Below are 57,286 nucleotides of genomic sequence, written 5' to 3' on the forward strand. Positions count from 1 at the left end.
GCTGCGCGCAGGCCTGCTCGAGCGCGCCGGCCGCGGCGGCCAGCGCGCGCGCCCCGAGCGTGCCCGCGGCGCCGCGCAGCGAGTGGGCGAGCCGTGTCATCGTGACCGCGTCGCCGGCCGCGACGGCCTCCGCGAAATCGGCGGCGAAGCCCGTCTGCGTGTCGTGGAAGGTGCGCAGCAGCTTGCGGTAGAGCGGGAGGTGGCCGCCCGCCGTCGCCAGCCCCGTCTGCACGTCCAGCCCGGCGATCTGCGGCAGGCCGTCCGGCCGCCGCCCGCCGGCGGAGTCCGTCGCCGGTTCGTCGCCGGGGTTCAGCGCCTCGCTGCGCCCGTGCTGCGTGTCCACGCGCCGGCCGGCGCCGGAGCGCGTGTCCATCGGCACGTCCGCGGCCGGCATCGCCGGGCGGATCCAGCGCGCGAGGATCTCGAACAGGTGGTCCACGTTGAGCGGCTTGGCGATGTGGTCGTTCATGCCGGCCTCGAGCACGCGCTCGCGGTCGCCGCTCATCGCGTTGGCGGTCATGGCGATGACGGGCAGGTCGCGCCAGCACGGGACGGCCCGCAGGGCGCGCGTCGTGGCGTAGCCGTCCAGCACCGGCATCTGGCAGTCCATCAGCACGCCGTCGAAGCCGTCGGGCGCCGCCTCCAGCAGGTCGAGCGCGACGCGCCCGTTGACGGCGATCGTCACGTGCACCCCCGCGTCCTCCAGCAGCGCGGTGACGAGTTCCTGGTTCAGCTCGTTGTCCTCCGCGACGAGCAGGCGGGCGCCGGCGACCTGGCGCATCGCCTCGCGCGCGGAGTCGCGCCGACGCTGCGCCGCCGGGGCGGGCAGGTCGACATGGCCAAGCGCCTCGCCGATGGCGCCCAGCATCGACGAGGCGGTCACCGGCTTGGTCAGCAGCACCGGCCGGCGCGGCTGGCCGGCGTTCGCCAGCGCCGCGGTCAGGGCGTCGTCGCGTCCGAACGAGGTCACCAGCACGACCGCCGGCGGCGTCCGCAGCCGCCCGTCGCCAAGCCGGCGCGTGGCCTCCAGGCCGTCCAGCACCGGCATCTGCCAGTCCATCAGCACCAGCGCGTAGGGGCGGCCGTCGGCCTGCGCGCGCTCGGCGTCGCGCACCGCCTCGGCGCCGTCGGCGGCGGTGGAGACCTCCAGCCCGAAGCTCGCGCCCAGCGTGGACAGGATCTCGCGCGCGGCGCGGTTGTCGTCGACGACCAGGGTGCGCAGGCTCTCCAGCTCGTGGGCCATCAGCGCACGGCGCGCCGGCAGGTCCGAGCCTTCGGACTGCAGCTCGAAGCGGGCCGTGAAGTGGAAGGTGGAGCCCTCGCCCGGCGTCGATTCCAGCCAGATCCGGCCGCCCATCATCTCCACCAGCTGCTTGCAGATCGCCAGGCCCAGGCCGCTGCCGCCGTACTTGCGCGTGGTGGAGCTGTCAGCCTGGCTGAAACTCTGGAACAGCCGCGCCTGCTGCTCCGGCGTCATGCCGATGCCGCTGTCGCGGATCTGGAAGTGGAGCTCGACCTCGGGCGTGCAGGCCGTGCCGGTGGGGTCGGCACCGGACGCGTCGATGGACGGGGCGGCCGGGGCGGCCAGGACCGACTGAGCTGACGGCGCAGGCTGCGCGGACTGCGCTGACTGCGCTGACTGCGCTGACTGCGCTGACTGCGCTGACTGCGTGGGTGTCAGCGCCACGGCCTCGATGCCGACGATGATCTCGCCGCGGTCGGTGAACTTGGCGGCGTTGTTGCCCAGGTTCACCAGCACCTGGCCCAGGCGCAGCGGGTCGCCGATCAGCGCGGTGGGCAGGTCCGGCGGCACGTTGAGCAGCAGCTCCAGCCCCTTGTCCTCGACGCGGAAACCGATCAGGTTGACCAGGTGGTCGAGCACGGCCTCCATCCGGAAGGGGACGCACTCCAGGCTGAGCTTGCCGGCCTCGATGCGGCTGAAGTCCAGGATGTCGTCGATGACGCCGAGCAGGTTCTCGGCCGACCGGTGCACCTTCTCGATGTAGTTGCGCTGCCGGGCGTCCAGCCCGGTCTGCAGGGCGAGGTGCGACATGCCGATGATTGCGTTCATCGGCGTGCGGATCTCGTGGCTCATGTTGGCCAGGAAGTCCGACTTGGCGCGGGTCGCGCTCTCGGCGTCGTCCTTGGCCCGCTGCAGCGCGCCCTGGGCGCGCTCGCGTTCGGCCAGCAGCGCCTGCAACTGGCCGTGCTGGGCCTGCAGCTCGAGCTCCTTGCGGTCGCGCGAGGCGCCGTGCGCCAGGCTGCGCAAGGTGGCGGCCAGCAGCCCGAAGGCCAGCAGCGCGACGAGCGCGGCGATCCCCACCCGCGTCGGGAGCGGCTCCAACGCGTCCAGGTCGCCCAGCAGCACCACGCGCCAGGCGCCGGTCGGATCGTTCCAGGCGACATCGGACTGGGCGACGGCATGGCGCACGCCGCCGATCGTCACCGCGGCGCCGTCCAGCGTGAACGGCAGGCTGTGCGTGCGCGACGGATCCTCGAAGCGCCTGCCGAACTGGCCCGCGGCGGTGATCGCCTGCGCGCGCTGGGGGGTGGCGGGGCCGTCCAGGCTCATGCGCCAGCCGGGCCGGCTGGCGGCGAGCACGACGCCGGAGGGCGAGACCAGCAGCGCGCCCGCGTAGCTGCGGGTGTCCAGGAAACGGTCCAGCGCGTCGGCGTAGAGGCGGGCCGCCACCACGCCGATGATCTCGCCTTCCTGGCCGGGGCGGCGGTACACCGGCGCGGCGAGCCAGAACGCGCGCTGGCCGGTGCTGATGCTGATGCCGCCGAAGACGTTGGGCTGGCCGCGCATCGCCTGGCGGAAGTACTGGCGGAAGCCCACGTCCAGGCCGATCGGAGGCGAGCCCTCGTCGTCCCAGCCGGCGATGATGCGCCCCTGCACGTTCACGACATAGGTCAGCTGCGCGCCGACGCTGGTGCCGATCACCTCCAGCGTGTCGGCGGCGGGGCGCACGCGCCGGGCCTCGTCGATGTCGGTGAGCGTGGCGGTGAGCTTCAGCGCCGGGTTCAACTGGCCGGCGAGCACGACCGCGCCCATGCCCTTGCCGGTGAGGGTCAGGCCTTGCAGCGCCATGGCCTCGCGCTGGGCGGCGTTGTTCAGGGTGCGCTGGAAGTCGTGCTCGAGCGAATGGCGGTGCAGCTCGCTGGCGGCGATGCCGAGCGTCAACGCCGCCGCGGCGGCCAGCGGCCACGCGACGCGACGATGTCCCAGCAGCCAGTCTGAGAGACGACCCATCCTTCTCCTCCTCCCCGGACCGTCCGGTCGACGGGCGCCGGACGTTGGTGGATGAACGCCAGGCCAGTGTAGGGGAGGCGGCCCGGGGCGCAAGCCCTGGCGGCGGCCCGGGGTGAGGCCCGGGGGGAGGCCGGGGGTGACGGCTGTCGCGCCCGCAGGACGCGGACTCGTCCTACACCTGGCGGCGCCGGCCATGGCTAGCATCGGCCCCATGGACACGCACATCGCCACGGCCGGGCGCGGGCCGGCAGCGGACGATCTCGTCGTCGCCCGGCCGCAGGGCCTGTACTGCCCGCCCGGGGACTTCTACATCGACCCGTGGCGACCGGTCGACCGCGCGGTCATCACGCACGGCCACAGCGACCATGCGCGCTGGGGAAATGCGCACTACCTCGCGCATCGCGACAGTGCCGCCATCCTGAGGCGCCGGCTCGGCGAGGACATCACGCTGCAGACGCTGGCCTACGGCGAGGCGATCGAGCACCACGGGGTGCGCGTGTCGCTGCATCCGGCCGGGCACGTGCTGGGGTCGGCGCAGGTGCGGCTCGAACACGGCGGGCGCGTCTGGGTCGCGTCGGGCGACTACAAGCTGGAGGCCGACGGCACCAACGCGCCGTTCGAGCCGGTGCGCTGCGACACCTTCATCACCGAGTCCACCTTCGGCCTGCCCATCTACCGCTGGCCGTCGCAGGCGGCGCTGTTCGCCGAGATCGACGCCTGGTGGCGCCGCAACGCCGAGGCGGGGCGTCCCTCGGTGCTGTATGCGTATGCGCTGGGCAAGGCGCAGCGGCTGCTGCACGGCGTGGACGCATCGATCGGGCCCATCGTCGCGCACGGCGCCGTGGAGCCGCTGAACGCCGTCTACCGCGCGGCGGGCGTGGCCTTGCCGCCGACTCTGGGAGTCGGCGATCCGGCGCTGGACAAGGCCGCGCTGTCGCGCGCGCTGGTCATCGCGCCGCCGTCGGCCGCGAGTTCGCCCTGGCTCAAGCGCTTCGGTCCGGATCTGTCCGACGCCTTCGCCAGCGGCTGGATGCAGCTGCGCGGCACGCGCCGGCGGCGCGGCGTCGATCGCGGCTTCGTCGTGTCCGACCACGCGGACTGGCCGGGCCTGATGGCGGCGATCCGCGGCACCGGCGCGGAACGCGTCTTCGTCACGCACGGCAGCGTCGCGACCATGGTGCGCTGGCTGGGCGAGCAGGGCCTGCGCGCGCAGGGCTTCGCGACGGAATACGGCGACGAGGACGACCGCGGGGAGGCGCAGGCGCAGGCGCCGACCGGCTCGCCACCGTGAGCGTCAGCCGCTCCTCGCGAGCGTTCTCAGCCGCTCCCGCGCGCCTTCGAAGTCGAAGCGCTGCACGGCATCCAGCGCCGTGATCAGCACGGACGTCTGCACGGCCGTCAGCACGCGGTGGTCCTCGTTTTTCGACGTCCGGTCCTGAAGGGCCGTGCGCATCCGTTCGGCCAGGTCGACGGCGGTGGCGTCGTCGGCATCCAGCAGCCGGAGCAGTCGATCCCGGTTCTCCTGATCGCCCGCGATGCCGGTGCCCGGGGCGGTGAGGGAGATGCCGCACGTCTGCGTCCCATCGTGGGCCTCGATGCGGGCCTGGATGCGCCGCAGCGCCGGCAGCAGCTCGTCCAGAAGCTCCCGCACCCGCGCCAGCAGCACCGATCGGTCGGCGGCGGGGAGGCCCTCGCGGCAGGCGTGTTCTAGCCGCGCGGTCGCCTCCATCAGCTCGTGCGCGCCGATCGCGCCCGCGGCCCCCCGCAGCGAATGCGCCAGGAAACCGATCGCGCGCGCGTCGCCGCCGTTGTGCGCGGCCGTCAACTGCGCGTCGAAGTCGGCGCGCGTGCGCAGGAAGGTCGCGATCAGCCGCCGGTACAAGGGCTGCCGCTGATTCGCGCCCGCCAGACCGGCACGCATCAGGCGCAGATCCCGCGGCGACAGGCGCTCTCCGCTGTCGTCGTCGTCATCGTTGTCGTTGTCGTTGCCGTCATCGTTGGCGCGGTCGCGGTCGCGGTCGATCGCCGTGTCATCGCGGGGGTCGGAGGATGTCGGCGTCTCGTCGCGGGACACCGCCACCCATCGGGTCAGCGTCGCATACAGCAGCTCGATGTCCAGCGGCTTGACCAGGTGTGCGTCCATGCCCGCGGCCAGGATGCGCTCGCTGTCGCCGGCCATGGCGTTGGCAGTCAACGCGATGACGGGCAGCGTGCGCCAGCGCGGATCCGCGCGCAGGCGCCGCGTGGTTTCGTAGCCGTCCAGCTCCGGCATCTGGCAATCCATCAGCACCGCGTCGAATCCTCGCGGCGAGGCCGCGAGCAGGGCCAGCGCCTGGACGCCGTTGTCCGCCAGCGTCACGACCGCGCCGACGTCCCGCAGCAGCTCGTCGGCGAGCTCCCGGTTCAACTCGTTGTCTTCGACCAGCAGCACGCGGGCGCCGGTCAACTGCGGCGTTGCGACGGCCGTGCCGCGGGGCCGTGCGCCCGGCGCGTTGCCCGATGCCGTTGTCATGTCCTGTCCGGTGTCCGATCCCGTTCCGTCCACCACGACGCCCAGCCGGACCGTGAAGTGCACGCTCGTGCCCTCGCCCGGCGTCGATGCGATGCCGATCTCGCCGCCCATCATTTCCACCAGCTGGCGGCAGATCGCGAGTCCCAGGCCGCTGCCGCCGTAGCGCCGGGTGGTCGAGGAGTCGGCCTGGCTGAAGCTGGTGAACAGCCGGGACAGGGTGGCCGCGGTCATGCCGATGCCGGAGTCGCGGACCAGGAAGCGCAGCGCGATCGTGTCGTCCTGCAGGGCGGCCGGGTCGGCCGGGACGACGCGTTCGACGGCCACGACGATCTCCCCGCGCTCGGTGAACTTGACCGCGTTGTTGCCCAGGTTGACCAGCACCTGCCCGAGCCGCAGCGGATCGCCGCACAGCAGCGGCGGCAGGTCGGGCGGCACGTCCAGTCGCAGGACGAGGCCCTTGGTCTCGGCGCGCAGGCCGATCAGGTTGACCAGGTGGTCGAGCACCTCCTGGAGCCGGAAGGGGACGGATTCCAGCTCGAGCTTGCCCGCCTCGATGCGGCTGAAGTCGAGGATGTCGTTGATGAGGCCCAGCAGATGTTCCGCGGAGCGGTGCACCTTCTCGATGTAGTTGCGCTGGCGCGGATCGAGCGCCGTCCGCAGGGCCAGATGGGACATGCCGAGGATGGCGTTCATCGGCGTGCGGATCTCGTGGCTCATGTTGGCCAGGAAGTCGGACTTGGCGCGCGTGGCGTCCTCGGCGGCGTCCTTGGCGCGGCGCGTGGCGATGCCGTGGGCCACCGTCCGATGCAGCGCGACCAGCAGCGCCAGACACAGCAGTGCTGCCACGCCGGCCACGACGAGCCGCTCGGCCATCGGGGCGACCAGGGCATCATCCTTCAGCAGCACCAGCCGCCAGAGACCGCGTGGATCGCCCCAGTCCACATCGGCACGGCCCGTCAGGAGCTGTCGATCACCGATCTCGATCCTTGTCTGCTCCGGGTCGAAGGGCAGACGACGCACCCGGGCGAGGTCGAGGAACGCGTTGCCGTACTGGCGGCTGGCGGTGAGCGCCGCGGCACGTGTTGCGTCGAACGGACCGACGACGGTCAGGCGCCAGCCAGCCTCGCTGGCCGCCAGCACCACGCCGTCCGGGGAGATCAACAGGCCGCCGGCGTACCTGGCATCGGGGGACACCGACCGGCCACCGTCGAACTGGGGGTCGGCCAGCATCTCGTCCACCCCGTCCACTGACGTGCGGATCGTGAGGACCCCGATCGGCCGACCCGGGGGGCGGGCTGCGGGGCCTTCCTCCGAGCGGGTTTCGCTGTCCTCCGCCCAGATGGGCGCGGAGTTGTAGATCGCGCGTTGGCCGCTCGACAGACTGATCGCGGCGCTCACCGCGACCTGGCCGGTCATGGCCCGCTGGAAGTGGGGGTGGAGCGCGATGTCCTGCCCGAGCTGCGGGTCCTGCTGCGAATGGCTCCAACTCGTCACGATGAGGCCGCGATGGTTCGCCACGAAGGCTGCCTGGGCGTATGTGCCCAGCGCGAGGGCGTTGAGTTTGCGCTGCGCAAGCGGCACGCTGGTTGCGTTCTCAAGGCGCTCAAGGCGGGCCGTGCGTTTGATTTCGTCGCTGACGCGGCCCATCATGCGGAGCGCGCCCATCCCCTGGCCGGAGATCGTCACGCGAGTGAGCAGGAAGGCTTGCCCGCGCGCGGACCGCCCCAATTCCAAGCGCGTCTCGTGTTCGGCCCAGGCCGCGTGGGCGAACTGCGCGGTCCACGCCGCTACCGCCGTCGCGACACCGATGAGCAGCCATGTCAGCCGCGGCCGGTCCACCAGGGCCTCGCGCCATCCCTGCGTTCCCTTGCCCCTCGGCGCCTGCGTCATCGCGAAGTTCCTTCGTCGGATGGTGTCGGCGCAGTGTTGGAGGGCGGGCCGGCGCTTGTCAACCCGCGAACGCGCCCGCGTCCTACACCGCGCGGGTGGGGCGCTCGCTAGCATCGCCCCCATGAGAGCTTTTGCCGCGCTGTTCCGCGACCTGGACGCGTCGACGTCGAGCCTCGCGAAGCAATCCGCGCTGCAGGCCTACCTGCGCCAGGCGCCGCCGGAGGATGCCGCGTGGGCCGTGTACTTCCTGGCCGGCGGCAAGCCGCGCCAGCTGGTGCCCACGAAGCTGTTGCGCGAGCAGGCCCGGCTCGCGGCCGGGCTGCCGGAGTGGCTGTTCGACGAGAGCTACGAGGCCGTCGGCGACCTGGCCGAGACGATCGCGCTGCTGCTGCCCGAGCCGACGCAGGCGGTCGAGCGCCCCTTGTCCGAATGGATGACCGGGCATCTGCTGCCGCTGCGCGGTCAGCCGCCGGAGACGCTCGCGCTGACCCTGCAGGCCCAGTGGGCCGCGCTCGCGGTCGAGCAGCGTTTCGTCCACCTCAAGCTGATCACCGGCGCGTTCCGCGTCGGCGTGTCGAAGCTGCAGGTGACGCAGGCGCTGGCGGCCGTCGGGAGCCTGGACGCCAAGCTCGTCGCGCAGCGGCTGATGGGCTACATCCACATCGGCGCGACGCCGTCGGCCGCCGACTACCTCGCCCTCGTCGCGCCCGCCGATCCTGGCGGGGCCGACGGCGTCTCGCGCGGCCTGCAGCCGTATCCGTTCTTCCTCGCGCATCCGTTCAACCTCCCCGTCGAGCAATTCGACGCCGCGATCGGGCCGGCGTCCGACTGGCTGGTCGAATGGAAGTGGGACGGCATCCGCGCGCAGCTGGTCCAGCGCGGCGGCGAGGTCGCGATCTGGTCGCGCGGCGAGGAACTGGTCACCGACCGCTTCCCCGAGTTGCGCGCGATGGGCGAGGCGCTGCCCGACGGCACCGTGCTCGACGGCGAGATCCTCGTCTGGCGCGAGGGCCGCGCGATGCCGTTCGCGGCGCTGCAGAAACGCATCGGCCGCAAGACGCTGAGCGTGAAGCTGCTGGGCGAGCTGCCGGTGGCGCTGTGCGTCTACGACCTGCTCGAGGAGGCCGGCGAGGACCTGCGCGCAGCGCCGCAGCACGAGCGACGCGCGCGGCTGGAGCGCCTGGTTGCGGCGCATCCGCTGGCGGGGCTCGAACTCAGTCCGCTGATCGCGGGCGAGGACTGGGCCGACCTCGCCCGGCGACGCGAGCAGGCGCGGGCGCTGGGCGTCGAGGGGATGATGCTCAAGCGCCGGGACGCGCGCTACGGCGTCGGGCGGACCAAGGACGTCGGCGTCTGGTGGAAGTGGAAGATCGAGCCGTTCTCGGCCGACGCCGTGCTGATCTACGCGCAGCGCGGCCACGGGCGGCGCGCCAGCCTCTACACCGACTACACCTTCGCCGTGTGGAACGGGCCGCCGGAGGATCCGGCGCGGCAGCTGGTGCCGTTCGCGAAAGCGTACTCGGGGCTCACCGACGCCGAGATCCGCGAGGTCGATGCCGTGATCCGCAAGACCACGACCGAAACCTTCGGCCCGGTGCGCAGCGTCACGCCGACGATGGTGTTCGAGCTCGGCTTCGAAGGCATCGCGCGCAGCGGCCGCCACAAGAGCGGCATCGCGGTCCGCTTCCCGCGCATGCTGCGCCGGCGCGAGGACAAGCCGGTCGAGGAGGCCGACACCTTGCAGTCCTTGCAGGCCTTGCTGCCGGGGGAGGGCGCGTGAGCGGCGGGAGCGATGAAGTCGATGCGGTGGGCGGGCACGGCCGCTGGCCCTCACCCCCACCCTCTCCCGCAAGCGGGAGAGGGAGTCGAAGCGATGAAGCGGTCGCCGGATCCGCCGGGATCGCCGGGATCGCCGCGATCGACGCCTGGATCGAGGCCAAGGGCTGGACCCCGTTCCCGTTCCAGCGCCGGGTCTGGGAGGAGATCGCGCGCGGTCGCGGCGGACTGCTGCATTCGAGCACCGGCAGCGGCAAGACGCTGGCGGTGTGGCTGGGCGCGCTCGCGGCGCTGCGGGAGGACGTCGGCGCGCAGGCGCGTGTGCACGGCGGCAAGTCGATCGCGCCGCCGCTGACGGTGCTCTGGATCACGCCGATGCGCGCGCTCGCCGCGGACACGCTGCGTGCGCTGGAAGCACCGATGGCGGCGCTGTGTCCCGGCTGGACCGCCGCGCTGCGCAGCGGCGACACGACGTCCGCGCAGCGCGCCGCGCAGGACCGGCGGCTGCCGACCGTGCTGGTGACGACGCCGGAGAGCCTGTCGCTGCTGATGTCGCGGGCCGACGCACGCGATCAGCTCGGACAGGTGCGGCTGGTCGTCGTCGACGAGTGGCATGAGCTGATGGGCAACAAGCGCGGCGTGCAGACGCAGCTGGCGTTGGCGCGGCTGCGCCGCTTCCGGCAGGAGCACTGCGGAGAGCCCAGGCCCTCACCCCCGCCCTCTCCCGCAAGCGGGAGAGGGAGTCAGGCAAGCGCAGCTTCCGCGCCGGATCGCGCGCGCTCTGGCTCCCTCTCCCGCTTGCGGGAGAGGGCAGGGGTGAGGGCCAGCGGACGGGGAAGTCAGCTGATGACCTGGGGCCTCTCGGCGACGCTGGGCAACCTGGACGAAGCGATGCGGACCTTGCAGGGCACGTCGTCCGCCCCCACGGACGCCGTGATCGTGCACGGCGAGACCGACAAGACGATGGTCATCGACACGCTGCTGCCGGAGACCGCCGAGCGTTTCGCCTGGGCCGGCCACATGGGCCTGCGGATGCTGCCGCAGGTGGTCGAGGCGATCGAGGCCAGCGCGAGCTGCCTGGTCTTCACCAACATGCGCTCGCAGGCCGAGCGCTGGTACCGCGCGCTGCTGGAGGCGCGGCCCGACTGGGCCGGCGTGCTGGCGCTGCATCACGGCTCGCTGGACCGCGAGGTGCGGGAGTGGGTGGAGCTCGGCCTCAAGGAAGGCCGCATCAAGGCCGCCGTGTGCACCTCCAGCCTCGACCTGGGCGTGGACTTCCTGCCGGTGGACCGCGTGCTGCAGATCGGCTCGGCCAAGGGCGTCGCGCGGCTGGTGCAGCGCGCGGGCCGCTCCGGCCATGCGCCGGGCCGGCCGTCGCGGATCACGCTGGTGCCGACGCACAGCCTGGAGCTGGTCGAGGCCGCCGCCGCGCGCGAGGCCGTGCGCACCGGCCGGATCGAGGCCCGGCACAGTCCGCGCGAGCCGCTGGACGTGCTGGTCCAGCACCTGGTCACGGTCGCGCTGGGCGGCGGGTTCCGCCCGGACGACCTGCTCGCCGAAGTCCGCGGCACCGTCGCCTACGAGGCCCTGGGCGAGACGAACTGGCAGTGGTGCCTGGACTTCGTCCGCCAGGGCGGGCCGTCGTTGACGGCGTACCCGGACTACCACCGCGTCGTGCCCGACGACGAGGGCGTCTGGCGCGTGCCCGACGCGCGGCTCGCGCGGCGGCATCGCGTCAACATCGGCACCATCGTCAGCGACGCGTCGATCAGCGTGCAGTACCTCACCGGCGGCAAGCTGGGCAGCGTCGAGGAGAGCTTCATCGCGCGCCTGAAGCCGGGCGATGCGTTCATGTTCAGCGGCCGGCTGCTGGAGCTGGTGCGCGTCGAGCAGATGACGGCGCTCGTGCGGCGCGCGACGGCCGGGCGCGCGGCCTTGCCGCGCTGGAACGGCGGCCGCATGCCGCTGTCGAGCACGCTGGCCGACGCGGTGCTGCGCGAGTTCGCCGCGGCCGACGCCGGCCGCTTCGACTCCCCCGAGATGCAGTGCGTGAAGCCGCTGATCGACATCCAGCGGCGCTGGTCCGGCGTGCCGGGCCCGGACGTGCTGCTGGCGGAAACGCTCAAGTCGCGCGAGGGCTGGCACCTCTTCCTCCATCCCTTCGCCGGCCGGCAGGTGCATCTGGGCCTGGCCGGACTGATCGCGTGGCGCGCGGCGCAGCCGGAGACCGGCACCTTCTCGATCGCGCTGAACGACTACGGCATCGAGCTGCTCAGCGCCAAGCCGATCGATTGGGCGCAGCGGCTGCCGGGCCTGCTGGCGCTGCCGCCGATGGAGACGCTGCTGCGGGAGGTCCTGGCGAGCCTGAACGCCACCGAGCTCGCGCGACGACGCTTCCGCGAGATCGCGCGCATCGCCGGCCTGATCTTCCAGAGCCATCCCGGCGAGCGCCGCAGCAACCGCCAGCTGCAGGCCTCGGCGACGCTGTTCTTCGAGGTGTTCCAGCGGCACGATCCGGGCAACCGCCTGCTGGCGCAGGCGGAGCAGGAACTGCTGACGCAGGAGCTCGACGTGCGCCAGCTCGCGGCCGCGCTGGAACGCATGGGTCGGCAGACGCTCCAGATCCATGCGTTGAAAAAGCCGACGCCGCTTGCGTTTCCGTTGATGGTGGAACGTTTCCGCGAGAAGCTCAGCAACGAGCCGCTCGGCGACCGCATCGCGCGGATGGTGTCGGAGCTGGAGCGCAGTGCCGGCGGCGACGCGGTCGGCACCGCGCATGAGCCGGCGGAGCGGGCGTTGGCGGTGTTCGCGAGGAAGGATTCGCCGCAGTTCGCGGTCGAGGCGGTGCGGGAGTCGCTGGCGCTGGAGACGCGGGGCGAGGCGCCCGCCAGGCGGCGCGAGGCCGGCGGGCGGAGAAGGCGATGACGGACCTCGTTCCCCCGCCGGGCGCGCTGGCCAGGACGCTCGCCGACGAGCGCGTCTGGCTGCTGCCCGAGCGTGCGCTGTGGTGGCCGGCCACGCGCACGGTCTTCGTCGCCGACGTCCATCTGGGCAAGGCGGCGAGTTTCCGCGCGCTGGGCCAGCCGGTCCCGTCGGGCACGACGCGCGACAACCTCGACCGACTGAGCGCCTTGATCGACGAACTGCGCGCGGCACGGCTGGTGGTGCTGGGCGATTTCCTCCATGCGGCCGCGGCGCAGCAGCCGCAGGTGCTCGCGCCCGCGCATCGCTGGCGCGAGCGGCATGCGCAGCTCGCCTGCCTGCTGATCCGCGGCAACCACGACAGCCATGCCGGCGATCCGCCGCCGTCGCTGCGCTTCGAGATCGTCGACGAGCCCCATGCGATGGGACCGTTCACGGCCTGCCACCATCCGCGCCGCGTCGCTGGGGCTCACGTGCTCGCCGGGCATCTGCACCCCGCGACGACGTTGCACGGCCGCGCGCATGAGCGTCATCGGCTGCCGTGCTTCGCCGAATCCGACGGTCTGATGATCCTGCCCGCGTTCGGTGCGTTCACCGGCACGACGCAGGTCGGATTGCCCGAAGGGTCGCGCTGTCACGCGGTCGGTGGCGGCGCGGTGTGGTCCGCGCCCGGAGCGGGGTTGCCCCGGCCTACAGGTTGAAACCCCCGACGTCGGTGTGGAAGTCGCCGATCTCCGTCCATTCCTTGAGGTCGGCGGGCACGGCGAACCGCGCGGACAGCGCCAGGGCCGCCTCTTCCGCCGAGGCGAAGGAATCCCCCCACGGCATGCTGTCGTGTTTCACGCGCCAGCGGCGCGACAGCCGCGGCTTGATCGTGAACGTGCCGTCCAGGCTCTGGAAGACGTAGGAGACGGTATCGAGTTCCATGCTGAGCTCCGGGGCGTCGCCGGTTCGTGGACGGACCCTAACGCAATGAGCGGCAACTGTCATGCCCGCGTCGCGGTTGGGGGCACGGTCCGGCGTCGGCACGGGATCGCAGCCGATGCGGCGCGCCGTCAGGCTGGCGGTGCCGGGTCCTCGGCCTTCCGGGGATGCGGCCGCGTGAACAGCGGCAGCACGGCCAGGATGAGCAGCGCCAGCAGCATGCTGAAGACGGCCGTCGCCTCGCGGCCCAGGCCGCAGGCGATGCCGATGGCGGCGGTCATCCAGATGCTGGCGGCGGTGGTCAGGCCGTGGACCTGCTCCTCGTCCTTGAGCTTGAGGATGGCGCCCGCGCCGAGGAAGCCGATGCCCGCGATCACACCCTGCAGCACCCGGCTCATGTCGGCGAGCGCCATGCCGCCCTGCTGAGGCACCAGCACGAACAGCGCCGCGCCCAGCGACACCAGCATGTGCGTGCGGATGCCCGCCGCCTTGCCGTGGTGCTCGCGCTCGTAGCCGAGGATGCCGCCCAGCAGCGCCGCCAGCAGCAGGCGCACGGCGATGCGGGTGATCTGTGCGACGTCGGGCACGTCGGAGAACTCGGACCGCACGGTGTCGATGACCTCGTCGGTCCACGAGGTGGCGGTGATGGCGGCGGGGGATGCCGCGGATGCTGCAGATGCGGTGGATGTCGCGGATGCGGATGCGGCGGCGGTCGCGGTGCCGGTCGCGGTGCCGATGACCAGGCTCATGACGTCTCCTTCTCGGTCGGCTGGACGGTCGGGCCGGTCCGCGCGCCGTCGGCCAGTTTCGCCTCCAGCGCGGCTTCCCGCGCCGCCTCGGCCTCGGCTTCCACCGCATCGAAGTCGTAGCCGTCGGCGGGATGCAATTCCCACGCGCCGCCGCCGGTCAGGCGCAGCACGTGCGTGTGATGCTGCAGCACCGCGTGGCGGTGCGCGATGCTCACCAGCGTGATGCCGTCCCGGCACAGGCGCTCGTAGAGGCGGCGTTCGTTGCTGCTGTCCAGCGCGCTGGTGGCTTCGTCGAGGATGACCATCTTCGGCGTGCGCACCAGCACGCGCGCGAAGGCCAGGCGCTGCTGCTCGCCCATGGACAGCAGCTTCTCCCAGTCCTGCGAGGCGTCCAGCCCGCCGACGCGATCGGCGAGCTCGGGCAGGGCGACCTCGTCGAGGATGGCGCGCAGCGCGTCGTCGTCCAGCTCGGTCGTCGTGTCCGGATAGATCATCTGGCTGCGCAGCGTGCCGGGCTGCAGGTAGGGGCGCTGCGGGAGGAAGAACACGTCCTCCAGCGGCGGGTGCTCGATCGTGCCTTCGCCGCAGCGCCACAGGCCGGCGATCGCGCGCAGCAGGGAACTCTTGCCGCAGCCGCTGACGCCGGTGATCAGCAGGCTCTCGCCGGGCTGGAGCGCGACGTCGAGCTTCTCGACCAGCAGCCGGTCGAACTGCGGCGTGTAGAGCGTGAGCGCGCGCAGCGCGAGCTGCTCGGCGTGTTTCGTCTCGATCTTTTCGCGGGCGCGTTCGTCGCGGGGCTTGCGCTTGTGCATGACTTCGGAGAGCGCGTGCAGCCGGTCGATGCCGGCGACGAAGCGGCTCAGGCTCTCGAAGTTGTCGACGATCAGCGAGACGGCGGTCAGCACCGCGGCGAAGGCGCCGGCGGCCTGCACGGCCGCGCCAACCTCGAGGTCGCCCGAGAGCACGCGCTCGGCCAGGATCACGGCGGGCACGACCAGCGTCAGCTGGCTGAAGCCGCGCTGGAAGAGGTTGAGCGCGCGCTGCTTGCGGATCAGCTTCCAGTAGTTCTGGTAGACGGAGTCGAAGCGGCTTTCGATATGGGCGCGTTCCTGAGGCTCGCCGCGGTAGAAGGCGATGGACTCGGCGTTCTCGCGCAGGCGCATCAGGCCGAAGCGGAAATCGGCCTCGCGGCGCAGCTGCCAGAAGTTCAGCTGGATCAGCGGCGAGCCGAAGACGTAGAGCGCCAGGAAGGTGCCGACGGTGGCATACACGACGAGGAAGGCCACCAGCATCTTGGACAGCGACCACAGCACGGCGCAGAAGGCGACCAGCTGCATCAGGGAGCCGATCATCAGCAGCCCGAAGTGGGTGGATCGGCCGGTGAAGGTGTTGATGTCCTCGGAGATGCGCTGGTCGGGGTTGTCGATGTCGCCGGCCGCGCCGGTGCCGATCTCGTAGTACTTGCGGCCGTCGAGGTAGCCATCGAGGAACTTGCCGGTGAGCCAGCGCCGCCAATGGTTGGAGAAGGCGTCGCGCATGTAGTAGTAGAAGGCGTACACCGGCACCGCGAAGCCCAGGACGATGAGGCTGTCGCGCACCGCGAGCCAGAAGCGCGAGTGGTTGCGCTCGGCGAGCGCGGAGGTCATCTCGCCGGTCTTGTCGTTGAGCATGACGGCGAGCTGGGTCTCGCACAGCATCAGCACGATCATGAGCAGCAGCAGTCCCCAGGCGGCCTTGCGCTGGTCGCCGAGCCAGTAGGGCTTGGCGATCTGCATGAACTGGCGCCAGGCGGCGGCGGACAGGCGCGGCGGACGGCGCCGCTTCTGCTTCTTCTGCGGCGCGGCCGGAGGCGCGGGTGGGCGGGTCGAGGACGACGAGCGCGAACCCGGAGCGGCGGACGGCGGCAGGTCCGTCGCGGGGGAGGAGGGAGAAACCATGAGGGCTGGACCCAGTCTGCCGAAGATGTCTCGACAGTAGCCCGGGCGGCTCATGGGGTGGGTAGGACGGGGCCTACTGCGGGTGACGGAGGGAGGCGCGAGGTGAGGCGCGAGGTGGGCGCGAGGGCGCGCCTCCGCCGAGCACCGATCACGGCATCAGCTTGGACACCGCGTACGCGAGGCTGCCCGCGGCGGCGGACGAGCTGATCGCGGCGCGGGCGCACCACTTGAGCAGGCGGAGGTCCGAGGCCTGGCCGCTCATCTTGATGCGATCGTCGACGGAGGCGACGACGGAGGCGACAAGTTCCTTGATGTCGATCTTCGTGCGCACGACCATGGCGTCGAAGTCTTCCCGCGATTTCTCGCGCATCTTCTGAAGCTCGTCCTTGAACTCGGCTCGCGACTTGGCGAGATCGTCCTTGAACTCGGCCCGCGACTTGGCGAGATCGGCCTTGAACTCGGCACGGGACGCGGCGAGATCGGCCTTGAACTCGGCACGGCAACTGCCGAATTCCTTGGTGTACTCCAGACGTTGATCGGCGAGCTCTTTCTTGAAAGCTGCTTGTTCCGTCCTGATCGACGCGATATCGTTTCGAACCTGGGCAAAGCCGGTCTGCATCTCCTCGCGTAGCTTGTGGGTCTCGTCGGCCAGTTGGTCGATTCGATACATCACATGATGGAGATCGGGCTGCGCATTCGGAATCGGCGTGACGTTGGTGTATTTCTGAGAGTCAGGGTGCATGCGTCTACTCCTGGACATGCGGTGGGAGGAGCCGCAGATGCTAGGAGCCATCGAGCCAGGATGGCGTGGCGCGAATGCCGAATCAGACGGATGTTTGATCAGCCTCAAAGAACCCGCTCGCGTCCCCCGCACGGGGGAGAACGAGCGCCAACGCGGGGGTCAGGCCGCGGCGATCTTCGCCAGCGACTTGCGGATCGCGGCCGCGTCGCGCAGGCGCTGCGCGGAGCCGTCGGCGTCGAGCAGGATGACCGTGATGGTCTGGCCGCCGCTCTTCATTCGCATCGCCAGGCAGCGCCCTGCCTCCTCGGTGTAGCCGGTCTTGGACAGGCGGATGTCCCAGCCCTTGGCGCCGACCAGGTGGTTGGTGTTGCGCAGCTCGCGCGGGCGGCCGTTGACCTCGACCTCGCTGGACTTGTCGCTGCTGATGCGCGCGATCACCGGGTAGCGCGACGCGGCGGCGGCGATGCGCGCGACCTCGGCGGCCGTCGAGGTGTTGTTGGGCGACAGACCCGTCGGATCGGCCAGCGCCGTGTGCGACAGGCCCAGCGCGCGGATCTTGGCGGCGACCGCCGCCTCGTAGGCCGGCAGGCCGCCGGGGAAGTGGCGGGCCAGTGCCGACGCGGCGCGGTTCTCGGACGAGATCAGCGCCAGCTCCAGCGCCGCCTCCCGGGTCATCGTGGCGCCGACGCGCACGCGCGACTTGCTGTGCTTGAGGCGGTCGACGTCGGCGTCGTCGATCTTGATCTCCTCGTTCATGTCCTGCTTCGCGTCCAACACCACCATCGCGGTCATCAGCTTGGTCAGCGAGGCGATGGGCACGACGGAGTCCGGCTCCTTGGCCATCAGCACGCGGCCGGTGTCGTCGACGACCAGCATGTGGCGGGCGTTGACCGGCAGCTTCATCAGCGGCTCGTCGGACGGCGTCGGGGCGACGACCGTGCCGGGCGACTTGGCGATCAAGGGAGAGGAGGCCATCGGTGCCGGCGCCGGCGTGGACGTACCGTCCGATGCGGCGGGTGCCGGCGTCAGGACGCCATTGGGACTGATGGCCGCCGTGGTGGGGGCGGCCGTGGGGACGACGACCTCGGGGTCGTCGCTGGCCGCCTGCACGATCAGGCAACCGCAGGTGAGGATCAGCGCCGGCAGCGCGAGCTTCCAGTTGGTGTGGGCAAGGGTGCGGAGAACGGTGTCGCGGATCGTCACGGCGGTCGGGCTGGGCTGGCGGCTGGGTCCGGAGGGAGGAGGGGGTCAGGGTTTGACCGTCGCGAAGTTTAAGTTCTTCGCGGCGAACTGCCAGCCGAGCCCGCCGTAACGTGCGTTACGCGCGCGCCCGGACCCTTCCGGTCCGATGCGCACCAGTGAGGGATTGAATCGGGATGTCAGTCCCAGGCCTTGCGCAGCTTGGCGGCGACATCCATCGCCGGCTTCACGAGCGCCGGCAGTGGCGCCTGCGCCTGGTTGGCGGGACCGACCTTCTCGAAGTGGCGCACCACCTTGCCGGGCAGGAAACGCGACACGCTCGCGTAGAGGTGCCGGTCGCCGTGCCGCGTCTGCTGCGTCACGTAGAAGCGCTGCGGCACCATCACCGCGAGGTGGTCCTTCGCCCGCGTCATCGCGACGTAGAGCAGTCGTCGCTCCTCCTCGATCTGCGCCTGCGCGCCGGTGCTCAGGTCCGACGGCATGCAGCCGTCCACGCAGTTCAGCAGGTAGACCGCATTCCACTCCTGCCCCTTGGCCGAATGGATGGTCGACAGGATCAGGTAGTCCTCGTCCTTCAGCGGCACGCCCGACTCGTCGCTGCTCGCGTCGGGCGGGTCCAGCGTCAGCTCGGTCAGGAAGCGCTCCCGCGAGCCGTAGCCTTGCGCGATGCGCGTGATCTGCTCCAGGTCGGACAGTCTCACCGGCGCATCGTCGTAGAGCCGCTCCAGATGCGGCGCGTACCACTGCACCGCCTCCTCCAGATCCAAGGGCCAGCTCGATCCCGAGATCAGCTGCAGCATCAGATCGCGCAACGCAGTCCAGGAAGACGCCGCGGCGCGCGGTGGCTCGAAATCGCGCAGCGCCTGCGCCGGGTCGGCCGCCGGCGCCATCGCGTCGAGCAGCCGTCTCGCGCTCGCCGGGCCGAAGCCCGGCAGGAGCTGCGCCACGCGGAAACCCGCCAGCCGGCCGCGCGGGTTCTCCGCCCAGCGCAGCACGCTCAGCACGTCCTTCACATGCGTGCTCTCGAGGAATTTCAGGCCGCCGAACTTGACGAACGGGATGTTGCGTCGCGTCAGCTCCAGCTCCAGCGGCGCCGCGTGGCTCGAGGTCCGGAACAGCACCGCCTGCTTCGTCAGCTTCAGGCCCTGCTCGCGGCGCTCCAGCACCTTGTCGGCGACCCATTGCGCCTGCCGCGCCTCGTCGTCCACGGTCACCAGATGCGGCAGCTCGCTCGAGGCCTTGTCGGTCCACAGGCGCTTGTCGTGGCGCTCGCGCGCCATCGCAATCACGGCGTTGGACGCGTCCAGGATGGTCTGCGTCGACCGGTAGTTGCGCTCCAGCGCGACCACGCGCGCGGGCGGATCGAACTGGGCGGGGAATTCCAGGATGTTGCGCACTTCCGCCGCGCGGAACGAGTAGATCGCCTGCGCGTCGTCGCCCACCACCGTCAACCGGTCGCCACGCGGCTTGAGCCGTTTCAGGATCGTCGCCTGCAGCCGGTTGGTGTCCTGGTACTCGTCGACCAGCACATGCTGGAAGCGCTCGCCCAGCTCCGCGGCCAGCGTGTCGTCGCTCATCAGCGCCGACCAGTAGAGCAGCAGGTCGTCGTAGTCGAGCAGTTGCTGCTGCTGCTTCTCCTCGACATAGGCCTTGAACAGGCGCTTGAGCTCGTCATGGACCGGGAAGCACCAGGGGAAGTGCTCCTGCAGCACCTGGTCCAGCCGCGCCTCGCTGTTCACGACGCGCGAATAGATGTTGAGGCAGGTCGCCTTCAGCGGGAAGCGCTCGGTGGTCTCGGCCAGCCCCAGCGCCTGGCGCTGCAGGCCCATCAGGTCCTCGGCGTCGGCGCGGTCGAGGATGGTGAAGTTGGGCGCGAGGCCGATGCGATGCGCGTACTCGCGCAGCAGCCGCGCGCCCACGCTGTGGAAGGTGCCGGCCCACGGGAAACGCGGCGGTGCCTGCGTCGCGCGCAGGCCGAGCGCGCGATGCAGCACGCGGCCCGCGCGACGTTCCATCTCGCCCGCGGCGCGGCGCGAGAAGGTCAGCAGCAGCAATCGCTGAGGATCGGCGCCGGATTGGATCAGGCGCGCCACGCGCGACGCCAGCGTCTTCGTCTTCCCGGATCCTGCGCCGGCGATCACCAGCAGCGGCCCGTGGTCCGGAACGCCTTTATCCAGGCCGTGCTCGACGGCGGAGCGCTGCTCGGGGTTGAGGTCGGCGAAGACGTCGTTCTGCGTGTCGGCGAGGGCATCGGGGCACATGGCCGCGATCATAGCTGTATGCATCAACAGTGATTGCATGCCTGACCCGACCTTCAGTACTTCCACCGCCGCTGGCCCTCACCCCCACCCTCTCCCGCAAGCGGGAGAGGGAGCCCGATCGGCTCGACTCGCGGCGCTGGCTCTTCTCTGCGCCCCTCTCTTGCCAGGGAGGCAGCGCAGGAAGGGCCTCGGTTGGGCTCCCTCTCCCGCACCGCGGCAGAGGGGAGTAAGAAGGGCGCCGATCTGGCTCCCTCTCCCGCACCGCGGGAGAGGGCGGGGGGTGAGGGCCGCGGTCTTCGCAGGCGGGCCATTGACGAGGAGGGCATATGGCTTGCCGGGATCGGAACAGACTCGCTCTGCTCCCTTCGATCCCATGCTCCAGATCCTCGTCATCCTCAGCGCGCTGTCCATGCCCCTCGTGGCCTGGGCGTCCCAGCGCGGCGTCTTCGGCCCCGACAACGGCGCCATCTCCGACCGTTTCCCGACGCTGCTCGTCGCCGACGGCTACGCGTTCTCCATCTGGGGCGTGATCTTCCTGCTCGACCTGGTCTTCGCCGCCTGGCTGCTGCGCGGCCAGCCCGTCCCGGACCGGGAAGGGCACCGCGACTCCCACCGCTGCCACTGGCTGGTCATCCTCGGCTTCACGCTGACGGCCAGCTGGATGATCGTGTTCTCGCAGCAGTGGTTCGGCCTGGCGCTGGCCGTCATCTGGGCCGCGCTGGCGAGCCTGCTGTGGGCCTTGATGCTGGTGGCGCGCGCCATGCCGCGCGGCGCGCAGTCGTGGCTCGCCGTGTTCCCGCTGGCGCTGCACACGGGATGGTTGTCGCTGGCCGCGTTCCTGGACACCGCGCAGACCGTCGTCGCCGCGCAGATGCTGCCGACGCAGGACCAGTTGCCCTGGACGATGGTGCTGTGGGCGCTCGCCGCTTTGCTGCTGCTGGTCGCCAATGCGCGGCTGCACGCGCCGGGCACCGGCCCCGCGGCGCTCGGTTATGCCGGCGCCGCAGTGTGGGGCCTGGTGGGCGTGTACGTGAAGCAGACCGCCTCGCCGATGACCGGCTCCGACGGCTCCGCCTGGATCGCGCTGGCGCTGGCCGCGATGCTCGCCGCGCAGACCCTCTGGCTGCGTGTGAGACCTGCCGCGCCCACCGGTCCCGTCACGCCAGGCGGCGCTCGTCCTTCGCGTCGAACAGGTGGGCCGACTCCGCCGCCCATTGCAGGCGAACCGCGTCACCGACATTGAGGTGGGGATTGCCCGAGACGCGCGCCGTCATCGGACCGCTCGGCGTGTCCACCAGCAGGTAGGTCTCGGGGCCGGTCGGCTCGCTCATCTTCAGCACGCCCGGCATGCCGCCCGCGCCGGCGTCGGTGGTCTCCGCCAGCCGGATGTGTTCCGGACGCACGCCGTAGAGCACGGCGCCCGCCGCGTCGATCGAGGCCTGCTGCCCCGCGTTCACCGGCAGGGTCACGCCTTGCGCCGCCAGCGCGCCGCCGCCGTTGCGCTCGGCGCTGACGAAGTTCATCGTGGGTGAGCCGATGAACTCGGCCACGAAGCGGTTGGCCGGCCGCGCGTAGATCTCTTCCGGCGTGCCGAACTGCTGCACCAGACCGTCGCGCATCACCGCGATGCGGTCGCCCAGCGTCATCGCCTCGACCTGGTCGTGGGTGACGTAGACGGTCGTGGTCTTGGTGCGCTGGTGCAACAGCTTGATCTCGGCGCGCATCTCGATGCGCAGCTTGGCGTCCAGGTTGGACAGCGGCTCGTCGAACAGGAACAGCTTCGGGTCGCGCGCCAGCGCGCGGCCCATCGCCACGCGCTGCCGCTGGCCGCCCGACAGCTGGCCCGGCTTGCGGTCCAGCAGGTGGTCGATCTGCAGCATCTTCGCGACGCGCTGCACCGTGGCCTCGCGCTGCGCCTTCGGCACCTTGCGCATCTCCAGCCCGAAGGCGATGTTCTGCGCGACGTTCATGTTCGGATAGAGCGCATAGCTCTGGAACACCATCGCGATGTCGCGGTCCTTGCTCGGCAGGTAGGTGACGTCCCGGTCGCCGATGTGGATCGCGCCCGAGCTCGGGTGCTCCAGGCCGGCGATCATCGCCAGCAGCGTCGACTTGCCGCAGCCCGACGGGCCGACCAGGATCAGGAACTCGCCGGCCTCGATCGACAGGTCGATGCCCTTGAGGATGTCGGCCGATCCGTAGCTCTTGCGGACTTGAGAAATGGCGAGCGCGCCCATGCTTTGACTCCTCTTAACCCTTGACGGCGCCGGCGGTGAGCCCGCGCACGAAGTACTTGCCCGCGACCACGTAGACCACGAGCGTCGGCAGCGCGGCGATCAGCGCCGCGGCCATGTCCACGTTGTATTCCTTGACCGAGCTGGACGTGTTGGCCAGGTTGTTCAGCCCGACCGTGATCGGCTTGCTGTCGGCCCCGGAGAACACCACCCCGTACAGGAAGTCGTTCCAGATCGAGGTGAACTGCCAGATCAGCGTCACCACCAGGATGGGCGTGGACAGCGGCACCACGATGCGCCAGAAGATCTGCCAGAACGAGGCGCCGTCCAGCGTCGCCGCCTTGATCAGCTCGTCGGGCAGGCCGGCGTAGTAGTTGCGGAAGAACAGCGTCGTGGACGGCATGCCGGCCAGGATGTGGACCAGGATCAGGCCCCACACCGAGCTGGCGATGCCCAGCGTCCCGAGCACCTGGCTCATCGGCAGCAGCACGACCTGCATCGGCATGAACACGCCGAACAGCAGCAGCCCGAACAGCAGCTCGCTGCCGCGGAAGCGCCACTTGGTCAGCACGTAGCCGTTGATCGCGCCCAGCGCGGTGGAGATCAGCACCGCCGGCACGACCATGAACACCGAGTTCATGAAGAAGGGTTTCAGCCCGCCGCAGTCGGTGCCGGTGCAGGCGCTGGTCCAGGCCTTGGACCAGGCGGCCAGGGACGGCGCCAGCGGTACCGACAGCAGCGTGCCGTTGCGCACCTCGTCCATGCCCTTGAGCGAGGTGCTGACCATCACGTACAGCGGCAGCAGGAAGAAGAAGGCGAACACCAGCAGCACGGCCCAGAGCAGCACGCGCTGCACGGTCAGGCTGCGGGATCCCCCCGAGGAGGGAGGGCCGGAAGGGGGACGGGAAGGGGAGGTGAGGGTACTCATGTCGCGGCGCCCGGGGTTACTTCTTCGAGCGGAGCTCGGAATAGAGATAGGGAACGACGATGGCGGCGATCGTGGCCAGCATCACCGTGGCGCTGGCCGCGCCCAGGCCGATCTGGCCGCGCGAGAACGCCATCGTGTACATGAAGGTCGCCGGCAGGTCGGTGGCGTAGCCGGGGCCGCCGGCGGTCAGCGCCATCACCAGGTCGAAGCTCTTGATGGCGATGTGCGCCACCACCATCAGCGTCGAGAAGAAGACCGGCCGCAGCGTCGGGATGATGATGCGCCAGTAGATGCGCGGCAGCGAGGCGCCGTCGACCTGCGCGGCCTTGATGATGGAGTCGTCGATGCCGCGCAGTCCCGCCAGGAACAGCGCCATCACGAAGCCCGCCGACTGCCACACGCCGGCGATGACGACGCAGTAGATCGCCATGTCCGGATCGACCAGCCAGCCGAAGCTGAAATTCTCGAAGCCCCACTGCTGCATCAGGTGCTCGATGCCGAGGCCGGGGTTGAGGATCCACTTCCACGCCGTGCCGGTCACGATGAAGGACAGCGCCATCGGGTACAGGTAGACCGTGCGCAGCACGCCTTCGCCGCGGATCTTCTGGTCCAGCAGGATGGCCAGCAGCAGGCCCACGGCCATCGCGCCGCCGATGAACAGCGCGCCGAAGATGCCCAGGTTGGTCAGGGCCAGCCACCAGCGCTCGTTGTCGAACAGCGCGCGGTACTGGTCCAGGCCGACGAACTCGTAGTTCGGCAGCAGCCGCGACGCGGACAGCGACAGGTAGCCGTTCCACGCCATCAGGCCGTAGATGAACAGGAAGGAGACGAGGAAGGTCGGCGCGACCACCAGCTTGGGAAGCCAGGGACTGCGGGGGGCTCGGGAAGCGGACATGCGTGGGAGCGGACCTGAGGACGCGCCGCGTGCGGCGCGTCGGGGGAAAACGGAGCGGGGGCGGTCCAGTCGGTGAGGTGGTCCGCCCCCTGCGGGGCCGGCGTCGCCGGCGACGCCTGTGACGATTACTTCGTCTTGGCGGCCGACGCCAGTTTCGTCTGCGCGTCCTTGGCCGTCATCTTGTCGCTGTTCCAGAACTGGCTCACGACGTCCTTCATCGCGCCTTCGGCCGCGGCGGGGACCGCCATGCCGTGGGCGATCGACGGCACCAGGGTGCCCGACTTGGCATCGGCGGCGAAGTCCGTCGCGGACTGCTTGGCGCAGTCGTCGAACTTGTCCATCTTCATGCCGGTGCGCACCGGGATCGAGCCCTTGTTCAGGTTGAACAGCTCCTGGAACTCCGGCGACATGATCGCGGTCGCCAGGTCCTGCTGGGCCTTCTCGTTGGCGGCGTTCTTCAGCTTGAACAGCGCGAAGGAGTCGATGTTGAAGGTGAAGGCCTTCTGCGTGCCCGGGGCGGCCACGCACAGCACGTCCTTGCCCGGCGTCTTGCCCGCGGCGACCCATTCGCCCTTGGCCCAGTCGCCCATGATCTGCATGCCGGCCTCGCCCTTGATCACCATCGCGGTGGCCAGGTTCCAGTCGCGGCCCGACGCGTTCTTGTCGGTGTAGTCCTTGATGCGCTTGAAGGTGGTCAGCACCTTCTCCATCTGCGGGCCGGTCAGCGTGGCGGGGTCGAGCTGCACCAGCGCCTTCTTGTAGAACTCGGTGCCGCCCACGCCCAGCGCCACCGCCTCGAAGGTGGTGAAGTCCTGCCAGTTCTGGCCGCCGTGCGCCACGGGGATGATGCCGGCCTTCTTCAGCGCCTCTGCGGTGACGAAGAACTCGTCCCAGGTCGTGGGCAGCTTGGCGCCCGCCTTCTTCAGCGCTTCAGGATTCACCCACAGCCAGTTCACGCGGTGCACGTTGACGGGCGCGGCGATGTAGTGGCCCTGGTACTTCATGATGTTGGCGACCACCGGCGGGATCACCTCGTCCCACTTGCCGGCCTTGGCGACGGCGTCGACGTTGGTCAGCACGCCCTCGGCCGCCCATTCCTGCAGCGACGGGCCCTTGATCTGCGCCGCGGCCGGGGCGTTGCCCGACACCACGCGCGACTTCAGCACGGTCATGGCGGAGTCGCCGCCGCCGCCGGCCACCGCGAAGTCCTTCCACGTGTGGCCCTGCTTCTGCAGCGTGGCCTTCAGCGCGGTGGCGGCCTTGGCCTCGCCGCCGCTGGTCCACCAGTGCAGGACCTCGACCTCGCCGGCCTGGGCCGCGCCGGCGGCCATCAGCGCGCACAGCGCGGCGGCCTGGGACAGTTGCTTGAGCTTCATCATTCCGTTGTCTCCATCTCGACTTGAATAGCGTCGGGCAGTGAGTGTGAGGGGGTCAGAACCAGACTTCCACCTGCGCGCCGAAGCTGGTGCCCGAAGTCTCGCCGTCGTAGCCGGCCACGCCGGTCACGTTGCCGGCGGCCTTGTTCCACTTGGCGTGGGTGACGTAGAGGCGGAACTCGGGGCGGTCCATCAGCGCCGGGCCGGTGGACAGCGTGGGCGCGAAGGTCACCTTGGTCAGGCGGGCGCGCTGGCCGCCGTCGGGCTTGTACTGCGACACGCCGGCTTCGCCGAGCAGCTTGAAGTTGCGGGTGACGCCGTAGGACAGGCGACCGCCGACCGACGTGGACACCGTGGCCTTGCCGGCGTTGTCCTTCTCGTTGGCCCACAGCAGCATGCCCATGCCGCCCCAGGCGCCTTGCTGGAAGTTCACCGATTCGACGACGCGGAACTTCTTGGCCGCGGAGGTGTCGGTCTGGTTGCCGAAGTTGGAGTTCAGGCCGGTGGAGCCCTGCGCGTACTGCACCCACAGCACGTTGTTGAAGTCCGAGCCGAACAGCTTGGCCTGCACGTGCTTGGCGGTCAGGCCCCAGCCGTTGGTGCCGCCGGCGAACTGCGACTTGGTCGCGGTGCCGAAGAAGGCCAGTGTGCCGTCGGTGTTGGAGTTGATGTCGACGTACTCGACGTTGCCGCGGTGGGCCGGACGCTGGTTGTTGTCCTTGTCGTTGGTGTAGTACGCGACGCCGAGCTTGCCGGGGCCGACGTTCAAGCCCTTGAAGCCGGCGCCGATGCCGGCCATCTCGGTGAAGTAGGTGTCGACGATGTGGACGTCGCCGCGGCGGCCGCGTTCCTTGCCGGCCCAGACGGTCGCCTCGGGGGCGAAGTCGAAGCCCTTGGCCTCGGCATACATCTGCGCCAGGCGCAGGTGCTTGGCGTCGTCCGCGTCGGAATGCGGGTTGAAGTAGTCCGTCATCAGCACGACCTTGTAGTCGATGCCGTCCTTCTTGAAGCCCTGGGCGAGCTGGAATTCGCCGTAGATGTCGCACTCGTTGCCGAGGCGGTACTTCATGCCGCTGGTGCCGCCGTTGAGGGCGTAGCAGGCGCGGCTGGCGCCGCCGTCGGTGGTGCCGCCGGGGCCGGCGCGGAAGTAGCCGGTGTAGTCCAGGGCGTGGGCGGATCCGGCGGCCATCAGCAGGCCGGCGGCGGTGGACAGCGTCGAGAGCGTGGTGGTGCGCAAGCGCGAGGTGCGGGTCATGTTCAGTCTCCGGTTGTCTCCGACCAACGGTGCTCCGGGCGTGCCGCCGTTAATCGGACGTTTATCTTTCTTGCATGCGGGCTGAACTTTAATAATTCATTAATGAAACTATATTGGTGCTTACCACTAGCGTTCTGGTGCATGAAAAGTGGGAACGACGGGCGCCATGGCGGTCTTTCGGGCGCCTGGCGTGATGTTGGATCCGTCTTGGTGCGCAGTTGCCGCCCATCGCGCGCAGGTTCAAGCGACTCGTCGCGATGGCAAGTCCTGCGGGGACCGATGGCATTGACCGATCAACATCGACCGATCGGCAATGACCGGTCCCGTGGCGCTCAGGCGGCGAGCGGCAGGCTCATCGACACGCGCAGGCCGCGCGGCTGGGCCGTGGTCAGCGCGATGCGGCCGCCGTGCCGCTCCACGATCTCCTTGACGATCGCCAGGCCGAGTCCGCAGCCGTTGCCCTCGTGGGTGGCGCGGAAGAAGCGTTCGAAGACCTGCTCCCGCAGGTCCTCCGGGATGCCGGGGCCGTTGTCGGTCACGACGAGTTCCGCACTGTCGGCCGTGCCCTTCACCTGCACGGTGACCCGGGCGCCGCGGCCGGCGTAGCGCAGGGCGTTGTCGACCAGGTTCACCAGCGCCTCGCGCAGCAGCAGCGGGATGCCGGTGACCTCGACGGGACGGTCCTCGCGGTCCTCGCGATCGTCGCCGAGGCCGGGCGCGCGGGGTTCGGTGACCGGCTCCTCGAGCTGCGAGGCGGAGGCGCAGTCCGGATCGCAGTCCGGGCCGTCATAGCCCAGGTCCACGTTCTGCTGGAGCGCGCGCGGCACCAGCTCGGCGGTGACCTCGCGGGCGAGGCGGCCGAGGTCGAAGCGCACCGGCGTCTGCCGCGTCAGCGATTCGGGCTCGGTGCGCGCCAGCGCCAGCAACTGGTTGACCAGGTGGGCGCTGCGCGTCGCGCTCTCATGCACGCGGGCGAGCCGCATCGTCAGGGGCCCGGGCGGCGCTTCGGCCAGCGCGAGTTCGCTCTGGCTCTTCAAGCCCGCCAGCGGCGTGCGCAGCTGGTGGGCGGCGTCGCTGATGAAGCGGCGCTGGCCCTGGACGTTGTGGCGCACGGCCTCGAGCAGGTCGTTGATCGCCTGCGCGAGCGAGCGCAGTTCCTGCGGCGCGGCGTCGAGCTCGATGGGGCGCAGGTCGTTGGGCTTGCGGCCCTCGACCAGGCGGCGCAGCCGCGCGATCGGCGCGAGCCCGGCGCCGACGCCGGCCCACACGATCATGCTCATCAGCACGATCAGCAGCGACAGCGGGAGCATCGTGTCGATCAGCAGCCGGCGCGCGAGCAGTTCGCGGTTGGCGCTGGAGCGCGCCACTTGCACCAGCATCGTCTGCTGTGCCTTGGGGTTCTCGCCGAACTGCAGGTAGAGCGCGGCGACGCGCACCGGCGAGGCGGTGCGCGCCTCCTCGGCGTCGATCTCGCCGTCGTAGAACTGCGCCTGGCCCAGCGGCGGGCTGGCCGGCTGGGCGGGCGGACTCGGCAGGTTGCGGTTGCCGAGGATGAACTTGCCCGGCGGCGAACTGACCGTGTAGAGCAGCTTGTCGCTGGGGTCGGCCTCGAGCACGTCCTGCGCCGCGCGCGGGAAGTCGATCAGCAGCCCGTTGCCCATCGGCTTGACCTGGCGCGCGAGCGAGCGGGTGGCCTGCAGCAGCGTGGCGTCGACGGCCTCGTTGGCGTAGCGGCCCGCGAGGCGGTAGCTGAAGACCGCGCCCGCCAGCCACAGCACGACCTGGGGCAGCAGCAGCCACAGCAGCAGCTGGCGCTTGAGGGAGAACCGGGCGGGGGCCATCGGGGGGCGTTGGAAGAGGGCGTCGGCGGACGGTGTCGGCGGCAGGCGGGTGGAGGCGCCTCAGGCGCGTTCCAGCTCCAGCAGGTAGCCCAGGCCGCGCACGGTGCGGATGGCGACCTGCGAGCCTTCGAGCTTGCGGCGCAGACGGTGGATGTAGACCTCGACCGCGTTGGTGGCCGCGCCGCTGTCGGCCGGACTGGTGACGGCGTTGGCGTGGCCCCCGTTGCGGTCGCCCGACCAGGCCTGGTTGATCTGCTCCTTGGTGATCACGCGGCCCTGGTGCGTGAGCAGCAGGTCGAGCAGGTCGAACTCGCGCGGACTGAGCTCCAGCATCTCGCCGCGCACCTGCGCGCTGCGGGTCTCGCGATGCATGCTGAGCTGGCCGAGCTCGGTGCTGGCCTTCAACGCCCGGCTGCGGCGCAGTAGGGCGCGCAGGCGGGCCTCCAGTTCGGGGAAGTCGAAGGGCTTGGTCAGGTAGTCGTCGGCGCCGGCGTTGAGGCCGGCGACGCGGTCCTCCAGGCTGTCCAGCGCGGTCAGGATCAGCACCGGCAGTGAGGCGTCCGTCTGGCGCAGCTGCTTGAGCACCTCGATGCCTCCGACCATCGGCAGGCCGAGGTCCAGCACGACGACGTCGAACTGCTGCTTGGCGAGCAGGTACTGCGCCACCGCCCCGTTGGGCGCATGCTCCACGGAGAAGCCGCTGGCACGCATCTGTTCGCACAGGGCGTCAGCCAGGATCGCGTCGTCTTCGGCGAGCAGCAGGTTCATGAATGGAAGATTAACAGCCCGGCCGCGCGCACTGGCTTGGGGCAAGCCCGGGGCGCGCTCACGGTGCACGGCGCTCGTCGCCGGAAGGCGGGCCGGGGGTCTGCTCCCACGCTGGCGGGGCTTAACCGCAGGTCGCAGACCCCCGGCCCGCCTTCCGGCGACTCGGACCGAGGACTTCGGCACAGGGGTGCTGGCGGTGCAGGGCCTGTAGGGCAACGCCTGACACGCGGTGACGACGATGCCCTCTCGCGCAGGGCGCGCTGCCTTCGGAATACTCCCGCCATGCAAGCCAGCGACCTCAAGCAGACGCTCTGGCGCGTCGTCTATACCAAGAACGCGAACCTGCAGAGCAGCGGGGACGCGGCAGGGCCGTGGCATCCCGACAAGCGTCACATCGAGCAATGCGCGCATCGCATGCGGGCGCTGCTCTCGCAGGACGTCGGCATCCAGAGCAACGCGCAGGCGGCCAAGAACGACTGCACGTGGATGGGCGCTTGACTTGGCGCTTCACTGGGCCCTTCACCGGGCGCTGGACTGAGCGCTGAAGTGATCGTTTAACTGAGCGCTGAACCGAGCGTTCAACTGAGCGCATAAGCACAGACGATTTTCTCGCTTCGGTCCGCGCGGTCGGACAGGAACACTCGGCGTCATCGCGCATTGCCGCCCCCGAGTTCCTCCCCGCCGATGACCGCTCCCGTGCTGCGGCGTCTTGACGACGCCTTCCCGACTTCCTCCGATGCCCCCGCTGGCGGCGCTGCCGTCCATGGCGGCCACCCTGCGTCGCCGCTCGCGCAGCTGCTGGGGTCAGGCGTTGATCGCCTTGTCGAGCAATTGGCCGCCACGGCCGTGCAGCGCGACCGCGAGGGCGGCCATGCCGCCGAGCAGCGCGAGCTGATCCGCGCCAGCGGCCTGCTCGGGCTGACGATTCCCGAGGCGCACGGCGGCCTGGGCGGCAGCCTCGCCGAGTTCTTCCAGGTCGTGCGGCGCATCGCCCGAGTCGACAGCGCGCTGGCGCATGTGCTGGCCTTCCACCATCTGCAGCTCTTCGGGGTGTCGCTGTACGGCGGACCGGCGGCGACGGCGCACGGCGCGCGCCATCTGCGCGAGACGGCCGAGCAGCGCCTGTTCTGGGGCAATGCACTGAATCCCGCCGACACGCGGCTGACGGCGGTGCGTGATGGGCGTGATGGGCGTGATGGCGCCGGCTGGCGCCTGGACGGCGTGAAGAGCTTCTGCTCGGGTGCGCTGGGCTCGGACCGTCTGACGGTGTCCGCGACGACGGGCGAGGGCGGTTTCCTGATCGGCATCGTGCCGACGCGGCGCGAGGGCGTGCGCGTCGAGCAGGACTGGGATGCCTTCGGCCAGCGCCAGACGGACAGCGGCACGGTGCGCTTCGACGCGGTGCGGCTGGACGACGACGAGCTGCTGCAGGTGCCGGGCCAGAGCCCGACACCGCGCGCGACGCTGCGCTCGCAGATCGCTCAGCTGATCATGACCCACCTGTACCTGGGCCTCGGTGAGGGCGCGTTCGACGAGGCGCGCCGCTACACGGCCACGCGTGGCCGGGCCTGGTCGGCGTCGGGCGTGGCGCGCGCGGTCGACGATCCGCTGGTGCAGCACCGCTACGGCGACCTGTGGCTGAAGGTGCGGGCGGCCCAGGCCGTCTCCGCGGATGCCGTCGAGCTGCTGCGGCGCGCGCTGGAGCGTGGCGACGCGCTGACCGCGCGAGAACGCGGCGAGGTCGCGCTGGCAGGCGCCGAAGCCAAGGTGCTGGCGCACCGCGCCGGTGTCGAGGTCGGCAGCCAGCTGTTCGAGCTGACCGGCGCGCGCAGCACGTCCGCCGAATTCGGCCTCGACCGCTTCTGGCGCAACGCGCGGGTGCACACGCTGCACGACCCGGTCGACTACAAGCTGCGCGACCTGGGCCGCTTCTTCCTCGACGACCGGATCCCCGATCCGACGGCGTATTCCTGATCGAGGGGCTCCGATGAGCGATCCTGAGAACGACCCGCTGATCCGCCTCGACGGCGTGTCCAAGTCCTTCGCGCTGCCCGACGGGCGGCGCTTCGACGCCGTGCGCGACGTGAGCCTGTCCGTGCGCCCCGGCGAGATCCTGGGCCTGATCGGCAAGAGCGGCGCCGGCAAGTCCACGCTGCTGCGGCTGATCAATCTGCTGGAGCGCCCCGACGCGGGCCAGGTGCACGTCGCCGGCCGCGAGCTGACCGCGCTGAAGCCGGCGCAATTGCGCCGCGAGCGGCAGCGGCTGGGCATGATCTTCCAGCAGTTCAACCTGCTGCAGAACGCGACCGCGGCGGAGAACGTCGCCTTCCCGCTGCAGCTGCATGCGGGCCGCTCGCGCCGCGAGATCGCGGACCGCGTTGCCGAGTGCCTGGCGCTGGTCGGCCTGACCGACAAGGCCGACCAGTACCCCGCGCAGCTCAGCGGCGGCCAGAAGCAGCGGGTCGCGATCGCGCGGGCGCTGGCGCCGCAGCCCGACGTGCTGCTGTGCGACGAGCCGACCTCCGCGCTCGACGCCGAGACCACGCGCGAGCTGCTGGCCACGCTGGCCGACATCAACGCGCGTCTGGGCGTCACGATCGTGATCGTCACGCACGAGCTCGAGGTCGTGCAGACCCTGTGCCGCCGCGCGGCGGTCATCGCGGACGGCCGGCTGGTGGAGCAGTTCGACGTCGTCGACGCGTCCCGCGTGGCGACCTCGCCGCTGGGACTGGAACTGGCGCGCCTGCAGCGCCAGGCAGCCAACCTCGCCGCGCTGGACGCCTCGGCGCTGGCGACCTCCGAGGTGATCGCCTCGATCGGACGCCGGGAGGTCCGCCATGCTTGAGAACCTCATCGGGCTGCTGCCCGAGATCTGGATCGCGCTGGGCCAGACCGGGCTGATGCTCGCCATCGGTCTGGGCGCGGCGGTGCTGTTCGGCGGGCCGCTGGGCGTGCTGCTGTTCCTGTTGAGCCCGGGCCAGTCGTTGTCGGGTCACCGCGGCGCGGGCCTGCTGCACCGGCTGATCAACGCGGTGGTGAACACCGTGCGCAGCTTCCCCTTCATCATCCTGCTGGTCGCGCTGGTGCCGATCACCCGCGTGGTCGCGGGCACCTCGATCGGGCCGCTGGCCGCCGCGGTGCCGCTGTCCTTCGCGGCGATCCCGTACTTCGCGCGCCTGGTCGAGCAATGCCTGCGCGAGGTGCCGCGCGGCGTCATCGAGGCCGCGCACGCGATGGGCGCCTCCGAGACGCAGATCGTGCTGCGCGTGCTGGTGCGCGAGTCGCGCGCCGGCCTGGTGGGCGCGCTGACGGTGCTGGCGATCAGCTTCCTGTCGTACTCGGCGGTGGCGGGCGTCGTCGGCGGCGGCGGCATCGGCGACCTCGCGATCCGCTACGGCTACTACCGCTTCCAGACCGACGTCATGGTGCTGACGGTCGCGATCCTCGTCGTGCTCGTGCAACTGATCCAGTTCACCGGACAACGCGTCGCGCGGCGGCTCGACAAGCGATGAACGTCACGCGCCGCGGGTCCTTCCTCTGCCTGCCCGCCGCACTCCCACCCGCCTCGTCGCCAGCCTCGTCGCCAGCCTCGTTGCGACTTTCCTTCCTCTCCCTCCCTCCCGGACCTCCAAGGACCTCCCGATGACCCTCGCCCGCCGCACGCTGCTGGCCCTCGCGCTCACCGCCTCCGCCACTGCCACCGCCTTCTTCGCGCCCGTCGTCCAGGCGCAGGACAAGAAGGAGATCACCATCGGCGCGACCGCCGGCTCCAACATCGAGGTGCTGCGCCAGGGCATCAAGCCGCTGCTGGAGAAGCGCGGCTACACGGTCAAGCTGGTCGAGTTCAACGACTACGTGCAGCCCAACATCGCGCTGGCGCAGGGCGCCCTCGACGCCAACTTCTTCCAGCACATCACCTACCTCAACCGCTTCCGCGAGGACCGCAAGCTGGACATCGTGGACGTCGTGCAGGGGCCGATGGCGCCGTTCGGGATCTACTCGAAGAAGCGCAAGAGCCTGGCCGAGGTGAAACCGGGCGACTGCATCACGCTGGCCAACGATCCGGCCAACCTGGCGCACGGCCTGGCGCTGCTGGCCGACCAGAAGCTGCTGACGCTGAAGCCGGGCGCCGATCCGATCCGCGTGACGGAGAAGGACATCGCCAGCAACCCGCTCAACCTGAAGCTGCAGCCGATCGAGGCGGCGCAGATCCCGCGCACGCTCGACGACGCGGAGTACGCGATCGTCAACGGCAACTTCGCGATCTCCAGCGGGCTGAAGCTGACCGACGCGCTGCTGCTGGAGAAGACGCCCGACCACTACATGCTGGTGCTGGCGGTGAAGGCCAAGGACAAGCAGGCGCCGTGGACCCTGGCGCTGGCGGACGCCTTCCGCGCGCCGGAGTTCAAGGCGGTGCTGGTGCAGAAGTTCCCCGGCTACGCGCGGCCGGCGTTCCTGCAATGAGCGCCGGCAAGGCCAGGCCGATCCGTTTCAACGCCTTCGCGATGAACACGGTGGGGCACCAGTCGCCGGGGCTGTGGACGCACCCGCGCGACGAGTCGCATCGCTACACCGATCCGGACTACTGGATCGAGCTGGCGCGGCTGCTGGAACGCGGCGGCTTCGACAGCGTGTTCCTGGCCGACGTGCTGGGCGTCTACGACGTGCACGGCGGCTCGCCGGACGCGGCGCTGCGTCATGCGGTGCAGGTGCCGCTCAATGACCCGCTGGCGCTGGTGCCGCTGATGGCGTCGGTGACCAAGCACCTCGGCTTCGGCGTGACGGTGGCGCTGACCTACGAGCCGCCGTACAGCTTCGCGCGGCGCATGTCGACGCTGGACCACCTGACGCGCGGGCGCATCGGCTGGAACATCGTCACCGGCTACCTCGACAGCGCGGCGCGCAACCTCGGACAGACCGGGCAGCGCGCGCACGACGAGCGCTACGACCTGGCCGACGAGTACCTGGACGTCGTCTACAAGTTGTGGGAACTCAGCTGGGAGGACGGCGCGGTGCGGCGCGACAAGGCGGGCCGCGTGTTCACGGACCCGGCGAAGGTCCATGCGATCCACCATCGCGGCGAGCACTACCGCGTGCCCGGCGTGCACCTGTGCGAGCCGTCGCCGCAACGCACGCCGGTGCTGTTCCAGGCGGGCACGTCGAGCCGCGGTCGCGCCTTCGCCGGCCGGCATGCGGAGTGCGTCTTCGTCAGCGGTCCCAGCACGTCCGTGGTGAAGGGCTACGTGAGCGGCCTGCGCGACGCGGTGGCCGAGGCGGGCCGCGCGCGCGACGACGTGCTGATCTACGGCCAGGCGCTGATCATCACCGCGCCGACCAGCGCCGAGGCGCATGCGAAGCACGAGGACCTGAAGGCCCACGTCGACATCGAGGCCGCGCTGGCGCTGCTGTCGGGCTGGACCGGCGTCGACTTCAGCCGCTATCCGCTGGACGCGACGATCGACTACCTCGACACGCAGGCGGGACGCACGGCGCTGGCCTCGTTCAGCAGCGCGGATCCGACGCGCCGCTGGACGGTGGGCGAAGCGGCGGCGTTCATCGGCCTGGGCGGGCGAGGGCCCGTCTTCGTCGGCGATCCGTCGGAGATCGCCGATCAACTGGTCGCGTGGCAGGACGCCACGGGCCTCGACGGCTTCAACCTGGCCTTCGCGCTGGCGCACGAGACCTTCCGCGATGTCGTCGACCTCGTCGTGCCCGAGCTGCGCCGCCGCGGTCGTTACCGACCCGAGGCCGGCGAAGGCGCCGACGTCGACGCCGCGCCGAAGACGCTGCGCGCGCGGCTGTTCGGCGCAGGCGACGGCCTCAAGCCGACGCACGCCGGACGTCGTGTCCGCCTGGGCGAGCCGAGCGCGGCCGCCGCCGAAGCCAGCGAAGGCAGCGAAGGCACCGACGCGACAAGTGCCGCAGCGACCGCCGACGATCGCGTTCCCCCGCCGACTTCCCTGGACATTCCCCTGACGGAGCCCGTCGCATGACCCGCAAGACTGAATCGAAGAAGAACCAGCTGCCGACGCGCCGCGACGCGCTGGTGATCGGCGCCGGACTGGCCATGGGGCTGACCGGCGGACTCGCGGCCGGCACCGCGCGGGCGCAAGGCGCCGCCGCGCCGAAGGAGCTGAAGCTCGACTACGCCTACTACTCGCCGACCAGCCTGGTGCTGCGCCGCTTCGGCTGGCTGGAGGAGGACCTCGCCAAGGACGGCACGACGGTGCGCTGGGTGCTGAGCGCCGGCAGCAACCGCGCGCTGGAGTACCTCAACGCCGGCAGCATCGACATCGGCTCCACGGCCGGCCTGGCCGCGCTGCTGGCGCGTGCGAACGGCAATCCGATCCGCGCGCCCTACATCTTCTCGCGCCCGGAGTGGACGGCGCTGGTCGTGCGTCCGGACTCCGGCATCCGCTCGCTCGCGGACCTGAAGGGCAGGAAGATCGCGGCGACCAAGGGCACCGATCCCTACCTCTTCCTGCTGCGCGCGCTGCACACGGTGGGGCTCAAGCGCGGCGACATCGAGCATGTCGCGCTCCAGCATGCCGACGGGCGCGCGGCGTTGGAGCAGGGCCGCGTCGACGCCTGGGCCGGGCTGGATCCGCTGATGGCGGCGAGCGAGCTCGATGCCGGATCGAAGCTGCTCTACCGCAACGTCGGCTTCAACACCTACGGTTTCCTGAACGTGCGCGAAGAGTTCCTGAACCGCCATCCGCAGACGGTGAAGCGCGTGATCGCGGCCTACGAGCGGGCGCGCGCGTGGACGATCGCGAATCCGTCGGACGCCGCGAAGATCCTGTCCGAAGAGGCCAAGGTCAGTCTGCCGGTGGCCCTGCTGCAGGTGAAGCTGCGCAGCGACTTCTCGCACCCGCAGCCGTCGGACGAGCACGTCAAGGCGCTGCAGGCGGCGGCGCCCATCCTGACCGCGGAGCAGTTGGTGAAGCCCGGCGTGGACCTGAACCGCACGATCGCGGAGCTGGTCGACACGCGCTTCGCCAACGGCCTGATCAAGGCGTGAACGCATCGTCCTGGGTGCTCGGCGCGTTGCCGCCGGTGGCGGTGCTCGCGCTGGCGGAGGCCGCGGTGCGGCTCGGATGGATCGCGCCCAACCTGCTGCCGGCGCCGAGCGATGTCGCTGCGGCGCTGGCGCAGATGCTCCGCGACGGGCAACTGACGCAGCACGTCCTTGCGAGCAGCCTGCGCGTGGCGGGCGGCTTCGCGCTCGGCGCGGTGCTGGCGGTGCTGTTCGGCGCGCTGGTCGGCCTGTCGGGCCTGGCGGCAGCCGTGCTCACGCCGAGCTTCCAGGCCTTGCGCGCGATTCCGTCGCTCGCGTGGGTGCCGTTGCTGCTGTTGTGGCTCGGCATCGACGAGGCGTCCAAGGTCGCGCTGATCGCGATCGGCGCCTTTTTCCCCGTCTACATGGGCGTGTCCTCGGGCTTCCGCGACGTGGACCGCAAGCTGGTGGAGGTCGCGCGCCTGCGCGGGCTCGGCCGTGTGGCGCTCGCGCGTCGCGTGCTGCTGCCCGCCGCGCTGCCGGCGCTGCTCACCGGCCTGCGCAACGGACTGAGCCTCGCGTGGATGTTCATGGTCGCGGCCGAGCTGATCGCGGCAAGCCGCGGCCTGGGCTATCTGCTGACCGACGGCCGCGAGACCGGTCGCGCCGACCTGGTGATGGCGGCGATCGTGCTGCTCGCGCTGCTGGGCAAACTGACCGACAGCCTGATGGCCGCGGTGGAACAACGCGCGCTGCACTGGCGCGACAGCTTCGGAGGCCACGCATGAGCCTGTTGACCGTGTCCGTGCGCGCCAAGCGCTTCGCCCGCGACGTGCCCATCCTGCAGGACGTCCACTTCGATCTGAACGCGGGCGAGGTCCTCGGCCTGGTCGGCGCGAGCGGCTGCGGCAAGAGCACGCTGCTGCGCATCGCGGCGGGGCTGGATCCCGACTTCGACGGCGAAGTGCGGCTCGACGGCCGCGTGCGTCGCGGGCCGGACCGCGACATCGGCGTCGTGTTCCAGGAGCCGCGGCTGTTCCCGTGGCTGACGGTGGCCGAGAACGTCGGCTTCGACCTGGGCCAGGGCCATGACGAAGCGTGGGTCAACACGCTGCTGCGCGAGGTCGGCCTGGGCGAGCACGGCGAGGCGCTGCCGCGCCAGCTGTCCGGCGGCCAGGCACAGCGCGCCGCGATCGCGCGGGCGCTGTACACGCGGCCGCGCGTGCTGCTGCTCGACGAGCCGTTCTCCGCGTTGGACGCGTTCACGCGGATGCGGCTGCAGGACCTGGTGCGCGAGGTCGCGGCAAGACATGGCACCAGCCTGATCCTGGTCACGCACGACGTGGAGGAGGCCGTGCTGCTGGCCGATCGCGTGCTGGTGCTCGGCGCGGCGCCGGGCCGCATCGTGCGGCGCATCGAGGTGCCGCTGGTGCATCCGCGCGGTCGCGGGAGCGCCGCAGTGGCGGACCTGCGCGGCGAAGTGCTGCGGGAGCTGGAACGCCTTTCCTGATCCGAGGATGATCAGTCGCGTCTCCCTGCCCATAGCTGCAAAGCGTGTAAGCATCGACGATCTCCTTCGTTCGGCCAGGAAGGGACGGTTCGCAGAATGAGGCGGTTCCTGCTTCCTCCCCCCGCCATGACCGCCTCCGCCACCGCCCCGACCGCAGCCCTGGCCAACGACTTTCCAGGCTCGCCCGTTCTGCTCATCGCCGCGAGCCCCAGCCTGAAGTCGCGTTCCAGCGCCTTGCTCGGCGCCGCCGCGGAGCGGCTTCACCATCACGGCCTCTCGACCCGCACGCTGCGGATCCGCGACCTGCCGGCCCAGCCGCTGCTGCATGCCGACTTCGACGACGTCGAGCTCCGTGCCGCGCTGGCTGCCGTCGCCCAGGCGCGTGTCGTCGTGCTCGCGACGCCCATCTACAAGGCCGCCTACAGCGGACTGCTGAAGGTCTTCCTCGACCTGCTGCCGCAGGACGGACTGGCGGGCAAGAGCGTGTGGACGCTGGCCACCGGCGGGAGCATGGCGCACCTGCTGGCCCTGGACTACGGCCTGCTGCCGGTGCTGTCCGCGCTGGGCGCGCGCTCCCATGTCGACGGCGTCTACGCCTGCGACGCGCAGATCGCCAAGGACGCCGCCGGCGAATACCGCATCAACGACGACATCGCCCGCCGCCTGCTCGCCGGGGCGTCGCAGGTGCTGGACCGCGTGCCGGCGGCGCAGCCCGCCGCGCCGGTCTCGCGTCCCGCGTTGGTGCTCTGAATGCCCCCGACGCTGTGAACGCCCCGCGCAAGGTGCCCACCGACCCTGCGCCCATGTCGCTGACTTCTCCGATTCCTCTCATTCCAGGACCACCACCATGCCGTTCTTCCTCGACCGCCGCGGCGCACTGGCCTTCGCGGCCGCGCTGACCACCTCGCTCAGCCTGTTCGCCGGCGTCGCCAGCGCGCAGACGGCGGCCAAGCCGACGGAAGTCCGCATCGGCTTCCAGAAGTACGGCACGCTCACCGTGCTGAAGGCCAAGGGCGACCTGGACAAGCGCTTGAGCGCGCAGGGCATCGCCGTGAAGTGGACCGAGTTCCCCGCCGGCCCGCAGCTGCTGGAAGGCCTGAACGTCGGCTCCATCGACTTCGGCACCGTCGGAGAGGCGCCGCCGATCTTCGCGCAGGCCGCCGGCGCGGACCTGGTCTACGTCGCCAACCAGCCGCCCGCGCCGACGGCGGAAGCGCTGATCGTGCCGAAGGACTCGCCGATCCGGACGCTCGCCGACCTCAAGGGCAAGAAGGTCGTCCTGAACAAGGGCTCCAACGTCCATTACCTGCTGGTCAAGCTGCTGGAGAAGCAGGGCCTGAAGTACACCGACATCACCGTCGTCTACTTGCCGCCGGCCGATGCGCGCGCCGCGTTCGAGCGCGGCGCCGTCGACGCCTGGGTGATCTGGGATCCGTTCCTGGCCGCGGCGGAACGCCAGCTCGGCGCGCGCGTCGTGGCCGACGGCAAGGGCGTCGTCGCCAACCACCAGTTCTACCTGGCCGAGCGCGGCTATGCGGAGAAGTATCCGCAGGTCGTGCAGGCGATCATCGAGGAACTCGCCAAGCTCGACCGCTGGTCCGAGAACAACAGCGCCGCCGTCGCCGCGCTGCTCGCGCCGCAGATCGGACTCGACCTCGCGACGACGGAAGTCGCCGCCGCACGCTTCGCCTACGGCATCCAGCCGATCACGCCGGCCATCGCCGCCGAGCAGCAGAAGATCGCCGACGCCTTCCATGCGCTGAAGCTGATCCCCAAGGCGATCCGCATCGCCGACGCGCTGCCGAAGTCGGTCACCACCGCCGCCAAGTAAGCGCCGCCGCCAGCCCACCGCCGCGACGTCGCGGCTCCTCACACGAGCTTCCCCCCATGAAGATCCTCTGGTTCATCCCCACCCACGGCGATTCGCGCTACCTCGGCACCTCCAAGGGCGCCCGCGTCGCGGACTTCGACTACTACCGCCAGATCGCCATCGCGGCCGACAGCCTCGGCTACGAAGGCGTGCTGCTGCCCACCGGCCGCAGCTGCGAGGACAGCTGGATCGTCGCGGCCAGTCTCATCGACGCGACGCGGCGGCTCAAGTTCCTCGTCGCGCTGCGGCCCGGGCTGGTGCAGCCGGTGCAATCGGCGCGCATGGCGGCGACGCTCGATCGCCTGTCCGGTGGACGCCTGCTGGTGAACCTGGTCACCGGCGGTGACCCCGATGAGCTGGCCGGCGACGGCCTGTTCCTGCCGCATGAGGAGCGCTACGCGCTGTCGACTGAATTCCTGACCGTGTGGCGCGACGTGCTGCGCGCCAGCCATGAGGGCGAGGCCATCGACTTCGACGGCGAGCAACTGCGCGTCAAGGGCGGCAAGCTGCTGTACCCGCCGATCAACACGCCGTACCCGCCGGTGTTCTTCGGCGGCTCGTCGGGGCCGGCGATCGACCTCGCGGCCGAGCAGGTCGACACCTACCTGACCTGGGGCGAGCCGCCGCAGGCCGTCGCCGAGAAGATCGGCGAGGTGCGCGCGGCGGCGGAAGCGAAGGGCCGACAGCTCGAGTACGGCATCCGCCTCCACGTCATCGTGCGCGAGACCGAGGAGGAGGCGTGGGCCGCCGCCGGCGACCTGGTCAAGCATCTGGACGAGGACGTGATCGCCGCGGCGCAGGCCAAGTTCGCGTCGATGGACTCGGTCGGCCAGCGCCGCATGGCGGAGCTGCACGGCGGCCGCTTCGACAGGAACGACATCCGCGCCGGATTGGAGATCTCGCCCAACCTGTGGGCCGGCGTGGGCCTGGTGCGCGGGGGCGCGGGCACGGCGCTGGTCGGCAATCCGCAGCAGGTCGCCCATCGCATCCAGGAGTACGCGGCCCTGGGCCTCGAGTACTTCGTGCTCAGCGGCTATCCGCATCTGGAAGAGGCCTACCGCTTCGCCGAGCTCGTGTTCCCGCTGCTGCCGCTGGACGTGCGCGAGAAGCTCAGCGCGCCCAAGCTGACCGGCCCGTTCGGCGAGATCGTCGCCAACAACTTCGTGCCCGGTCCGGCCAAGCTGGCCGCGGCGAGCTGAGATGAGCGCCGTCGCGATCCAGGCCGAGTCCCAACCCCAGGCCCAGTCCGGGGTTCAGTCTCGGGCCCAGTCCCGGGTCCAGCGACGTCCGGGCCGCGGCGCGGGCGTGTTCAAGGGCCTGGTGCCCTGGCTGGTGCCGCTGGCGGTGCTCGCGCTGTGGCAGTTGAGCGCGCAGGCCGGCTGGCTGTCGACGCGCGTGCTGCCGGCGCCGTCGGCGGTGGCCAAGGCCGCGTGGGAGCTGGCGTTGTCGGGCGAGCTCTGGCGGCATCTCGCGGTGAGCACCGGACGCGCCTTCATCGGCTTCACGATCGGCGGCGGGCTCGGGCTGCTGCTGGGCCTGCTGACGGGGTCGCAGCGCTGGGCCGAGACCGCGCTCGACACGACGCTGCAGATGCTGCGCAACATCCCGCCGCTGGCGCTGATCCCGCTGGTGATCCTGTGGTTCGGGATCGACGAGACGGCCAAGCTGTTCCTGGTCGCGCTGGGCGTGTTCTTCCCGGTCTACCTGAACACCTTCCACGGCATCCGCGGCGTGGACCGCGACCTGATCGAGATGGCGCGCTCCTACGGCCTCAGCGGCTGGTCGCTGTACCGCCAGGTGATCCTGCCGGGCGCGGTGGCGTCGATCCTGGTGGGGCTGCGTTTCTCGCTGGGCCTGATGTGGGTGCTGCTGATCGTGGCCGAGACCATCTCGGCGCAGAGCGGCATCGGCTACATGACGATGAATGCGCGCGAGTTCCTGCAGACGGACGTGGTGCTGGTCGGCATCCTGATCTACGCGTTGCTGGGCAAGCTCGCCGACGTCGCGGCGCAGGCGCTGGAACGGGCGTGGCTGCGTTGGCATCCGGGGTATCAGACATGACGGGCAAGACATGATGAGCGTGACCGAGATCGACGTCCTGACCGAATGGCAGGATTCGCAGCCCGCGGCGCTGCCTGCCGCGGCGTCGCCGCGCGCGACGACCGTGCAACGCGAGGCCGTCGCGACAGGTCCCGCGCATGCACAGCCGGATGGACCAGCGAACGGGACGGTGAACGGGAAGGTGAACGGCCAGGTAAGTGGCCAGGCCGTGAAGCTCGACGGCCTGGGCAAGGCCTTCGGCGAGCGCCAGGTCTTGCACGGCATCGACCTGAACATCACGCCCGGCGAGTTTGTCGCCATCATCGGCCGCAGCGGCTGTGGCAAGAGCACGTTGCTGCGCCTGCTCGCCGGACTGGAGACGCCGAGCGTCGGCGCGCTGGCAGCGGGCGCGTCCGAGGACACGCGCTTCATGTTCCAGGACGCGCGACTGCTGCCGTGGGCGCGGGTGCTGGACAACGTCGCGCTGGGCTTGAAGGGGCACGATGCGCGCGAGCGGGCGCGACAGGCGCTGGCGCAGGTCGGGCTTGCGGACCGCGCCGGCGAGTGGCCCGCGCGCCTGTCCGGCGGTCAGCGGCAACGCGTGGCGCTGGCGCGCGCGCTGGTCCACGCGCCCAAGCTGCTGCTGCTCGACGAGCCGCTCGGCGCGCTGGACGCGCTGACCCGCATCGAGATGCAGCGGCTCATCGAGTCGCTGTGGACGCACCATCGCTTCACCGCGCTGCTGGTGACGCACGACGTGGCCGAGGCGGTCGCGCTCGCGGACCGCGTGCTGCTGATCGAGGACGGCCAGCTCGCGCTGAACCTGCGCATCGACCTGCCGCGTCCGCGTCGCCGCGATGCGACCTTCGCGTCGCTGGAGCAGCGACTGCTCGACCGCGTGCTGAGCACGCCCGGTCGTGAGCCTGAAGCCGCTCACGAACCGGCACCACTTTCCGTCGCCGCGCCGATGTTGCGCTGGGCGGTGTAGGAGCGCCCGCCGGCCGTCGGTGCTTGAAGGGCCGGGGGGCCTTCCACACCGACGGTCCGGCGCGGCCATCCCGAGCGCGACCCTCCCGATGGAGGCGGGCGCTTGAGTCGCACGGCCGCCTTGCGGTACCCTGGGTCGGATGACTCCCGTGCTCCCGACGTCGACGCCACTGCCCAATGCGGAGTGGCCTTATCTCGAGATCCTGATCCGCCTGGCGCTGGCCCTGTCCCTGGGCCTGCTGCTGGGTCTCGAGCGAGAGCGGCGCGGCAAGGAGGCGGGGCTGCGGACCTTCGGCTTCATCGCGCTGCTGGGCGCGCTCGGCGGCTCGCTCGGCGAGCACTACGCGCTGCTGAGCCTGCTGCTCGCCGCCGGGTTGGCGGTGCCGCTCAATGTCCACACGATGCGCGGTGGCCACGGCCCGGAACTCACCACCTCGGCGGCCATGCTGGTGACCTGCATGGCGGGCATCCTGTGCGGCCTCGGGCATACCGTGACTCCGGCGGCGGTGATGGTCAGCACGACCGCGCTGCTCGCATGGAAGGAGCGCCTCTCCGGTCTGTCGATGGGCCTGACCGAGGGCGAGGTGCGCTCCGCGCTGCTGCTCGCCATCCTGGCCATCGTGATCTACCCCGCGCTGCCGGCGGGGCCTATCGGACCCTGGCATCTGATCGAGCCGCGTGCGGCCTGGGTGACGGTGATCCTGATCGCCAGCATTGGCTTCGTGAACTACATCCTGTGGAAGCTCTACGGCTCGAAGGGCGCGGAGCTGTCCGCATTCTTCGGCGGTCTGGTCAACAGCAACTTCACGGTGGTGGAGATGGCGACCCGCGTGCGCGAGACGGCCGGCCGCTTCGCCGAAGGCGCCTACCGCGCGGTGCTGGTGGCCGTTGCCGCGATGGTGATGCGCAACGCGGTGCTGCTGCTGATCCTCACGCCGCTGGCGTTCATCAATGCCGCGGCGGCCTTCGGATTCATGGTGCTGGCGGCGGCGGGCTTCGTGGTGCTGAGCATCCTGTCGCGCCGCAACGGCGCCGGCGCCGAGGACGTCACCGACATCAAGCTCGAGCTGCCGTTCTCGCTGCCCGTGGCGCTGCGCTACGGCGTGCTGTTCCTGGCACTGCACGTGGTGGGCCGACTGATGCAGCGCGAGTTCGGCGAGAACGGCTTCTATCTGGTGACGGTGGTCGGCGGGCTGCTCTCCAGTGCCAGCGCGGTGGCTGCGGCCGCCAGCATGGCGTCGCAAGGTGCGATCGGTTTCGACGTCGCCGCCAACGGCGCGGTGTTGGCGTCCTTGACCAGCCTGGCCTTCAGCCTCTCGTTCATCGTGAAGACCGGCCACCGGCGCCTGATCGCGCGTCTGGCGCTGGCGATGGTGGTGATCGCGGTGGCCGGCGGCCTGGGCGTGCTGCTGCGCGAGCTGGTCACGCCCTGGATCAGCGGACTGCTGCCCAACGGCGGCTGACGCAGGACCCGGTCGTCCGCCGCGGCCGGTCTCAGCTCCCGAACGCCTTGCGCAGCCGTTCCCCCGCGAAGGCCTGCGCATTGCGCGCCTTCTCGACCACGGCCGCCATGCCGAAGAACTCGTGGGTGACGCCTTCGTAGTCGCGGCGCTCGACGAGCACGTCAGCCTTCTTCAACGCCTCTTCCATCTTCGCGCTGTCCGAGCGCAGCGGATCCACGCGCGCGCTGATCAGCGTCACCGACGGCAATCCCGCGAGCTTCGCGTCGACGAGGTTCAGACGCCAATCCTTGAGCTGCTCCTTGTTGTCGAGCAGCTTGTCGATGAACCACTCGACCATCGCGCGGTTGAGCGGCTGTGCGGCGGCGTTCTCGAGGTAGGACTCGGTGTTCAGGCTGCTCTGCGTGACGGGGTAGATGGCGAGCACGTGCGACGGCTTCTGCAGGTTGGCGTCCCGCGCGGCGATCGCGGTGGCCAGCGCGAGGTTCCCCCCGGCGCTTTCGCCCGCGAGCGCGATGCGGCTGATGTCGCCCTTGAAGCTGGCCGCGTTGGCGATGGTCCATTTGTAGGCGGCCAGGGCGTCGTCCCAGGCGGCGGGGAACTTGTTCTCCGGCGCCTGCCGGTAGTCGACGGAGACCACGATCGCCTGCGCCTGCTTGGCGATGCCACGCGCGCTGGCGTCGTAGACCTGCTTGTCGGCGATGACCCAGCCGCCGCCGTGGAAGTAGACGACGACGGGGAAGGGGCCCGGGCCGGCCGGCGTGTAGAAGCGCGCCGGGATCATGCCCGCGCCGCCCTGCACGGCGCCGTCGGTGCTGGTCACGCCGGGCACGAGTTGCGCGGGATCGGTGCTGCGGCCGTTCTGGCGCAGCAGCGCGTTGACGGCGTCGGTGACGGTCGGGTTGGCGCGGGCGGCGGGCACGTCGAGCTTCTCGATCGCCTTGGGTCGCAGGCCCTCATGCGCCGTCAGCACGGCGCGCATGTCGCCGTCGAGCCGGATCCGGCCCATCGTCTTGGCGATGGCGGTCTTGACCTTGCTGGGCTGCTCGTTGCCCGTGCCCTTGCCGGCGTCGTCGGCGGCATGCACGAAGGGCAGGGTGAACAGCAGCGCGCTGAGCGCGGCGACCTGGAAGTGAAGGCGGGGCATGGCGACGTCCTTGTTGAGCGGTGCGGCGCATCCGATGCGGATGCTCGCGCTCGGCTCAGCAAGCCGGGTGCCCGATCGGTTAATCTCCCGCGCGGCGCCTTGGAAAGCGCCGACAAGAACGAGCCGGACCACCGGCATGCAGGGAGGAATCACTGTCGCACGACCTCGATCGAGGGACGCGTGAGCCTGCCTGCATGCCAGCTGCTGACGCCTGGCCTGTGAGGAGGTGACGGGAGGACGCGATCGTAAGACGCCCCGGGGAGGGCGGTCCTACAACTCCGACTTCAGGCGCTCGAAGGTCTCACGCAGCAGCTTGGACATCGGCTTGCGAGGGCTGGCGCCAGACCTCGCACAGCTGGGTGAAGAGCACCTGCTCCTGCTCCGCATAGAAGGCCTGCTTGCGCGAGTACAGCGTCGGGCTGCACCGCATCAGCGTGTCGATGGCCTGCATCTCCTCGAAGATGTAGCGCGCCATGTGCCGAGTCGGCCTCCGCGCTGCCGATGCCCGCGCTGACGCGTGCGGAGGACGCAAATCCCGGCAGCCCGCCATGGCGCGTCATCGATTTCGACTGGGTCGATGCAGCGCGATCGCGCGCCGTGCCTGCTCGAATGGCGTCGCGATCCTGCATGTGCAGCACAGGGCAGCGACACGGCTGTCTGGCGCGCACTCAGGCCCGCACTCGCGCGGGGTGGTCATTTCCTCGCCTTCGCCTCCAGCACGAAATAGGCGACGGCGGCGATCGACAGCGGGGCGAGGTAGTAGAGCGCCCGATACGCGATCAGCGCGGCGAGGACCTGCCCGTGCCCCAGCGTCGGACCGAGGAACGCGACGAACACGCCTTCCAGCACGCCCAGGCCCGCGGGCACATGTGCGATGACGCCCGCCACCGCGGCGACCAGCAGCACGGACAAGGTGTGGCCGTAGTCCACCCCCTGCTGCAGCAGCACCCAGAGCACGGCGCCCATCGTCAGCCAGTTGGCCGAGGAGATCGTCAGCTGCATCAGCGCCAGGCGCAGGCTCGGGACGAAGAAGTCGTGGCCGCGCAGTCGGAACTCGCGACGCGGGGAGAAGGCGCACAGCGCCAGGTAGGCGGCCACGACGCCCCACATCAACGCGCCCAGCCCGCGCAGCGCGCCGGTGCCGACGCGCCACTCGGCCGGCGGTTCGAGCCATCCGAAGAGGAAGAGCCCGCCCGCCAGCAGCCCGTAGCCGAGCCAGTTCGAGGCCATGCTCAGCGCGAGGATCTTCGCCGGCACCGGGTGTCGCAGGCCTTCGCGCGCGTAGAGCCGCAGCCGCATCGCGACGCCGCCGACCAGCGAGCCGAGGTTGAGGTTGAACGCGTAGCTGATGAACGTGATCAGCATCACCCGCCGCGTCGGCACCGCATGGTGCGCCCAGTGCTTGCCGATCAGGTCGTAGCCGCTGTAGATCAGATGGCTGAGCGCGCACAGCGCCGCGCCGCCGACGAGCACGCCCGGCGGCAGCTGCCGCAACGCGTCGCCGACGTCCGCCCAATCGACCTGGCGCGCCGCCCACGCGAGCAACCCCACCACCGCGACCGCGAACAGGCCGCTCAGCCATCGGCTCCAACGCCAGCGCACCGGGCGCCGCGCCGCGGCATCCGGCGTCGGCGTGGCACTCACGCGGCGGTCTCCTTGCTCAGGCAGCGCGCGCCTTGCGGGTCTTGCGCGCCCTGCACGTCCTGCACGTCCAGTGCGTCTTGCTCATCTCGCACGCGCTGTACGGCCTGCTGCCACTGCCAGGCTTCCGCCCCCGGCGTCTGCGGGGCGCTGACGAGCACCGTCGTGTCGGCGACCGGCATCACCGGCTGCGTCTGCCGCGGCAATCGCGCCAGCCAGCGCGGGAAATGCCTCATCACGTGGAAGACGAAAGCGCCCATGCCAAGACGCCACCACCAGCGGTGCGCGTTGGTGTGTTCGAGCTTGAGCAGCTTGCACTGGCTCTTCATCAGCGGGAGGAGCTTGTCGCGCAAGGCGCGGTTGAACGCGCGGTCCTCGACGATCACATTGGCCTCAAGGTTGAGCGACAGGCTCAGCGGGTCGAGGTTGCTGGAACCCACCGTCGCCCAGTGGTCGTCGACCAGCGCCACCTTGGCGTGGATCGGTCGTTCGCAATACTCGTGGATATGGACGCCGGCGCGCATCAACTGGTCGTAGACCATCTGCGCCGCCCAACGCGCCCAGGCGATGTCGGGTTGGCCTTGCAGGATCAGGTGGACCTTCACGCCGCGGCGCGCTGCGCGCTGCATGCTCCGCAGCAGCAGGAAGCCGGGGAAGAAGTAGGCGTTGGCGATGATCACCTCGTGCCGCGACGCGTGCAGCGCGAGCCGGTACATGCGCTCGATGTCGTCGCGGTGGCGGTGGTTGTCGCGCGTGACGATGACCGCCTTGGCCTGGCCGACGGCCGAAGTCGCCGTGTCTCCGGTGGACGGGTTGCTCTTTCGAGGTTCCTGCGCGCGGCTTGGCCACCAGCGTCGCTGGGCGGTCGGTCCGGCGGAGGGCGTCTGCGGTGTCGCGGTCGCGAGGATCTCTCCCGTCACGCGACGGAGCTGCGCCACGACCGGCCCCTGGACGCGCACCGCGTAATCCTGCTTCGCCTCCGGACCGAAATCGAGCAGGTGGTCCGCCGAATAATTGATGCCGCCGATGAAGCCCGTCTCGCCGTCGACGACGACGATCTTGCGGTGCAGCCGGCGGAACGGCTTCAGACGGCGCGACAGCTTGGGCGGCGGATCGAAGACGTGCAGCCGCACGCCCGCGTCGATGAGACCACTCACGAAATTCATCGACAGCTCCGGCGACCCGAACCCGTCCACCGTCATGTCGACGCGCACGCCGCGCTTCGCGGCGGCGATGAGGACCTCGCGCAAGGCCAGCCCGACCTTGTCCTCGAAGAGGATGAAGGTCTCGATGAGCACCTCGTGCTTCGCGGCCTCGATCGCGGCGAAGACGGCGGGGAAGAACTCTTCGCCGTTCTCGAGCAGCTCGAGGCGGTTGCCGGCGCTCCAGTCGGGGCGCTTCACAGCCGGATCTCCGCCGCCAGCGGCGCATGGTCGGACAGGTGCGACCAGGGCCGGCGCGGCAGCACGATCGGATCGTGCACCGACGCCCCGCGCACGTAGATGCGGTCCAGCGCCAGCAGCGGGAAACGCGCGGGGAAGGTGCGCGCCGCGGCGCCGTAGGACTTCACGAAGACCTCCGCGAGGCCGGCGCAGCGGCTCAGCATCCGGTGCGCGCGCTGGCGCCAGTCGTTGAAGTCGCCCGCGACGATGACCGGGTCCTCGGGCGGCAGGCTGTTGATCAGCTGGCACAGGCGCTCGACCTGGCGCTGGCGGTGCGATTCGCGCAGGCCCAGATGGACGCAGATCGCGTGCAGTTCGCGGCCGTCGGCGAGCTGGAGCACGCTGTGCAGCAGGCCGCGTCGCTCGGGGCCCTCGATGGAGACGTCGTGGTTGGTGTGCCGCGTGATCGCGAACTTGGACAGCAGCGCGTTGCCGTGGTGACCCTGCGGATAGACCGCGTTGCGGCCGTAGGCGAAGTCGCTCCACAGGCTGTCCGCGAGGAACTCGTAGTGGGGTGTCTGCGGCCAGGTGGGGACGCGGGCCGCGTGCAGTTCGTGCTCGCCGAGCACTTCCTGCAGGAAGACGACATCGGCCGAGACGGCCCGGACCGCCTCCCGCAGCTCGTGCAGGATGAAGCGGCGGTTGAAGAAGCCGAAACCCTTGTGGAGATTGACGGTGAGGACGGTGAATTTCATGGCCTGCCCAGGCAAGCCATGTTCCCGTCACCCGTTCAGAGGTCGTCGGGCTTCAGCATCATGGGGCCGACGCACAGGACCCCGAAGGTGAGCGCGAAAGCGCCCACGAGAATCGCGCCGATCAGTTCAAGCATGGGGTGCTCCTGTGGCGATGCCGCGTCGCGGCGGGCGCCCGGTTCCCCGGGCGCAAGGCCCGGATCTCCGGGTGGGAGCGATCAATACTAGACCTGTCCGTCGCCTCGCCGCAATCGCGTCCGCCGGTGTCCCACCGCCCGTTCGGGGGATTCCCGGCGCGGGTTGCGCATTCCTTCCAGGCGTGCTCCGACCGGGCGCCCCCGGGGCTGCGTTGCCGTACGCGTCCGATAACACCCTGACCCTGTCTTGCGCCAACGTAACGTCGGCGCAATGAAGTCCATCAAAGCGCAACGCGGCGCGCCGGGCGGAGGCATCGCCCCTAGATTGCGGGCCACCGAACTCGTTGCCCAGGAGCACCTACGTGGCCAAGCCCCCCTTCAAGTCCCTTTGCAAGCCCCTCCCGAAGCCGGTCTCGAAGCCGCTGCCCAAGCCGCTGCTGCTGCCCCGGCTCATCGGCCTCGCGCTCGGCGCCGCGGCGTTCGGCTCCGCGACCGCGCAGGAGGCCAACCAGCAGCTCGACACCGTCGAGGTCCGCGGCGTGCGGGCGACGCTGAAGAAGAACCTGGCCGAGAAGCGCGAGGCGCAGAACATCGTCGACAGCATCAGCGCCGAGGACGTGGGCAAGTTCCCCGACAAGAACGTGGCCGACTCGCTGCAGAGGGTGCCCGGCATCTCGGTGGACCGCATCTGGGGGGAGGGCAAGGCCATCTTCGTGCGCGGCACCGACAAGAACCTCAACATGACGCAGCTCAACGGCCAGGCCGTGGCCTCGTCCGAGTGGTGGCTGAACGAGCCGCAGACGCGCAGCTTCAACTACGACGTGCTGCCGTCCGAGATCGTCGGCAGCCTGGACGTCTACAAGAGCCCGTCGGCCGACCAGGATGAAGGCTCCATCGGCGGCCTCGTCATCGTCAAGACGCGCCGGCCGCTGGCCTTCAAGGACCCATTGACGGTGCAGGTCGCCGCCGAGGCCCTGTACAGCAAGCTGCCCGACAAGACCGATCCGCAGCTCTCGGGCCTGCTGAACTGGAAGAACGACGACAAGACCTTCGGCGTGCTGCTGGCCATCAGCAGCCAGAAGCGCCACATGCGCCGCGACGGCCTGGAGCAGTTCTCCGACGGCAAGTACGACGTGAAGGACCAGAACGGCGTGGTCACCAACGCCTACGCGTCCTGGGGCGGCGGCTCGGCCATCTTCCGCCAGGAGCGCGAGCGCACGACGACCAACCTCGCGCTGCAGTTCCAGCCCAATCCGGCCACCGACCTCGTGCTGAACCTGATGGATTCGGACATGAAGATGAACAACAACAACCAGAACTACCTCTGGCAGGCCGGCGGCCTGGCGGTGGGCGGCGTCATCAGCGCCGTCGACCCGAAGTTCATCACCGTGGCCGACGGCAGCAAGGCGCTGGTCGGCGGCACCTTCGGGCCCAGGACCGGCGTGTCCTTCGAGCCCATCTATCGCGAGAGTTACATCAAGTCGCGCGTGGCGGACCTCGACGGCACCTATCAGGGCGGCAGCTGGCAGGTGCACGGCCAGGCCGGCACCACGAGCAGCTCGGGCGGCAGCAAGCATGACCGCCACTTCTGGATGGAAGGCGACACGCGCACGACGATCTCGCTGGGGCCCGATCACTACGGCGTGAAGTACCTCGACATCAACCCGCTGGATCCGAATGCGCTGACGCTCAAGTCCGGCGACGACCGCATCCGCCGCATGGATGCCAAGGAGAACTACGCGCAGGGCGACGTCACCTTCGACATCGACGGCAGCGTCATCAAGGCGGTGAAGGTGGGCGCCAAGTTCCGCGACAACACGCTGAAGAACACCCGCATCCAGGGTACGGCCGGGCCGGGATCGCCGGGCTGGCAGTCGTTCTCGCTGGCCGACCTGTCCACCGGCCCGTCGCCGCTGCTGAGCCAGGCCGGGGGCACGTCCGACGCGCTGAGGCAGTACGCCTGGTTCGACGACGGTCTCGTCGTCGGCAAGGGCATCCCGATGTTCGACAAGGCGATGACCTACACGGACGTGCTCAACGAGAACTACAAGATCCACGAGCGCATCAGCGCGGTCTATGCGAAGGCCGACTTCTCGGTGGCCAGGTTCCGCGGCGACTTCGGCCTGCGCGTCGTGCGCACGCAGCAGACCTCGGACGGCTATCTCGGCAATGCCGGCGGAGGCTTCTCACCCACCAGCGTCGATCACAACTACACCGACGCGCTGCCCAGCCTCAACGTCGTCTACGACCTCAGCAAGGAGGTGGTCCTGCGGGGCGCGGTCTCGCGCGCCATGGCCCGCCAGACCTTCGACCTGCTCAGCCCCGGCCTGCGCCGCGACGGCACCGTGCTGTCCAAGGGCTACGCCGGCAACCCGCTGCTCAAGCCGGTGCACGCCAACCAGGCCGAGATCGGCGCGGAGTGGTACTACGCCGATGCCGCGCTGCTCTCGGGCACCTTCTTCATCAAGAAGCTCGACACCTTCACCTACAAGGCGTCCAAGTCCGAGCAGGTGGGCGGCGAGACGCTGACGGTGGAACGCCCCTACAACGCCGACAACGGCGCCGACATCAAGGGCGTCGAGCTGCAGTGGCAGCAGCCCTTCGGCCACACCGGCTTCGGCACCGTCGTGAACTACACCTTCACCGACGCCAAGGCCGGCGCCGTGGCGGGCCAGCCGCGCCTGAAGGTGCTGGGCAACTCGCGCGACCAGTTCAACTTCAGCGGCTACTACGAGCGGGGACCGATCACGCTGCGCGTGTCCTACAACTACCGCTCCAAGAGCTACGGCAACGTCGAGATGGGCGGCCAGGTCGTCAACGCCGCCTACGGCCAGTGGGATGCGTCGGCCAGCTGGGACGTGACGCGCAACATTGCGCTTTATGCCAGCGCGGTCAACATCAACAACGAGGTCATCAAGTCCAACACCGTCGACGGCATCCCCATCGGCCTGTACGAGAACGGCGCACGCTACAGCGTCGGCGTCCGGGCCAAGTTCTAAGGGGCTGTCTTGTCCATGCACACCACAACCCTCACCCCCCCGGCGCGCCAGGGCGTGCTGCTGCCGATGATCTTCATCGGGCTGATGTTCTTCATCCTCGGCTTCGTCACCTGGCTCAACGGCTCGCTGATCCCCTTCCTGAAGATCGTCTGCGCGCTCAACAACTTCCAGGCCTTGTGGGTGGCCTTCGCCTTCTACATCGCCTACACGGTGATGGCGCTGCCGTCGGCGGCCCTGCTGGCCCGCATCGGCTACAAGAAGGGCATGACGGCCGCGCTGGGCGTCATGGCCGCCGGCGCGCTGGCCTTCATCCCGGCCGCGCGCTCGGGCCAGTACGCGATCTTCCTCGCCGCGCTGTTCACGCTGGCCAGCGGCATGACGCTGATGCAGACGGCCATCAACCCTTACATCGTCTGCATCGGCGCGCGCGAGAGCGCGGCCATGCGCATCTCGATCATGGGCCTGTTCAACAAGGGCGCGGGCATCGTCGTGCCGCTGGTGTTCTCGGCGCTCATCCTGTCGGGCATGGAGCGCTTCTCCGAGTCGGCCCTCGCGGCGCTGGATGTCGCGGGCCGCGAGGCGCTGCGCAACGAGCTGTCGCAGCGTCTGGTCCTGCCCTACGCGGTGATGGCCGCGGGTCTGCTGGCCTTCATGGCCCTGATCCACTTCTCCTCGCTGCGCGAGCCGGACCTGGACGAGAACGACGCGCGTTCAGCCTCGACTTCTGACGCGCCTTCTGAAGCGCCTTTTGAAGCGGCTTTTGAAGCGCCGCCGGACAGGGCGAGGCGCTGGGGCGTTTTCCAGCATCCGCAGGTCGTGCTCGGCGCCATCGCGCTGTTCGGTTATGTCGGCGTGGAGGTGATCGCGGGCGACACCATCGGCCTCTATGGCCGCGAGCTTGGGGTGACGCACTACGGGGTGCTCACGTCCTACACCATGGGCTTCATGGTGCTGGGATATCTGCTGGGCGTGGCGCTGATCCCGAAGTGGATGTCGCAGCGCACCGCGCTGATCCTGTCGGGAGCGGGCGGCCTCCTGTTCGTGCTGGGTGTCGCACTGTCGTCGCCGACGGCCTCCGGTATCTCGCAGGCGCTGCTGGGCTGGGCGGGCGTGCCGCCGGTGCCCGACACGGTGTTCTTCCTGGCGCTGCTGGGCCTGTCCAACGCGCTGGTGTGGCCGTCCATCTGGCCGCTGGCGCTGGAGGGCCTGGGCCGGTACACGGCCGCCGGCTCCGCCTTGCTTATCATGGGCATCGCCGGCGGCGCGCTGATCCCCATGCTCTACGGGCACCTGGCCGATGTGACCAGCCCGCAGCTCGGCTACTGGGTCATGCTGCCCTGGTACGGGCTCATCCTGCTCTACGCCCTGTTCGGCAGCCGCCTCAGGCGGTGGTGAAGGCGGTCCTTCTTGCACGGCGGGTCTGGCTGACTGCGGCGGTCGCAGTACGTCGGGTGAGGGAGGGGGTGAGAACTCAGCCCGCCGGGAGGGCGACGCGCGCTTCGAAACCGCCCGACGGGTGATTGCGGAAGCGCACCGTGCCGCCGTGGTCGGCCACGATCTCGCGCACGATGGACAGGCCCAGGCCGAGGCCGTCCTGACGCAGGCTGGCCCCATGCTCCAGCCGCGTGTAGGGCTGGCCCAGTCGGGTGAGCGCGCTGTCGGGCACGCCGGGCCCGTGGTCGCGCACGGTGACCAGCACGAGGCCTTCCTCGTCGCTGCCCACGCTCACCTCCACCGCCTGCGCGGCATCGCCATAGAACATCGCGTTGTCCAGCAGATTGCCGATGGCGCGCTTGAGCGCCAGCGGCTTGCCGAACACGGTCAGCGGCTCGTTCTGCAGCTCGATCCTGTGCCCGCCCATGCGCGCGTCCCGCACCATCTTCTGAAGGACCAGGTCGATGCGCAGCGGCGCGCGGTTCTCGTGGATGTCGGTGTCCTTCACGATCTGCAGGGCGGTCTTCACCATCATGTCCAGCTCGTCGAGGTCCTCGTGGAACTCGTCCTGCACGGCGGTGTCGTCCAGCAGTTCGCTGCGCAGCCTCAGGCGCGTGATCGGCGTGCGCAGGTCATGCGAGATGGACGCGAACAGGCGCTCGCGATCGCCGATGTAGCGGCGGATGCGTTCCTGCATGTCGTTGAAGGCCTCGATGGCCTGGCGCACCTCCTGCGTGCCGCTGACGGGCAGCGGCTTGGGCGCCACCCGCCGGCCCACGCGCGCGGCCGCCTGGCTCAGGCCCGCCAGCGGCCGCGTGATCGCGCGTACGGCGATCAGCGTCAGCAGCACCGCCAGGCCCAGCGCCAGCAGTTGCGGGGTCAGGCGTTGCCAGGTGAAGAACTCCAGCTGTTCCAGGAAATAAGGGTCGGGCAGGGTGCTGCTGAGGTAGAGCCATACGCCCGGCTCGGTCTCGGCCTGGATGACGAGGAAGGGTGCCGGCCGCTCGACGGCGATCAGCGACGGCTCCACCCAGCTCTCCGGAAGGTCGCTGAGCAGCGCGCCGCTGGGCGCCACCGCCAGGCCGATGGGCGAGGCCAGCGCGACGCGCACCGGCGTGCCCGGGGGCAGCTGGGCCGTCAGCTCCTGGGTGACCCGCTGTTCCAGCAGGCGCGCCATGGGCTGGTCGGGCAACGGCGTCACCGGCACTGCCGCGTTGTTGAAGAAGACCTGGAAGCGCGTGCCGCCCATGGTGCGCAACTGCTCGATGAGCAGCGGCCGGTAGGCGGCGGGCAGTTCACGCAGGGCCCGCACCGCGCCCATGGCGCCGCTGGTCACATGATGGGCGGCCAGTTCGGTCTGGCGCCGCACGCGCTGCTCGATCTGGCTGTACCAGACCAGGTTGACCGTGAGTTGCACCAGGGCCAGGCCGCCCAGCATCGCCAGGACGAAGCGGCCCTGCAGGCTGTCGAAGAGGAATTTGCGGGCGCGCTGCTCAAGGCGCATGCCGCGGCGTCACGGTGGTCGAGAACACATACCCCGATCCGCGCACGGTCTTGATCAGCGCGGGCTGCTTGCCGTCGTCCTGCAGGCGTTGGCGCAGGCGGCTGACCTGCACGTCCAGCGAGCGGTCCAGCGGCCCCAGGTCGCGCCCGCGCGTGACCTCGGCCAGGCGGCTGCGGTCCAGCACCTCGCCGGGGTGTTCGACGAGCAGCTTGAGCAGCTGGAAGTCCATGCCCGACAGTGCCGTCGCCGTGCCGTCGGGGTCGACCAGGCTGCGCTCGAGCAGGTCCAGCGTGAAGCCGTTGAAGGCGTAGTAGCGCGGCTCCTTGGCCTTCTCCTGGCCGGTGCGGCGGGTGATGGCCTTGATGCGCGCCAGCAGCTCGCGCGGGTTGAAGGGCTTGCCGAGGTAGTCGTCGGCGCCCAGCTCCAGGCCGACGATGCGATCGGTCTCGTCCGCGCTGGCCGTCAGCATGATGACCGCCACCTCGGAACGGCGGCGCACCGACTGGCACAGCGTGAAGCCCTCGGTGTCGGGCAGCATCACGTCGAGGATGCACAGGCTGATCTCGTCGCGGTGGCGCTCGAACTCGGCCATGAAACTGGCGCCGTCGTGGGCCAGCAGCACCTCGTACTGGTTCTTCTCGAGGTAGGTCTTCAGCAGGCTGCGGATCTTCTGGTCGTCGTCGACGATCAGGATTTTTCGAGGGGTCATGGGGCGGCTTTCCTTGGGCTCAGCGCGCGCAGCAGGCCCTGCAGCTTGCGCTGGGCGGCGGCGGGCGACTGGCTCGGGTCCAGCGCGAAGCGGTGGACGGTTTCGATGATGGCGTTCTTGCCGATCTCGCCGAAGGCCATGCGGTGCACGAGGCTGGGCACGCGCGGCGTGGCGGGGTTGGCGAAGAGGTGGAACGAGGCCTGGGCGCAGGGGTCGAGCTCGTCCACCGGCACGTCGCGGCGCACCGGGATCGACCCCTTGATGCGGTTGTAGCCCAGCTGCAGCGTGGCGCTGCCGAGCAGCTCGGCCATCTTCTCCTGGTCGGCCTGGCTGCTGCCGTTGCCGGCCAGCATGGCCAGCGTGTCGATGCTGTAGAGATGGGCCTGGGCGGTGCCCGGCACGGCCTTGCAGCTGAAGTCGCGATCGCCTTCCAGTCCCATCGCGCCGAGCTCGCCGCGGGCCCAGTCGCCCATGATCATCATGGCGCTGCGCTCGTTGGCGAAGTCGGCGACGACGTCGGTCCAGGGCCGCTCCCCGGGCGCCACGCCGCTGGCGGGCAACGCGAGGTTGCGCCAGTTGCGCAGGCGTCTGAGCGCGCGCTCCAGCGCCGGATCGTCGAAGGCGCTGAGGTCCCGCTGCTCCAGCATGCGGCGGTACAGGGCCGGGCCGGCTTCGCTGAGCAGCAGGGCCTCGAAGACGGTGGCCACCTGCCAGGGCTCGTCGCTGAAGGCCACCGGCGTGACGCCGGCGGCGCGCAGCTTGACCGCGGCGCGCTCCAGGCCGTCCCAGTCCTCGGGCGGGGCGATGCCGTGGCGCTTCAGCAGCGCCTTGTTCAGGTAGAGGTTGTTGATGCGCTGGATGCCCAGCGGCGCCGCGACGACGTGGCCCCGCACGGTGACCTGCGCCATGACCTGCGGGAACATGACCGTGGACCAGTTGCGCCGGGCCGCGACGCCGTCGAGTTCCAGCAGCAGGCCCATGTCGGCCCATTCGTTCATGGACGCGCCGTTGAGCTGGGCCACCTTGGGCGCCATGCGGCGCAGGATGCGCTCGTTCAGCACCTTGATGGCGGGGCCGCCGCCACCGCCGGCGACTGCGCCGTCGACCCATTTCAGGCCGTTCTCGGCCATGCGCGCGGCGACATGGTTGGCCGCGGCACGCTCGCTGGCGGAGGTCCACCAGTGCAGCACGTTCAGCTCACCGGCGCCGTCCACCGGTGGGGCGGCGGCGATCGGCCCGGCCGCCATGACCGAG

At 70.3% G+C, this 57,286-nt stretch carries 45 protein-coding genes (1 of these 45 cut by a window edge); 22 read left to right on the top strand and 23 right to left on the bottom strand.

The window, feature by feature from the left end; translation table 11 throughout:
• The coding region (locus tag AC07O8_RS18800) for a hybrid sensor histidine kinase/response regulator (RefSeq protein WP_495049488.1) at nucleotides 1–3,253 on the bottom strand (3,253 nt) is incomplete at its 3' end.
• A 211-nt stretch (nucleotides 3,254–3,464) separates the two neighbouring features.
• Between AC07O8_RS18800 and AC07O8_RS18805 the strand changes: the two genes are divergently transcribed.
• Nucleotides 3,465–4,544, top strand: a complete 1,080-nt coding sequence (locus tag AC07O8_RS18805; protein WP_495049489.1) for a ligase-associated DNA damage response exonuclease — start codon at nucleotides 3,465–3,467, stop codon at nucleotides 4,542–4,544.
• Between the two features lie 3 nt (nucleotides 4,545–4,547).
• Here the strand turns inward: AC07O8_RS18805 and AC07O8_RS18810 are convergent, their stop codons facing one another.
• Complete coding sequence (locus AC07O8_RS18810) at nucleotides 4,548–7,655, bottom strand: hybrid sensor histidine kinase/response regulator (protein WP_495049490.1); 3,108 nt, start codon at nucleotides 7,653–7,655, stop codon at nucleotides 4,548–4,550.
• Nucleotides 7,656–7,776: 121 nt separating this feature from the next.
• Between AC07O8_RS18810 and AC07O8_RS18815 the strand changes: the two genes are divergently transcribed.
• The 3 genes from AC07O8_RS18815 (at nucleotide 7,777) to pdeM (ending at nucleotide 13,054) form a co-directional block, all read left to right on the top strand.
• The gene (locus tag AC07O8_RS18815; RefSeq protein WP_495049491.1) at nucleotides 7,777–9,435 is read left to right on the top strand and encodes an ATP-dependent DNA ligase; all 1,659 of its coding nucleotides are present in this window, start codon (nucleotides 7,777–7,779) and stop codon (nucleotides 9,433–9,435) included.
• A 119-nt stretch (nucleotides 9,436–9,554) separates the two neighbouring features.
• On the top strand, nucleotides 9,555–12,356 hold the full coding sequence (locus AC07O8_RS18820; protein WP_495049849.1) for a DEAD/DEAH box helicase: 2,802 nt from the start codon (nucleotides 9,555–9,557) through the stop codon (nucleotides 12,354–12,356).
• Complete coding sequence (gene pdeM, locus AC07O8_RS18825; RefSeq protein ID WP_495049492.1) at nucleotides 12,353–13,054, top strand: ligase-associated DNA damage response endonuclease PdeM; 702 nt, start codon at nucleotides 12,353–12,355, stop codon at nucleotides 13,052–13,054. Before AC07O8_RS18820 ends, pdeM begins: the two co-directional genes overlap by 4 nt.
• On the opposite strand, the gene AC07O8_RS18830 is transcribed toward pdeM, so the two are convergent.
• The 6 genes from AC07O8_RS18830 to AC07O8_RS18855 form a co-directional block, all read right to left on the bottom strand.
• On the bottom strand, nucleotides 13,044–13,280 hold the full coding sequence (locus AC07O8_RS18830) for a hypothetical protein (protein WP_495049493.1): 237 nt from the start codon (nucleotides 13,278–13,280) through the stop codon (nucleotides 13,044–13,046). The two genes, pdeM and AC07O8_RS18830, sit on opposite strands and share 11 nt — an antisense overlap.
• A 128-nt stretch (nucleotides 13,281–13,408) precedes the next feature.
• The gene (locus AC07O8_RS18835; protein ID WP_495049494.1) at nucleotides 13,409–14,026 is read right to left on the bottom strand and encodes an MgtC/SapB family protein; all 618 of its coding nucleotides are present in this window, start codon (nucleotides 14,024–14,026) and stop codon (nucleotides 13,409–13,411) included.
• Nucleotides 14,023–15,963 (bottom strand): ABC transporter ATP-binding protein/permease, encoded by a 1,941-nt coding sequence (locus tag AC07O8_RS18840; protein WP_495049495.1) that lies wholly within the window; start codon nucleotides 15,961–15,963, stop codon nucleotides 14,023–14,025. Before AC07O8_RS18840 ends, AC07O8_RS18835 begins: the two co-directional genes overlap by 4 nt.
• A gap of 148 nt (nucleotides 15,964–16,111) precedes the next feature.
• Entirely contained in the window at nucleotides 16,112–16,756 is a 645-nt protein-coding gene (locus tag AC07O8_RS18845) for an ATP synthase subunit B family protein (RefSeq protein ID WP_495049496.1), read from the bottom strand.
• 108 nt (nucleotides 16,757–16,864) lie between these two features.
• Nucleotides 16,865–17,908, bottom strand: coding sequence for a serine hydrolase (locus AC07O8_RS18850; protein ID WP_495049497.1), 1,044 nt, complete (start codon nucleotides 17,906–17,908; stop codon nucleotides 16,865–16,867).
• Nucleotides 17,909–18,084: 176 nt separating this feature from the next.
• Nucleotides 18,085–20,166: an ATP-dependent helicase gene (locus tag AC07O8_RS18855; protein WP_495049498.1), complete on the bottom strand. Its 2,082-nt coding sequence runs from the start codon at nucleotides 20,164–20,166 to the stop codon at nucleotides 18,085–18,087.
• 373 nt (nucleotides 20,167–20,539) lie between these two features.
• On the opposite strand from AC07O8_RS18855, the gene AC07O8_RS18860 reads away from it, so the two are divergent.
• Nucleotides 20,540–21,409 (top strand): TspO-related membrane protein, encoded by an 870-nt coding sequence (locus AC07O8_RS18860; protein ID WP_495049499.1) that lies wholly within the window; start codon nucleotides 20,540–20,542, stop codon nucleotides 21,407–21,409.
• On the opposite strand, the gene AC07O8_RS18865 is transcribed toward AC07O8_RS18860, so the two are convergent.
• From AC07O8_RS18865 to AC07O8_RS18895, 7 genes are all read right to left on the bottom strand, one after another.
• Nucleotides 21,324–22,403: an ABC transporter ATP-binding protein gene (locus tag AC07O8_RS18865; protein ID WP_495049500.1), complete on the bottom strand. Its 1,080-nt coding sequence runs from the start codon at nucleotides 22,401–22,403 to the stop codon at nucleotides 21,324–21,326. The two genes, AC07O8_RS18860 and AC07O8_RS18865, sit on opposite strands and share 86 nt — an antisense overlap.
• A gap of 13 nt (nucleotides 22,404–22,416) precedes the next feature.
• Nucleotides 22,417–23,328 (bottom strand): carbohydrate ABC transporter permease, encoded by a 912-nt coding sequence (locus tag AC07O8_RS18870; protein WP_495049501.1) that lies wholly within the window; start codon nucleotides 23,326–23,328, stop codon nucleotides 22,417–22,419.
• A gap of 16 nt (nucleotides 23,329–23,344) precedes the next feature.
• Complete coding sequence (locus AC07O8_RS18875; RefSeq protein ID WP_088408279.1) at nucleotides 23,345–24,223, bottom strand: carbohydrate ABC transporter permease; 879 nt, start codon at nucleotides 24,221–24,223, stop codon at nucleotides 23,345–23,347.
• A 125-nt stretch (nucleotides 24,224–24,348) separates the two neighbouring features.
• Entirely contained in the window at nucleotides 24,349–25,602 is a 1,254-nt protein-coding gene (locus AC07O8_RS18880; RefSeq protein WP_495049502.1) for an ABC transporter substrate-binding protein, read from the bottom strand.
• A 52-nt stretch (nucleotides 25,603–25,654) separates the two neighbouring features.
• Entirely contained in the window at nucleotides 25,655–26,854 is a 1,200-nt protein-coding gene (locus AC07O8_RS18885; RefSeq protein WP_297531223.1) for a maltoporin, read from the bottom strand.
• A 332-nt stretch (nucleotides 26,855–27,186) separates the two neighbouring features.
• Nucleotides 27,187–28,695 (bottom strand): sensor histidine kinase, encoded by a 1,509-nt coding sequence (locus AC07O8_RS18890; RefSeq protein ID WP_495049503.1) that lies wholly within the window; start codon nucleotides 28,693–28,695, stop codon nucleotides 27,187–27,189.
• Nucleotides 28,696–28,755: 60 nt separating this feature from the next.
• Nucleotides 28,756–29,463, bottom strand: a complete 708-nt coding sequence (locus AC07O8_RS18895; RefSeq protein WP_495049504.1) for a response regulator transcription factor — start codon at nucleotides 29,461–29,463, stop codon at nucleotides 28,756–28,758.
• Nucleotides 29,464–29,745: 282 nt separating this feature from the next.
• Here AC07O8_RS18895 and AC07O8_RS18900 point away from each other — a divergent pair, with 282 nt between their 5' ends.
• The 15 genes from AC07O8_RS18900 to AC07O8_RS18970 all read left to right on the top strand — a co-directional run bounded on the left by AC07O8_RS18900 (nucleotide 29,746) and on the right by AC07O8_RS18970 (nucleotide 44,330).
• Complete coding sequence (locus AC07O8_RS18900; RefSeq protein ID WP_495049505.1) at nucleotides 29,746–29,961, top strand: hypothetical protein; 216 nt, start codon at nucleotides 29,746–29,748, stop codon at nucleotides 29,959–29,961.
• Between the two features lie 186 nt (nucleotides 29,962–30,147).
• On the top strand, nucleotides 30,148–31,437 hold the full coding sequence (locus tag AC07O8_RS18905; protein WP_495049506.1) for an acyl-CoA dehydrogenase family protein: 1,290 nt from the start codon (nucleotides 30,148–30,150) through the stop codon (nucleotides 31,435–31,437).
• 13 nt (nucleotides 31,438–31,450) lie between these two features.
• Nucleotides 31,451–32,308, top strand: coding sequence for a methionine ABC transporter ATP-binding protein (locus AC07O8_RS18910; protein ID WP_495049507.1), 858 nt, complete (start codon nucleotides 31,451–31,453; stop codon nucleotides 32,306–32,308).
• On the top strand, nucleotides 32,301–32,975 hold the full coding sequence (locus AC07O8_RS18915; RefSeq protein ID WP_495049508.1) for a methionine ABC transporter permease: 675 nt from the start codon (nucleotides 32,301–32,303) through the stop codon (nucleotides 32,973–32,975). The genes AC07O8_RS18910 and AC07O8_RS18915 overlap by 8 nt, the downstream gene beginning before the upstream one ends.
• A gap of 130 nt (nucleotides 32,976–33,105) precedes the next feature.
• The gene (locus tag AC07O8_RS18920) at nucleotides 33,106–33,927 is read left to right on the top strand and encodes a MetQ/NlpA family ABC transporter substrate-binding protein (protein ID WP_495049509.1); all 822 of its coding nucleotides are present in this window, start codon (nucleotides 33,106–33,108) and stop codon (nucleotides 33,925–33,927) included.
• The gene (locus AC07O8_RS18925) at nucleotides 33,924–35,456 is read left to right on the top strand and encodes an LLM class flavin-dependent oxidoreductase (protein ID WP_495049510.1); all 1,533 of its coding nucleotides are present in this window, start codon (nucleotides 33,924–33,926) and stop codon (nucleotides 35,454–35,456) included. The genes AC07O8_RS18920 and AC07O8_RS18925 overlap by 4 nt, the downstream gene beginning before the upstream one ends.
• 74 nt (nucleotides 35,457–35,530) lie before the next feature.
• Complete coding sequence (locus AC07O8_RS18930; RefSeq protein ID WP_495049850.1) at nucleotides 35,531–36,484, top strand: aliphatic sulfonate ABC transporter substrate-binding protein; 954 nt, start codon at nucleotides 35,531–35,533, stop codon at nucleotides 36,482–36,484.
• The gene (locus AC07O8_RS18935) at nucleotides 36,481–37,248 is read left to right on the top strand and encodes an ABC transporter permease (protein ID WP_495049511.1); all 768 of its coding nucleotides are present in this window, start codon (nucleotides 36,481–36,483) and stop codon (nucleotides 37,246–37,248) included. The genes AC07O8_RS18930 and AC07O8_RS18935 overlap by 4 nt, the downstream gene beginning before the upstream one ends.
• Nucleotides 37,245–37,970, top strand: a complete 726-nt coding sequence (locus AC07O8_RS18940; RefSeq protein WP_495049512.1) for an ABC transporter ATP-binding protein — start codon at nucleotides 37,245–37,247, stop codon at nucleotides 37,968–37,970. The genes AC07O8_RS18935 and AC07O8_RS18940 overlap by 4 nt, the downstream gene beginning before the upstream one ends.
• Nucleotides 37,971–38,096: 126 nt before the next feature.
• Entirely contained in the window at nucleotides 38,097–38,720 is a 624-nt protein-coding gene (gene ssuE / locus AC07O8_RS18945; RefSeq protein WP_495049513.1) for an NADPH-dependent FMN reductase, read from the top strand.
• A gap of 97 nt (nucleotides 38,721–38,817) precedes the next feature.
• The gene (locus AC07O8_RS18950) at nucleotides 38,818–39,801 is read left to right on the top strand and encodes a sulfonate ABC transporter substrate-binding protein (RefSeq protein ID WP_495049514.1); all 984 of its coding nucleotides are present in this window, start codon (nucleotides 38,818–38,820) and stop codon (nucleotides 39,799–39,801) included.
• A gap of 56 nt (nucleotides 39,802–39,857) precedes the next feature.
• Nucleotides 39,858–41,039: an FMNH2-dependent alkanesulfonate monooxygenase gene (gene ssuD / locus AC07O8_RS18955; protein WP_495049515.1), complete on the top strand. Its 1,182-nt coding sequence runs from the start codon at nucleotides 39,858–39,860 to the stop codon at nucleotides 41,037–41,039.
• Between the two features lies 1 nt (nucleotide 41,040).
• Nucleotides 41,041–41,901, top strand: a complete 861-nt coding sequence (gene ssuC, locus AC07O8_RS18960; protein WP_495049516.1) for an aliphatic sulfonate ABC transporter permease SsuC — start codon at nucleotides 41,041–41,043, stop codon at nucleotides 41,899–41,901.
• A 10-nt stretch (nucleotides 41,902–41,911) separates the two neighbouring features.
• Nucleotides 41,912–42,868: an ATP-binding cassette domain-containing protein gene (locus AC07O8_RS18965; RefSeq protein ID WP_495049517.1), complete on the top strand. Its 957-nt coding sequence runs from the start codon at nucleotides 41,912–41,914 to the stop codon at nucleotides 42,866–42,868.
• 139 nt (nucleotides 42,869–43,007) lie between these two features.
• Nucleotides 43,008–44,330, top strand: a complete 1,323-nt coding sequence (locus AC07O8_RS18970) for an MgtC/SapB family protein (protein WP_495049518.1) — start codon at nucleotides 43,008–43,010, stop codon at nucleotides 44,328–44,330.
• 31 nt (nucleotides 44,331–44,361) lie between these two features.
• Here AC07O8_RS18970 and AC07O8_RS18975 read toward each other — a convergent pair whose 3' ends face one another.
• The 5 genes from AC07O8_RS18975 to AC07O8_RS18995 form a co-directional block, all read right to left on the bottom strand.
• Nucleotides 44,362–45,474, bottom strand: a complete 1,113-nt coding sequence (locus AC07O8_RS18975; protein ID WP_495049519.1) for an alpha/beta hydrolase — start codon at nucleotides 45,472–45,474, stop codon at nucleotides 44,362–44,364.
• A gap of 301 nt (nucleotides 45,475–45,775) precedes the next feature.
• On the bottom strand, nucleotides 45,776–45,949 hold the full coding sequence (locus tag AC07O8_RS18980) for a hypothetical protein (protein WP_495049520.1): 174 nt from the start codon (nucleotides 45,947–45,949) through the stop codon (nucleotides 45,776–45,778).
• Nucleotides 45,950–46,167: 218 nt separating this feature from the next.
• Nucleotides 46,168–47,118, bottom strand: coding sequence for a lysylphosphatidylglycerol synthase domain-containing protein (locus AC07O8_RS18985; RefSeq protein ID WP_495049521.1), 951 nt, complete (start codon nucleotides 47,116–47,118; stop codon nucleotides 46,168–46,170).
• A complete protein-coding gene (gene clsB, locus AC07O8_RS18990; protein ID WP_495049522.1) occupies nucleotides 47,115–48,518 on the bottom strand; it encodes a cardiolipin synthase ClsB in 1,404 nt (467 codons plus the stop codon). The genes AC07O8_RS18985 and clsB overlap by 4 nt, the downstream gene beginning before the upstream one ends.
• Entirely contained in the window at nucleotides 48,515–49,252 is a 738-nt protein-coding gene (locus tag AC07O8_RS18995; protein WP_495049523.1) for an endonuclease/exonuclease/phosphatase family protein, read from the bottom strand. The genes clsB and AC07O8_RS18995 overlap by 4 nt, the downstream gene beginning before the upstream one ends.
• A 496-nt stretch (nucleotides 49,253–49,748) precedes the next feature.
• Between AC07O8_RS18995 and AC07O8_RS19000 the strand changes: the two genes are divergently transcribed.
• Nucleotides 49,749–52,385: a TonB-dependent receptor gene (locus tag AC07O8_RS19000; protein ID WP_495049524.1), complete on the top strand. Its 2,637-nt coding sequence runs from the start codon at nucleotides 49,749–49,751 to the stop codon at nucleotides 52,383–52,385.
• Between the two features lie 15 nt (nucleotides 52,386–52,400).
• The gene (locus tag AC07O8_RS19005) at nucleotides 52,401–53,780 is read left to right on the top strand and encodes a sugar MFS transporter (RefSeq protein WP_495049525.1); all 1,380 of its coding nucleotides are present in this window, start codon (nucleotides 52,401–52,403) and stop codon (nucleotides 53,778–53,780) included.
• Nucleotides 53,781–53,856: 76 nt separating this feature from the next.
• Here AC07O8_RS19005 and AC07O8_RS19010 read toward each other — a convergent pair whose 3' ends face one another.
• The 3 genes in view from AC07O8_RS19010 to AC07O8_RS19020 are tightly spaced (each overlapping or abutting the next) and all read right to left on the bottom strand, a layout consistent with a single transcriptional unit that may run on beyond the window.
• Entirely contained in the window at nucleotides 53,857–55,323 is a 1,467-nt protein-coding gene (locus AC07O8_RS19010) for an ATP-binding protein (protein WP_495049526.1), read from the bottom strand.
• Nucleotides 55,313–56,032 (bottom strand): response regulator, encoded by a 720-nt coding sequence (locus AC07O8_RS19015; RefSeq protein WP_297524184.1) that lies wholly within the window; start codon nucleotides 56,030–56,032, stop codon nucleotides 55,313–55,315. Before AC07O8_RS19015 ends, AC07O8_RS19010 begins: the two co-directional genes overlap by 11 nt.
• Nucleotides 56,029–57,286, bottom strand: the 3' portion of a protein-coding gene (locus tag AC07O8_RS19020; RefSeq protein ID WP_495049527.1) for an ABC transporter substrate-binding protein. The gene runs 32 nt beyond the window's last position; the window shows 1,258 of its 1,290 coding nt (coding positions 33–1,290); the start codon falls outside the window, past its right edge; it ends in the stop codon at nucleotides 56,029–56,031. The genes AC07O8_RS19015 and AC07O8_RS19020 overlap by 4 nt, the downstream gene beginning before the upstream one ends.

It is taken from the genome of Roseateles sp. GW821-FHT09G09, from assembly GCF_059415965.1.

Excerpts from the sequence above, each read along its gene's own strand:
- AC07O8_RS18890 (WP_495049503.1), bottom strand. The coding sequence starts at position 28,695 with ATGGCCCCCGCCCGGTTCTCCCTCAAGCGCCAGCTGCTGCTGTGGCTG.
- AC07O8_RS18875 (WP_088408279.1), bottom strand. The coding sequence starts at position 24,223 with ATGTCCGCTTCCCGAGCCCCCCGCAGTCCCTGGCTTCCCAAGCTGGTG.
- AC07O8_RS19005 (WP_495049525.1), top strand. The coding sequence starts at position 52,401 with ATGCACACCACAACCCTCACCCCCCCGGCGCGCCAGGGCGTGCTGCTG.
- AC07O8_RS18975 (WP_495049519.1), bottom strand. The coding sequence starts at position 45,474 with ATGCCCCGCCTTCACTTCCAGGTCGCCGCGCTCAGCGCGCTGCTGTTC.
- AC07O8_RS18815 (WP_495049491.1), top strand. The coding sequence starts at position 7,777 with ATGAGAGCTTTTGCCGCGCTGTTCCGCGACCTGGACGCGTCGACGTCG.
- AC07O8_RS18915 (WP_495049508.1), top strand. The coding sequence starts at position 32,301 with ATGCTTGAGAACCTCATCGGGCTGCTGCCCGAGATCTGGATCGCGCTG.
- AC07O8_RS18995 (WP_495049523.1), bottom strand. The coding sequence starts at position 49,252 with ATGAAATTCACCGTCCTCACCGTCAATCTCCACAAGGGTTTCGGCTTC.
- AC07O8_RS18855 (WP_495049498.1), bottom strand. The coding sequence starts at position 20,166 with ATGTGCCCCGATGCCCTCGCCGACACGCAGAACGACGTCTTCGCCGAC.
- ssuE (WP_495049513.1), top strand. The coding sequence starts at position 38,097 with ATGACCGCCTCCGCCACCGCCCCGACCGCAGCCCTGGCCAACGACTTT.
- AC07O8_RS18865 (WP_495049500.1), bottom strand. The coding sequence starts at position 22,403 with ATGGGCGCGCTCGCCATTTCTCAAGTCCGCAAGAGCTACGGATCGGCC.
- AC07O8_RS18910 (WP_495049507.1), top strand. The coding sequence starts at position 31,451 with ATGAGCGATCCTGAGAACGACCCGCTGATCCGCCTCGACGGCGTGTCC.
- AC07O8_RS18810 (WP_495049490.1), bottom strand. The coding sequence starts at position 7,655 with ATGACGCAGGCGCCGAGGGGCAAGGGAACGCAGGGATGGCGCGAGGCC.
- AC07O8_RS18805 (WP_495049489.1), top strand. The coding sequence starts at position 3,465 with ATGGACACGCACATCGCCACGGCCGGGCGCGGGCCGGCAGCGGACGAT.
- AC07O8_RS18900 (WP_495049505.1), top strand. The coding sequence starts at position 29,746 with ATGCAAGCCAGCGACCTCAAGCAGACGCTCTGGCGCGTCGTCTATACC.
- AC07O8_RS19015 (WP_297524184.1), bottom strand. The coding sequence starts at position 56,032 with ATGACCCCTCGAAAAATCCTGATCGTCGACGACGACCAGAAGATCCGC.
- AC07O8_RS18950 (WP_495049514.1), top strand. The coding sequence starts at position 38,818 with ATGCCGTTCTTCCTCGACCGCCGCGGCGCACTGGCCTTCGCGGCCGCG.
- AC07O8_RS18895 (WP_495049504.1), bottom strand. The coding sequence starts at position 29,463 with ATGAACCTGCTGCTCGCCGAAGACGACGCGATCCTGGCTGACGCCCTG.
- ssuD (WP_495049515.1), top strand. The coding sequence starts at position 39,858 with ATGAAGATCCTCTGGTTCATCCCCACCCACGGCGATTCGCGCTACCTC.
- AC07O8_RS18885 (WP_297531223.1), bottom strand. The coding sequence starts at position 26,854 with ATGACCCGCACCTCGCGCTTGCGCACCACCACGCTCTCGACGCTGTCC.
- ssuC (WP_495049516.1), top strand. The coding sequence starts at position 41,041 with ATGAGCGCCGTCGCGATCCAGGCCGAGTCCCAACCCCAGGCCCAGTCC.
- AC07O8_RS18970 (WP_495049518.1), top strand. The coding sequence starts at position 43,008 with ATGACTCCCGTGCTCCCGACGTCGACGCCACTGCCCAATGCGGAGTGG.
- AC07O8_RS19010 (WP_495049526.1), bottom strand. The coding sequence starts at position 55,323 with ATGCGCCTTGAGCAGCGCGCCCGCAAATTCCTCTTCGACAGCCTGCAG.
- AC07O8_RS18860 (WP_495049499.1), top strand. The coding sequence starts at position 20,540 with ATGCTCCAGATCCTCGTCATCCTCAGCGCGCTGTCCATGCCCCTCGTG.
- AC07O8_RS18940 (WP_495049512.1), top strand. The coding sequence starts at position 37,245 with ATGAGCCTGTTGACCGTGTCCGTGCGCGCCAAGCGCTTCGCCCGCGAC.
- AC07O8_RS18880 (WP_495049502.1), bottom strand. The coding sequence starts at position 25,602 with ATGATGAAGCTCAAGCAACTGTCCCAGGCCGCCGCGCTGTGCGCGCTG.
- AC07O8_RS18830 (WP_495049493.1), bottom strand. The coding sequence starts at position 13,280 with ATGGAACTCGATACCGTCTCCTACGTCTTCCAGAGCCTGGACGGCACG.
- AC07O8_RS18835 (WP_495049494.1), bottom strand. The coding sequence starts at position 14,026 with ATGAGCCTGGTCATCGGCACCGCGACCGGCACCGCGACCGCCGCCGCA.
- AC07O8_RS18930 (WP_495049850.1), top strand. The coding sequence starts at position 35,531 with ATGGGGCTGACCGGCGGACTCGCGGCCGGCACCGCGCGGGCGCAAGGC.
- AC07O8_RS18845 (WP_495049496.1), bottom strand. The coding sequence starts at position 16,756 with ATGGCTCCTAGCATCTGCGGCTCCTCCCACCGCATGTCCAGGAGTAGA.
- AC07O8_RS18905 (WP_495049506.1), top strand. The coding sequence starts at position 30,148 with ATGACCGCTCCCGTGCTGCGGCGTCTTGACGACGCCTTCCCGACTTCC.
- AC07O8_RS18840 (WP_495049495.1), bottom strand. The coding sequence starts at position 15,963 with ATGGTTTCTCCCTCCTCCCCCGCGACGGACCTGCCGCCGTCCGCCGCT.
- AC07O8_RS18965 (WP_495049517.1), top strand. The coding sequence starts at position 41,912 with ATGATGAGCGTGACCGAGATCGACGTCCTGACCGAATGGCAGGATTCG.
- AC07O8_RS18925 (WP_495049510.1), top strand. The coding sequence starts at position 33,924 with ATGAGCGCCGGCAAGGCCAGGCCGATCCGTTTCAACGCCTTCGCGATG.
- pdeM (WP_495049492.1), top strand. The coding sequence starts at position 12,353 with ATGACGGACCTCGTTCCCCCGCCGGGCGCGCTGGCCAGGACGCTCGCC.
- AC07O8_RS18920 (WP_495049509.1), top strand. The coding sequence starts at position 33,106 with ATGACCCTCGCCCGCCGCACGCTGCTGGCCCTCGCGCTCACCGCCTCC.
- AC07O8_RS18870 (WP_495049501.1), bottom strand. The coding sequence starts at position 23,328 with ATGAGTACCCTCACCTCCCCTTCCCGTCCCCCTTCCGGCCCTCCCTCC.
- AC07O8_RS18980 (WP_495049520.1), bottom strand. The coding sequence starts at position 45,949 with ATGGCGCGCTACATCTTCGAGGAGATGCAGGCCATCGACACGCTGATG.